Source organism: Paenibacillus rhizoplanae (genome assembly GCF_042684125.1).
Taxonomy (GTDB): Bacteria; Bacillota; Bacilli; order Paenibacillales; family Paenibacillaceae; genus Paenibacillus_AQ; species Paenibacillus_AQ rhizoplanae.
In genome coordinates, this window is record NZ_JBHUKY010000103.1 from 1 (window position 1) to 55,339 (window position 55,339).

Genomic DNA, 55,339 nt, shown 5'->3' on the forward strand with positions numbered 1-55,339 from the left:
CATCAGTTGTTCCGCCAGGAGCATGGCTGAGTAGCTACGTACGGACGGGATAAGCGCTGAAAGCATCTAAGCGTGAAGCCCCCCTCAAGATGAGATTTCCCAACTAGTAAGACCCCTTGAAGACGACGAGGTAGATAGGTTGGAGGTGGAAGTGCAGCAATGCATGGAGCTGACCAATACTAATCGGTCGAGGGCTTATCCAAATTTCTAATACGCAGATTCATTTCGGATTCAGTTTTCAGGAATCAAATTCCTGAAAGATTTTAAGCTGCATGTCCTTTCTGAGGATTGATATTTTGCGGGAGTGATCTCACAGATGTCAACGCAGCGCAAAAATCATGTTTGGTGGCGATAGCGGAGGGGTTCCACACGTACCCATCCCGAACACGACCGTTAAGCCCTCCAGCGCCGATGGTACTTGGACCGAAGGGTCCTGGGAGAGTAGGACGTTGCCAAGCACATGAGCCATTGTCGAGCAATCGACAGTGGTTTTTTTGCGTGCAGACAAGCCTGTGGAAAAGCTGTGGATAGATTTCGGTAAGTGCAGAAAAGTTGCACACATGTGGATACAATTTCAGGAACGAATCTATCCCCGGAAGATGGGGGTATAACGCATAATTCAAGGGATGAGTCAAGAAAAAACATAAGTAATACACCGATTTTGTGGATAAAAAGTGAATAATGTGGATAGATAATTGCTATTCGTGGATAACTCGTTTTTGCCGGAAGAAACTCTTTCCGGTTTTTTATTTTGTTGTACAAAAGCTGTGGATAACTTGTGTGTTAAAGCCGATTCGGGGCGCCTCGTTAGCATCCGGACGATTTGCTTGTTATACTCTCTAATAAGCAATAATTGTCGCGATTTCTATGAAATATTAACGGGGTGAGCAGAATGGAAATTAGGAAATTACGGAACGAAGAATTTGAGGACAGCTTGAGCTTGTCCGAATATGCTTTTCAGTACAAGGTGTCCGGGGAAGACCGGGTACGCGCCAGGGAGAAATTTAAGCCGGACCAGATATGGGGGCTTTTTGAAGGAGATGGAATAGGCGCACAACTGACGCTTCTTCCGCTACAGGCATGTATCCAGGGCAGACCCGTTTCCATGGGGGGAATTGCCGGTGTCGCGACTTGGCCGGAGAACCGCCGGCAGGGGTATGTAGCCCATCTGCTGACCCATGCGCTGAAGACAATGAATGAGAACGGTCAAACGTTGTCCTTTTTGCATCCGTTCCTGATTCCTTTTTACCGTAAATTTGGCTGGGAGATCTACTGTGAATATAAGAAGTATACCATTCCTGTAGGGAAGTTCCCGCAGAAGACGGAGATCCAAGGCACTGTGAAGCGCGGGACACCTGATATTGCAGTATTTCAGCAGTTGTACAATACATTTGCCATGCGGTATAACGGCACGCTCCTGCGCACAGAGCAATGGTGGAAAGAAAGAGTGCTTGATGAGGATACGCACAGAGGTGTGTTTTATTCGGAGCAGGGTGAACCGGAAGGATATGTGCTGTATAAAATAGTGAACCAAGAGCTGATCATTGATGAATTTATCTATGTGAATGAGCTGGCCCGCCAGGGCTTGTGGACCTTTCTTGCCAACCATGACTCCATGCTTACAGCCGCACAGCTGAAGCTGGTGCCTGCTGATGACATACTTCCCTTCCTTCTCCCCGATCCGCGGATTGCGCAGGAGAATTATCCATACTTCATGGCACGTATTGTCAATGCTAAGGCTTTTGTGGAGAATATGACCTTCAATGTGCCGGAGGGTGACCGTGAACGGCTGCTTTATATTGAAGATAAGCATGCTTCCTGGAACAACGGGTTATGGCGGTGGAATGTGTCGGAGCAGGGGGAAGCAACGTTTACCCAGATTCAAGGCGAGCGGTCAGAGGCTGACCTTGAATGCAGTATCGGTACGCTTACTGTGCTGCTGATGGGATATAAACGTCCACATCAGGCAGCCAGGTACGGACAATTATCGGGGACTGCTGAGGCGACAGCTTGGCTTGAAGCGCTGATTCCGCAGGCCGAGACGGCATTATTCGATTTTTTCTGACAGAGAACGGCTCTTCCCCTTCCCTTGGAAGCGGAGGAGCTTTCCTATACATAACGTCTCAATTCAGTGATCTGTAAAGGGAACTGGAATACAATGCCGCCAAAAAGTAAAAAATAAGAGTAACCCCTTGGAATTCAGTGAGAATATGTTATAATATGAAAAAGTCAAAGAAAGTCAAAGTCAACGCGGCCCCGAGCTCATCGTTCTCAGGAATGTAACATTTAGAGAAAAGCGCAGTGCATAGGCGATCACAGCCGATTCTTAATGCATTGCCCGGGTTAAATTCTTAAGAGCATGTCTGGACGGCAGGCGTTGGCGCAGTACAGATTTACCCAATGCTTACACACTGGAGGATGAGTGATGCGTAATATCTCCGATATTATTGAACAATATCTGAAAGGTATTTTGCATGAAAGTCCCGAAGGTACGGTGGAAATTCAGCGCAATGATCTGGCGGACCAGTTCTCCTGTGTCCCGTCTCAGATCAATTACGTCATTAGTACACGGTTCACATTGGAAAAGGGTTATGTCGTGGAGAGCAAACGCGGCGGTGGCGGATATATCCGGATTCAGCGCTATGAGCTGCCTCAGAATGTGGCCTTGTATGCACATCTGAACTCCACAATAGGGAATGATATTGATCAGAATTGTGCCGAAGGGCTGATTTATCAGCTGGAGGAGGCCCGTTTCCTCTCCAAACGTGAAGCGTGTCTGATGCGGTCCGCGGTTTCCCGGGAATGCCTGACGGTTAATCTGCCGTACCGGGATGAGATTCGTGCCAAGCTTATGAAGGCTATGTTAATCTCTTTATTAGGCAAATAATTTGTCAAATGGTAGGAGGGACACCGCTCATGCTATGCCAGGAATGCGGCGTCAAACCGGCTACACTCCACTTCACGAAGATTGTGAACGGAGAGAAGACGGAGTTTCATATCTGCGAAAGCTGTGCGCGGGAGAAGGGTGAACTGATTCCCGGGACTGCGGGAGGCTTCTCTATCCACAGCTTGCTTTCCGGTCTCCTTGATCTGGAAGGCTCGGGCAAGGGCAAAACAGCAGCGCAAAATGTGCAGGGTCTGCAGTGTGAAAACTGCGGCATGACCTATTCACAGTTCAGCAAGCTTGGACGGTTTGGCTGCAGCTCTTGCTATAAGTATTTCGATAGTACGCTCGACCCGCTTTTCAGACGGGTGCATGGCAGTACGGCACATGTCGGCAAGCTTCCCAAGCGTGCAGGTGCACAGATCATGTGCAAACGCCAGATTGATGAGCTGAAGCAGGAATTGCAGCAGAGTATTGTGCAGGAGGAGTTCGAGACCGCAGCTGAGCTGAGGGACAGAATCCGCAAGCTTGAAAAAGAAATGCCACAAGAGTAAAGTCTTTGATATATAGGGGGGATTGGACATGTCAAGTCTCCGGTTTACCGAACAAGCACTTAGTGACTGGATGCGCTGCGGTGGCAGTCATTCTGAGATTGTAATCAGCAGCCGTATGCGAATCGCACGTAATCTGGAGCATCTGCCCTTCCCGCTGCTTGCCTCAAGAGAGCAGTCCGAAGAGGTGCTGGACCTGCTTGCCCCCGTTTTTCAGGGTGAAGCCTCTGCAGATTTCGGCAACTTTGAGCTGCTGAGACTGGATGAGCTGGATGAGCTGGATAAAAAGGTACTGGTCGAGAAGCATCTCATCAGTCCTAATCTGGCGGATGATTCCAAAGGCGGAGCAGTCATTCTTAATGAGGACGAGTCGGTCAGCATTATGATCAATGAGGAGGATCATCTCCGCATTCAGTGTCTGTTCCCCGGATTGCAGGTCAGAGAAGCCTGGGTAAGGGCAACTGCCATCGACGATATTTTTGAGGCTGCTGTGAATTATGCCTTTGATGACCGCAGAGGTTACCTGACCAGTTGTCCCACCAATGTGGGCACAGGGCTGAGAGCTTCGGTTATGGTCCATCTGCCGGCCTTGGTGATGACTCATCAGATTAACCGCATTTTGTCCGCAGTCAATCAGGTGGGGCTTACCGTTAGAGGAATTTATGGTGAAGGCAGCGAAGCAGTAGGGAATATCTTTCAGATCTCGAACCAGATTACGCTGGGACAGACCGAGAATGAGATCATCGAGAATCTTCACAGCGTAGTCACCCAGATTATAGAGCATGAACGGAATGCACGTGAACGCCTGCTGGTCGACTCTGCTCTCCGGATTACGGACCGCATTAAACGTTCCTACGGAATTCTGTCCTATGCGGCAGTGATGGAGCTTAAGGAGTCCGCACAGCGGCTCTCCGATCTGCGGCTTGGTGTGGACCTTGGAATTCTGGAAGGGCCGTCGATTTCAGTGCTCAATGAGTTGAATGTCAAGACCCAGACTGGTTTTCTGCAAAAGCTGTTCGGTGACGAGCTGACTTCCACCGAACGCGATATGTACCGGGCGAAGCTGCTCCGGGAGACATTGGGATCACAACATTAATTATAGATATATATTATCCGTGGAGGTGCAGGAGATATGATGTTTGGAAGATTTACGGAACGCGCACAAAAGGTGCTGGCGCTGGCGCAAGAAGAAGCCGTACGTTTGGGACACAACAACATTGGGACAGAACATATTTTGCTCGGACTGATTCGTGAAGGAGACGGCATTGCCGCTAAGGCACTGATCGGACTGGGTCTAGGTCTGGAGAAGATACAGGATGAAGTGGAAACGCTGATTGGCAGAGGTCAGGAGCAACCGACCAACATCGCTTATACTCCTCGTGCCAAGAAGGTGATTGAGCTGTCCATGGACGAAGCCCGCAAGCTGGGTCATACGTACGTGGGAACAGAGCATATCCTGCTCGGTCTAATCCGTGAAGGAGAGGGTGTAGCAGCTCGTGTGCTGAACAATCTCGGCATTAGCCTGAACAAGGCACGCCAGCAGGTACTGCAGCTTCTGGGCAGCAGTGAAGCCACCTCCAGCCACAGCGGAGCTCCGGCGAACGTTAGCACACCAACACTGGACGGCCTGGCGCGCGATCTGACGGCCTATGCCAAGGATGGTAACCTTGACCCTGTGATCGGCCGCAGCAAGGAAATTGAGCGTGTCATTCAGGTGCTGAGCCGCCGGACCAAGAATAATCCGGTACTGATTGGTGAACCGGGGGTTGGTAAAACAGCGATTGCCGAAGGTCTGGCCCAAAAGATCATCAACAATGAAATTCCGGAGACCCTGCGCGACAAACGCGTAATGACCCTTGATATGGGTTCTGTCGTAGCCGGTACGAAATACCGCGGTGAGTTCGAGGACCGCCTCAAAAAAATCATGGATGAGATTCGCCAAGCGGGCAACATCGTACTGTTCATTGATGAGCTTCATACGTTGATCGGTGCGGGTGGTGCGGAAGGTGCGATTGATGCCTCCAACATCCTGAAGCCTGCTCTAGCCCGTGGTGAGCTGCAATGCATCGGTGCCACTACGCTTGATGAATACCGCAAATATATTGAGAAGGACGCTGCCCTGGAGCGCCGCTTCCAGCCGATCACCGTGGATCAGCCTTCGCCGGAAGAAGCCGTTCAGATCCTGTTCGGTCTCCGCGACCGCTATGAAGCTCATCACCGGGTGAAGATTACGGATGAAGCCATTGTGGAAGCCGTCAAGCTGTCGGACCGCTATATTCCGGACCGGTTCCTGCCGGACAAGGCGATTGACCTGATTGATGAAGCGGGCTCCAAGGTAAGACTGAATTCTTACACCATTCCGCCGAATCTGAAGGAACTCGAAATGCGTCTGGATGATATCCGCAAGGAGAAGGATTCCGCAGTACAAAGCCAGGAATTCGAGAAGGCTGCTGCACTGCGCGATACCGAGCAGAAAATTCGGGAAGAGCTGGATACTACGAAGAACCAGTGGAAAGAAAAGCAGGGCCGCACCGATTCTCAGGTTACGCCTGAGGATATCGCACAGGTTGTTGCCAGCTGGACCGGCATTCCGGTCAGCAAGCTGAAGGAAGAAGAGACGGACCGTCTGCTGAACATGGAGTCCTTGCTTCATGAACGAGTAATTGGACAGGATGAAGCCGTTAAGGCTGTCAGCCGGGCACTCCGCCGGGCACGTGCGGGTCTGAAGGACCCGAAACGTCCGATGGGCTCCTTCATCTTCCTCGGACCCACAGGGGTTGGTAAAACCGAGCTGGCACGGGCACTTGCCGAAGCGATGTTCGGTGACGAGAATGCGGTAATCCGCATCGACATGTCGGAATACATGGAGAAGCACTCCACCTCGCGTCTGGTTGGGGCTCCTCCAGGATATGTAGGATATGAAGAAGGCGGACAGCTTACGGAGAAGGTACGCCGCAAGCCATATTCCGTGGTCCTGCTGGATGAGATTGAGAAGGCTCACCCTGAAGTGTTCAACATTCTGCTGCAGGTGCTGGAAGACGGCCGTCTGACCGATTCCAAAGGCCGCGTGGTCGATTTCCGCAATACACTGATTATCCTGACCTCTAACGTAGGCGCACAAGCGATCCGTAAGAATTCGACTCTAGGCTTCACCGCGGTACAGGATGCCGGTGCCGATTACGGCAATATGAAGGGTAAGGTAATGGAAGAGCTGAAGAAGAGCTTCCGCCCTGAGTTCCTGAACCGGATCGACGAGATCATTGTCTTCCACTCCCTGGATGAGAAGCATATCGCCGAGATCGTTACCCTGATGTCCGAGGAGCTGCGCAAGCGTCTGCGAGAGCACGATGTAGATTTCCTGCTGACGGATGCTGCCAAAGCATTCCTGGCTAAAGAGGGCTACGACCCGGCCTTCGGTGCCCGTCCGCTCCGCCGGGCGATTCAGAAGCATATCGAAGACCGCCTCTCCGAAGAGCTGCTCAAAGGAAACATCAAGAAGGGGGATTCCCTTAACATTGATGAGGTTAACGGCGAACTGGTTGTTACCACCGTTGAAGCACCGGCAGAGGTCTCCCTGGAGAAAACAGTCGAAACTGAATAATTGTTCCGGAAAATGAAACAAAGCTCCCGCTCCTCCGTATAGAGGGGCGGGAGCTTTGTTTGTAACCAGCCCATCAGGCATGACCTAGACATGCCTAAATGAAGACGCAAATGAAAAGTAGATCTTAAGTGTCCTTCCGTTAAGTGTGCAGAAATGGTAAACTTTGAATAAGAGAAAAATATCCGCAATTTTAGCAAGTTCGGACGGTAAGGAGTGCACATGGCTAAACCTAAAACAAAATTTTTCTGTACCGAATGCGGCTACGAATCACCGAAATGGTTCGGTAAGTGCCCGGGCTGCCAGGAATGGAACTCGATGGTAGAGGAAACGGAAAGCGTCGTCAAAACACAAGGCATGAATGCACCTATTTTTCAGAGTAAAGAAAAGGCGCAATCGATCATAAATATAGAAAGTGACAAGGAGCCGCGTATTCTGACGGGCATCGGTGAGCTTAACCGCGTGCTAGGCGGAGGGATCGTACCCGGCTCGCTGGTGCTGGTTGGAGGCGACCCCGGAATCGGGAAATCCACACTGCTGCTTCAGACTTCGCATGCCCTTACCACTCAGGGACTGCGCGTTCTGTACATTTCGGGGGAAGAATCCGTGCGGCAGACTAAGCTGCGGGCCGACCGCCTCGGAGCACTGTCTGCGGAATTGTACGTTCTATGTGAGACGAACATGGAGAGTATCGAGGAAGCGATTGAGCAGATTCAGCCTCAATTTCTGGTTATTGACTCGATCCAGACTGTATTTATGCCGGAGGTAACCAGTGCGCCGGGCAGTGTGGCACAGGTGCGGGAATGTACGACAAGATTCATGCGAATCGCCAAGATCCGGGGAATTGCCACAGTGCTTGTGGGGCATGTAACAAAGGAAGGCGCTATTGCCGGCCCACGTATGCTGGAGCACATGGTGGATTGTGTCCTTTACTTTGAAGGAGAACGCCATCATACGTACCGTCTGCTGCGTGCGGTGAAGAACCGCTTCGGCTCCACCAATGAGATCGGCATTTTTGAAATGGGGGAAATCGGGCTGACCGAGGTGGAGAACCCGTCAGAGCTGTTCTTGTCCGAGCGCCCGCTCGGCGTGGCCGGTTCAGCTGTGGTAGCCAGCATGGAGGGCACAAGACCCGTTCTTGTTGAATTGCAGGCGTTGGTTGCTTCGACACATTTCCCTTCGCCCCGCAGAATGTGCACAGGTATGGATCATCAGAGAATGGCGCTGATCATTGCTGTACTGGAGAAGCGGATGGGCATGTTCCTGCAGAATCAGGACGCTTACCTCAATGTCGCGGGAGGGGTGAAGCTGGATGAGCCGGCGGTGGATTTGGCTGTTGCCGTCAGCATCGCCTCCAGCTTCCGTGATTTTCCGACCAAGCCTTATGATGTGTTTTTCGGGGAGGTAGGGCTTACCGGTGAGGTGAGAGGGGTATCACGCGCTGAGATGCGGGTGAAGGAGGCGGCCAAGCTTGGCTTCCGGCGGGTGATTATGCCCGAGAAGAGTCTGAAGGGCTGGAAGCATCCGCAGGATATCCAGATTATAGGCGTCAGCACAGTAGCACAGGCACTAGCGGTCGCGTTAGATTAGGGGGCACAGGGACATGAAAGAATATAATCCATTAGATAATATGAATGATCTGCTTAGAATGGCCGCACCCGGAACACCCTTCCGGGAGGGGCTGGAGAACGTGCTTCGCGCGAAGACCGGGGCACTGATTGTTGTCGGATATAGTCCGGAAGTCATGGAGGTTGTCGATGGCGGCTTCTCCATTAACTGCGATTTTTCGCCCAATTATTTATACGAGCTGGCCAAAATGGACGGAGCGATTATTCTGAGCGAGGATCTGAAGCGGATTCTGTACGCCAACACACAGCTTATCCCCGATTCTTCCATCTCTTCGATCGAGACAGGAATCCGTCACCGGACGGCTGAACGTGTAGCGAAGCAGACCGGCAAGCTGGTTGTTTCCATTTCCCAGCGCCGTAATATTATTACGCTGTATCAGGGCTCCATCCGTTACGCGCTCAAGGAAATCGGTGCGATTCTGGCCAAAGCCAACCAGGCGATTCAGACCCTGGAGAAGTACAAAGCCGTTCTGACACAAGGGCTGACCAACCTGTCTGCTTCCGAATACGAGGGGATTGTAACGGTGGCGGAGGTCGTCGGTGTGATTCAGCGGGTGGAGATGGTTCTGAGAATCAAAATGGAAATTAAACGTTACATCAACGAGCTTGGCAATGAAGGCCGGCTGATCAGCATGCAGATGGAAGAATTGGTTGGAAATACTGAGGAAGACGCCTGGCTTCTGTACAGAGACTATGCAAGAGTGGAGCAGGAGGACAAGATCCGTGAGATCATTGCCGGGCTGAAGCGCAGCAGTGATGATGAACTGATGGATGACAACCATATTGCCCGCTTGCTGGGCTATTCCTCGACAGCCATTTCCTCCGAAGAAGCTGTGACTCCGCGCGGTTACCGCCTGCTGAACAAGATTCCAAGGCTGCCGAATGTGATCATTCACAATTTGGTGGAACGCTTCGAAATGCTGCCTAACCTGATGAAGGCAAGCATTGCTGAACTTGATGAAGTAGACGGCATCGGTGAGATCCGCGCACGCAATATTCAGGATGGGCTGAAGCGGCTCCAGAAACAAGTTCTTATTGACAGACAAATGTAAATACCATACAATCACGTAATGTCGCAGTCCCATGCAGTACAAGTAGGAAAACTGAGGTGAAGAAATGATACAAAAATCAATTCCAAGTCTTTTTACGATTGGTAATCTGATGCTTGGAATGTTTGGTATCATGATGGCGTTTGACGGTAAGCTGAGCATGGCCGCTATCATGGTGATTATCGCGATGCTGCTCGATGGGCTGGATGGCCGTGTGGCCCGTGCGCTGAAATGTGAGAGTGAATTCGGCAAGGAGCTGGATTCATTATCCGATGTAGTTTCTTTCGGAGTAGCGCCGGCACTGATTATGTATTTGACAAGTCTGCAGGAGTTGAACCCTGCACTGGGGTGGACGATCACAGCGATCTTCCCAGTATTCGGAGCCTTGCGTCTGGCCCGGTTCAATGTCCGCCCGGGGATTCCCGGATATTTCGTAGGATTGCCGATTCCTGCTGCGGGTGGGGTTCTCGCCACGCTTGCACTTTTCCATAAGGATGTATCTGCACCATTCATGATTGTGGCTACATTGCTGCTCTCTTATCTGATGGTCAGCACAGTGAAGTATCCTAACTTCAAGAAGATTGGTTTTCCCAAAAAAGCGGTTGTAGGCGCACCTCTTGTCATAGTGCTAGCTGTAGCCGTTGCTGTTGTCTTCCCCGAGCAGATTGCCAAGCTGATCTTTGGACTGCTTGCGCTGTACGCTTTGTATGGCTTCAGGCAGAGCCTGGGACTGTTTAAGGTCCGCCGGCAACGCCGCCGCAGAAGACGCACGGAGGATAAGGTATATCATTCCAAGAATGGTTAGCCCTTCTTTAGAACTTATCTCATTCATAGACCGTAAGTAAAAAGGCATTGCCTTTCCTGAATATCAGGAGAGTGCAATGCCTTTTTGCTGTCTACAGGAAGGGATGTATAAGTATATGGTTCCCCCCCATACTGGCGGAATGGATGAAGGAGAGCGCGAATGGTCTGCTCAGGACAAGTTGAACAATCCGAGAGTTGCGCATTTCTGCGATTCCTTGGCCACAACCTCGTCCATATTGATTGCAAGCAAATTGCAGAGCGCAGACATGTAGAACAGCTCGCGCCCCAGCTCGGAGCCAATGACCTCGCGGCAGTTCTCGCACAGCTCCCCTGCCAGGTGGGTTCCGGCAAGCTCCTTGGCTTGCTCTAGCCCCAACGTGGGTTCGAAGACCTGCTTGGTGGCATGCAGCTGAATGCAGCCGCATTCGGTAATGGCTTTGACGACGGCTCGATTGACGGAAGCACTGCTCTGTCCGTTCTTGGACATTACATCCAGAAGACTACGGTGACGGAGCAGCAGTTCGGAGACTTGATCCTGGAAGGCCTGTAAACTTGGTGCGCTCATTTTCCATTCACCCCTGGGTTCGTAATTGAGTTCATTATATGTCAGGGCCTCCCTCATTTTCAACCAGAAATAGAGGTTTACGGCAAGAGAGCTGACCGGGAATTTCGGGCTTACAGAAAAAATAACGGCCCTCTGGATTATCGTCCTAAAAATTGGAACATACTGGTGAGGTATAGAGGATTGGTGGATGAATAAAAGGAGGTGCGAGGTTATGTGGAAAAAGATGATTTTGATGCTTGCCGGGTTATGTGGAGCCTGGTCCGGTTATTCGCTATATCACGCGGCAGAAAGAGGCTTCCCGGTTGGGTTTGGGAAACTGGAGGATAGCTTGCCTATGGAAGGAAGCGTTTTGTGTGCGGTGCTGGGTGCCATTATTTTTCTGATTGCGGGGACTTTATGCGCGGAATGGGCAAGTTCAAAACTGCGGGAGGCGGTTGCGTATTGCTCGCGTATCCCGATGAATGAGCTTGCTGCAAGCGCAGCGGGGCTTACGGGAGGTCTGCTGCTGTCTCTGCTGCTGTATCCCGTTATGGCCTGGCTGGGCAAAGCAGGGGAGCTGCTGCAGGTAGCTGCTACGCTTGCCCTGGGTTATATGGGTCTGCGGATCGGACTGGAGAAGAAGGAGGAGCTCGCTTCGCTCTGGAATACCGGACGCTGGGCGCGTTCTGCGGAACCGGAGGAACGCGGAAATCAGGAGCATAAGATCCTCGATACCAGCGTGATTATTGACGGACGGATTGCTGACATCTGCAAAACGGGCTTCATCGAAGGCACCATTGTTATTCCTGAATTCGTACTGGAGGAGCTGCAGCATATTGCGGATTCATCAGATCTGCTGAAGCGTAACCGCGGACGCCGGGGGCTCGATATCCTGAATAAGATTCAGAAAGAGCTGGACGTTAAGGTGCTGATCTATGAAGGGGATTTCGAGGAAATCTCGGAGGTGGACAGCAAGCTGGTTAAGCTGGCGAAAGTGCTGCACGGCAAGGTCGTCACCAACGACTTCAACCTTAACAAGGTGTGTGAGCTGCAGGGAGTGTCAGTACTGAATATTAATGACTTGGCGAATGCAGTGAAGCCGGTGGTTCTGCCAGGCGAAGAGATCATTGTACAGGTGATAAAGGACGGCAAAGAACATGGACAAGGCGTAGCCTATCTGGACGATGGCACGATGATTGTGGTGGAGGGCGGCCGGGATTATATCGGCACTACGATGGAAGTTCTGGTGACGAGCGTACTGCAGACATCGGCAGGACGGATGATTTTTGCCAAACCGAAGCTGCTGGAAAAAGCACAATAAGTTCAGCCAAGGCCTCCGGCAACGCCCTTTCGGGCTTGGAAATGCCAGCCAAACACGTTATGATGGGAGTATACGTGAAAGAAAGACAGGAGCCGAAAGCATGTCAAACAGTGTTGGCGTCGTTATCGTAGCGGCAGGCAGAGGAACCCGGATGGGAACGGCAGAGAGCAAGCAATATTTGCTGCTGCAGGGCAAGCCGATTATCGTGCATACTCTGGAGGTATTCCAGCGGCATAAGCGGATCTCCGAAATTGTGCTTGTCACCGGGGAAGAGGATGTGCATCGCTGTAAGCAATGGGTACAAGCCTACAAGCTGGATAAAGTGGCTGCTGTCATCACCGGGGGAGCGCAGCGCCAGCATTCGGTACGCCGCGGACTGGATGAACTTAATACCCATTGGGTCATGGTTCATGACGGGGTAAGGCCGTTCGTGCAGGACAGCGAGATAGAGGCTTGTTACGAGCGTGCGCAGTCAGCCGGAGCGTCGGTGCTGGCAGTACCGGTTAAGGATACGATCAAGCAGGTCGACAGTGAAGGCAAAGTGCTGTCAACGCCGGATCGGCGAAGTCTGTGGGCGATTCAGACCCCGCAGACTTTTCGTTTGTCCGATCTGCTGTCCGCCTATGAGGAGGCAGAGCGGGACGGTTTTCTTGGTACAGATGATTCCAGTCTGGCGGAACGCAGCGGCATTACCGTGTCAGTTGTAGAAGGCAGCTACAAGAATATTAAGATCACGACGCCGGAGGACCTGGATTTCGCTGAATTCACAGTAAGAAGCAGGGGAGAGGAACACAGATGATTGCTGTAGGACAAGGATTTGACGTACACCAGCTGGTCGAGGGAAGGCCGTGTATTATCGGCGGAGTGACGATTCCTTATGAGAAGGGGCTGCTGGGGCATTCCGATGCGGATGTGCTGCTGCATGCTGTAACCGACGCTATACTGGGAGCACTGGGCCTTGGGGATATCGGCAGACATTTTCCCGATACCGATCCGGCCTTCAAGGATGCAGACAGCCTGAAGCTGCTGGAGCAGGTATGGGCACTTGCGCGTGAGCGCGGATACCGGCTGGGGAATATCGATTCAACTATCATTGCGCAAAAACCGAAGATGGCACCTTATATTCCGCAGATGACGGAGATTATTGCCCGCACGCTGAACGCTGACGTATCGAAGGTGAATGTAAAAGCAACAACGACTGAGCAGCTTGGCTTCGCAGGGCGCGGAGAAGGAATTGCCGCCCAATCTATTGTTTGTCTGCTGCAAGATGTGATATCATCGTGAGATGGCTTTAGCTTAAGGAAATGCCTAATTTTAACCATTATGAAGCGGAGGGAAACCCATGGCGGATCAAGTTCGGGTGCGTTACGCACCGAGCCCTACGGGACATTTACATATCGGAAATGCCAGAACAGCCTTGTTTAACTATCTGTTCGCCCGCAATCTGGGCGGCAAGTTCATTATCCGGATCGAAGATACCGATCTTAAGCGCAACATTGCAGAAGGTGAAGAGAGCCAGCTGAAGTATTTGAAGTGGTTGGGAATCGATTGGGATGAAAGTGTGGATGTAGGCGGGGAATACGGGCCTTACCGCCAGACTGAGCGTTTGGATCTATACCGTGTCTACTGGCAGGATATGCTGGACCGCGGCTTGGCTTACCGCTGCTATTGCACGGCGGAAGAGCTGGAGGCCGAACGTGAAGAGCAGACGGCACGGGGCGAAACCCCGCGTTATTCCGGTAGACACCGTAATTTGACCGAGGAGCAGCGCCTGGCCTTCGAGGCGGAAGGACGCGTGGCCAGCATCCGGTTCCTTGTTCCGGAAGACCGCACTTATACCTTCAATGATATCGTAAAAGGCAGCATTTCGTTCAATACCAAAGAAATGGGCGACTTCGTCATCGTGAAGAAGGACGGTATTCCGACCTATAACTTCGCCGTAGCGGTGGACGACCATCTGATGGCTATCTCCCATGTGCTGCGAGGTGAAGATCATATCTCTAACACCCCGCGTCAGCTCATGATCTATGAGGCACTGGGCTGGGAAGCTCCGCTATTCGGCCATATGACACTGATTGTTGGCGATGACCATAAGAAGCTGAGCAAACGGAATGAATCGATCATTCAGTTTATCGAACAGTACGATCGGCTGGGCTACCTGCCTGAAGCTCTGTTTAACTTTATTACCCTGCTAGGCTGGTCGCCTGAGGGAGAAGAGGAGATCTTCACGAAGGAAGAGCTGGTCTCGATCTTTACGGCGGACCGCCTGTCAAAGAGCCCGGCAGTATTTGATACGAATAAGCTGGCGCATCTGAACAATCACTATATCAAGCATGCCGATCCCAAGCGGATCGCGGCACTTGCCATTCCTCATTTGCAGAAGGCTGGCCGTCTGCCTGAGGTGCTGAGTGAGGAGCAGCAGAGCTGGGCGGAGAGCCTGGTTGCGCTGTACCAGGAGCAAATGACAGCTGCGTCGGATATTATTGGCCTCTCCGAGCTGTTCTTCCGCAGCCATCTGGAGCTGGAGACTGAAGCGGCACAGGTACTTGCCGAAGCCCAGGTTCCTGAAGTGCTGTCCGCATTTCTGGCCAAAGTGGAGGCTGCCGAAGATTTCAGCGCTCCGCATATGGCTGTTCTGATCAAGGAAGTGCAGAAGGAGACCGGACATAAGGGCAAAGCGCTGTTTATGCCGATTCGTGTCGCTCTTACGGGACAGATGCATGGCCGTGATTTGAATGCAACGATTGCATTGCTCGGCCGCAGCCGGGTGATCGAACGCCTGAAATCACAAATCAAAGGCGCTTAGGGCAGGGACATGCAAGGGGAGAAGACCCTTGTCAGTTCTGTGGCTTTTCGCTAAGATAGAAGAATATAAGAATAGCTGGGATCAGGAAAAGTAGGCGTATAAGGGCAATTACCAGAGAGAATAACCGCTTAAGGGCCAATGCCCTAGCAGGCTGGGAGTTATTCATTTGTCTGCCGCTGAAGATGCACCTGTGAGCTGCATGGTTGAACGTCCCTGTGCGGGACTGTAGACTGTGCCGGGCTGTCGCCGTTACAGACGCCAAGAGGAACACCGGATACAGGGGCTGGGAAGTTAGACGGCCCCTAGTGTATACGAATGTTCAAGCAGAGTGGGACCGCGGTTAAACGTCTCTGCAGCTATCATGCTGCAGGGGCGTTTTTTGTTGAAATATAAGAATGTATAGGTTTCACGCTATACATTATCCTTCTATTTCTTGCTGAAACGGTACCGTCCTTTAAAAGGACTGCAAGGCCGTTTCCACTTGAAATATAGCATCTCAAAGAAGAGGGGAACCGCGATGTTTAAGCATATCAAGTCGGACATTCGGGCAGTATTCGACAATGATCCCGCCGCCCGCAGCAGGTTCGAGGTAGTCTTCACCTACGCCGGGCTTCATGCCATCTGGGCACACCGGACGGCCCACTCTTTTTACAAACGCCGCTGGTTTACCTTGGCACGCATCGTCTCTCAGATCAGCAGGTTCATGACCGGAGTGGAGATTCATCCGGGCGCGGTCATCGGCAGCCGGTTGTTTATTGATCACGGAATGGGTATTGTCATTGGTGAAACCTGCGAGATTGGTGATGATGTCATCATTTATCAGGGGGTTACACTTGGGGGAACCGGCAAAGAGAAGGGCAAGCGCCACCCTACCGTCGGCAACAATGTAGTCATCGGCTCTGGTGCCAAAGTACTGGGTTCCTTCAGAATCGGCGATAATTCCAATATCGGCTCCAACGCAGTTGTGCTGCGTGAAGTGCCAAACAACAGTACGGTAGTTGGCAATCCCGGGCGTGTGGTCAAGCGTAACGGAGAACGTGTATCCGACCGGCTGGATCATACCAAGATGCCTGACCCGCTGATCGATTCCCTCAAGTTCCTGCAGAAGGAGATCGAGGAGCTAAGAGAACGGATGGGTACTGAAGATAATCAGAAGCAAGAACAGCGGCGGCTCGAAAGCCAGCAATATATCGGCGATTACGAAATTTAAGGGTACCGGCATTTCAGGAATCCGGGGACAACAGAAAGGGTTGGGACAAGAATGGCTTTGCACATATACAACACAATGACGCGCACGAAGGAAGAATTTGTACCGCAGGAGCCGGATAAGGTGAAAATGTACGTCTGCGGACCCACAGTCTACGGCTATATGCATATCGGGAACGCAAGACCGGTTATTGTTTTTGACATGGTGCGCAACTATCTTGAGACGCTTGGCAATGAGGTCCGCTATCTGACGAACTTCACCGATGTGGATGATAAAATGATCCGCAAGGCGGAAGAACTGAACATCACCGTAGCTGAGGTTGCCGAAATGTTCATTGCCGCCTATCAGGAGGATCTGACCGGACTTGGTGTGAAGCCGGCGACGTTGAATCCGCGTGTTACGGAGAGCATGGACACGATTATCGAGTTCATTAAGGAGCTTGAGGACAAAGGCTACGCATATGAGAACGGTGGAGATGTGTATTACCGTACCGGCAAATTTGCCAATTACGGCAAGCTGTCCCGCCAGAATCTGGAGGAGCTGCGGTTCGGTATCCGTGTCGAGGTGGATTCGCGCAAGGAGAACCAGGAGGATTTCGTACTCTGGAAGGCAGCCAAGCCGGGTGAGGTGCACTGGTCCAGTCCATGGGGAGAGGGCCGTCCCGGCTGGCATATTGAATGCTCGGCGATGGTGCGTGAATATTTGGGTACGACGATCGACATTCACGGCGGCGGAGAGGATTTGAAATTTCCGCATCATGAATGCGAATGTGCCCAGACCGAAGCGCTGACGGGTGAACCGTTGTCGAATTACTGGATGCATAATGCTTTTCTGAATATCGGCGATGAGAAAATGTCGAAATCGCTGGGGAACGGTCTCCTGGTGAAGGATATCCGTGCGCGCTTCAAGCAGGGGGCTATCCGTTACTTCATGCTATCCAGCCATTACCGCAATCCGCTGAACTTCACTGAGGAAGCACTGCTGTCTGCTGAGAAAAGCGTAGAGCGGATCGCTCTGGCCGAAGGTAATGTGAAGCATCGCCTTGAGCTGGCGGCGGAAGGGGCAGAGGGTGAAGCAAGTCCGCAGATTACGGACCGGCTGGCCGCTATTGTGAGCAATTTCCATGTCCGGATGCAGGATGATTTCAATACACCAGACGCCATTACGGCGGTATTTGACTGGGTGAGCCTGGCGAACCTTACGCTTGCTGACCATGAAGCGAATTCGGCTGACTTCGCAGCACTGCTGAAGGCTTTTGCCGAGATGAATGCTGTGCTTCGTCTTACTGTTGAGGCTGAAGAGGAAGTGGCAAGCGAAGAGATTGAACGCCTGATTGCAGAACGTGCAGAAGCGCGCAAGAATAAGAACTGGAGCCGGTCGGATGAAATCCGTGATGAGCTGAATGCACTGGGGATTCTGCTGGAAGACACTCCACAGGGAATGCGGTGGCGGCGCAAATGAACGGGCTGTTTGATCTGAACCGCGCCTGGTTCCCGTATGAACCCTCCAAGCCGGCCCATTTGCTGCCGCCTATTGTTCTTGCGTATGCAGGAGATGCTATCTACGAAGTTGCGGTCCGGCAGTATCTGATCTCGCTGCCTAATCTACGCCCTCAGCATCTGCACCGCTCGGCCACCGGGCTGGTCTCCGCCAGAGCGCAGAGCACCATTCTTGCTTATCTGGACCCGGTGCTCACCGAGGAGGAGAAGGATGTGGTCAGACGGGGGCGCAACGCCAAATCCGGTAGCATTCCCAAAAATGCGGATGTTCTGGAATACCGCCACGCGACCGCTTTTGAATGCATGATCGGCTATTTATATTACACAGGACAGCAGGCGAGAATCCAGGAGCTTGTTCACAGCAGTATCGAATATATGATGCACCGGCCCAAGTGAGTATACAGAACAGGAGATAAAACAATGGAAGAATTGAGAACAGAAGAGGAAATATTGGCAGGCAAGCATTCAGTGCTTGAAGCCCTTAGAGCGGGACGGACACTCAACAAAATATGGATCGCCGAGACCGCGCAAAAACACCTGACCGCACCTATCGTTGCGGAAGCGCGAAAGGCGGGCATTGTCATTCAGCATGTGGACAAGCGCAAGCTGGATCAGCTCGCACCAGGAGTCCAGCATCAGGGAGTGGTTGCGCAAGCAGCGCCTTTTGCCTATACAGAGGTTGCTGATATTCTGGCGATAGCTGAAGCGAAGGGAGAACCGCCGTTCCTGCTCCTGCTGGATGAAATCGAAGATCCGCATAACCTCGGGTCGATCCTACGTACGGCTGACTGCACAGGAGTGCACGGAGTCATTGTGCCGAAGCGCCGCTCCGCGCAGATTACAGCCACAGTATCCAAGACCTCGGCCGGTGCAGTCGAATATGTGCCCGTCGCCCGCGTAACGAATCTTGGACAGACCATTGACCGGCTGAAGGAGCAGGGAGTCTGGGTAGTCGGCACGGATGTGGATACCGATCAGAATCTGTTCGGATCTGATATTTTTACCGGACCGGTGGCGGTGGTGATCGGCAATGAGAATAAAGGGATGGGCCGCCTGATCCGTGAGAAATGCGATGTGTTGCTTAAGCTGCCGATGGCCGGGAAAATCAACTCTCTGAATGCTTCGGTGGCAGCGGGCGTAATCATGTACGAGGTACTCCGCCGCCGCCAAGAACAGGGATAACTATGGCAGACTGGCGCGATATCCTGCTCGTGGACGGATACAACATGATCGGCGGCTGGCCGGAACTTGCGGCATTGTCGCAGACCGGCATGCAGGGGGCACGCGACCGTTTGCTCGATATGCTGGCCGATTATCAGGCGTTCTCCGGGCTGCGCGTCATTGCCGTATTCGATGCCTATCGTGTGCCGGGACTGGGGCGGTCGTTTGAACAAGGGAAGATCCAGGTCTTCTTCACCAAGGAGAAGGAAACGGCGGATGAATGCATCGAACGGCTGGTTGGGGAATTCACGCACCGCCGCAGACAGATTTCGGTAGCCACCAGTGATTTTGTGGAGCAGCATGTCGTTTTTGCCCAGGGCGCACTCCGGATTTCGGCCAGGGAACTGAGGCTTGAGATTGAGGAGAACCAGAAGCAGGTGAAGAAGGTTATCGAACCGGGAGGCGTGAACGGAACGCGTCACTCACTGGAGGACAAGCTGCCTCCGGAGACACGCAAACGGCTGGAGGACTGGCGGAGACAGTAGGGCCGGATCAGCAGTAAGTCCTTACAGGGAAATGACATAATATGTTATTGAAGATTGTTTTTGGACAAATCCGGTTGACGGTGTAAGGTAACATAATATATACTGATCCTATATTTCGAGAAGTAACGATGTGTCTTGCGTTGCAGCCGGGGGGATTCTTGGTGAGTGTCGACCTCAAGGAAATAATGCTGTCCGAGTATGATTTCATAAGTGATGAAGAAATTGTCGAGATCTTCCGTGGTGGCGACAGTGGCGCATTGGAGCATTTAATTAACAAGTACCGTAATTTCGTGCGTGCCAAGGCTCGTTCCTATTTTTTGATCGGGGCAGATCGTGAAGATATTGTGCAGGAAGGCATGATTGGCTTATACAAGGCCATCCGTGACTTCAAGGGTGACAAGCTGTCATCATTCAAGGCGTTTGCCGAGCTGTGCATCACCCGTCAGATTATAACCGCCATTAAGACGGCTACCCGTCAGAAGCATATTCCGCTTAACTCTTATGTCTCGTTAGACAAGCCCATCTATGATGAGGACTCCGACCGGACACTGATGGATGTAATATGCGGAACGCAGGTGCTTGATCCGGAAGAGCTGATTATTAACCAGGAGGAGTTCATCGGACTGGAAGATAAGATGGCCGAGATTCTAAGTGATCTGGAACGCAAGGTTCTGATGCTCTATCTGGACGGACGGTCCTATCAGGAGATTGCCGAAGATTTGAAGCGGCATGTGAAGTCCATTGACAATGCTTTGCAGCGAGTGAAACGTAAATTGGAAAGATATCTGGAAGTGCGTGACAATTAATGATATAATGACTAGGAAGGCTCGGGACTCGAGTCTTTTTTTAGTGTCGCTAGATTTGGGTACGATGAATTTACGATAGGTGAAGCGTTGGATGATGGCAGGTTTATACACAAGCGGATTGCAGCATAATGATATGGAAGACAGCTAGTGGCGAAGGAAGAAGCAAGATCAAAGATGACATTTGGCAGAAGGCTACAGCACCCGGAATTACCCAGTGCGATGGGGGAAACTTTCGTTGACACAGACATTGATATTATGCTAAAGTGTTTTAGGTAGGCCTAAATTCGCGGCTTTTTTTTGAATCAATATCTACGTCTTCTAATTTGATGATTAGAAGTACGTCTTCGGGAGGTGCACATCATGCGGGTAATTATCACTTTGGCTTGTACAAGTTGCAAACAAAGAAACTATGCAACAACCAAAAACAAGCGAAATCACCCCGACCGCTTGGAGATGAAGAAATTTTGCAAGTTCTGTAACGAGCAAACTCCTCATCGCGAAACCAGATAGTCTTTTGGAGGTGTAGTCGGCGTGAAACGTAGTTTCAAGTCTTTGTTTTCCTTTTTCACTGAGAGCTGGAGTGAACTCAAAAAGGTTCGCTGGCCTAGCCGTAAAGAACTGAAAAACTATACATTGATCGTTCTCGGTACAATTGTAGTTATTTCTCTTTACTTCTGGGTTCTGGACATCGGTATTTCCGCTGTGATTGAAGCGATTATTTAGAGAGGTCCCAGGTGGCTTGATATGGAAAAAAGATGGTACGTTGTTCATACCTATTCCGGGTATGAGAATAAGGTCAAGGCCAATTTGGAAAAACGCGTTGAGTCCATGGGCATGGAAGACAAAATATTCCGCGTTCTTGTTCCTATGGAAGAAGAGCTGGTAAACAAGGATGGCAAGAAAAAAACTGTCATGCGCAAAGTTTACCCTGGTTACGTTTTGGTTGAAATGGTTCAGACTGATGATTCATGGTATGTTGTCCGCAATACGCCGGGCGTTACCGGATTTGTCGGTTCAACTGGTTCGGGCTCTAAGCCTACCGCTCTGCTACCCGAAGAGGTTGAACAGATTCTGAAGCATATGGGCATGGTTGAACCTAAAGCGAAGATTGATTTCGAAATTAAGGAATCCGTACGTATTATGGTCGGTCCATTTGCGAATTTTGTGGGCTCTGTGGAAGAAATTTTGGCAGAGAAAAGCAAGATCAAGGTACATGTCAACATGTTTGGACGGGAAACCCCAGTCGAGTTGGATTTCACTCAAGTGGAGAAGATATAACAAGCACAAGGGTTTCTTGTGGGAGAATGCTGCTTAGCATTCGAATACCACTATTTACGCAAGGAGGTGTCACTCATGGCTAAAAAAGTTATTAAAATGGTGAAACTGCAGATTCCTGCAGGGAAAGCGAATCCAGCGCCTCCAGTAGGTCCGGCGTTAGGTCAAGCGGGTGTCAACATCATGGCATTCTGTAAGGAATTCAACGCTCGTACTGCCGACCAGGCTGGCCTGATCATCCCGGTTGAAATTACAGTATTTGAAGACCGTTCGTTTACCTTCATCACCAAAACTCCTCCGGCTGCTGTTCTGCTTCGCATCGCTGCAAAAGTAGAAAAAGGCTCCGGTGAACCAAACAAGAAAAAAGTAGCGAAGCTGGGCCGCGCAGCGGTTCGTGAAATCGCTGAAACAAAAATGCCCGATCTGAACGCTGCATCTATCGAAGCTGCAATGCGTATGGTTGAAGGTACTGCCCGCTCTATGGGAATCACAATCGAAGACTAATATGTATTCGATGAACCGGTCATTCATGACCGTAATATGTGGGAGGAATTTCCGCTAATACCACAAAGGAGGAACATTTCATGGCTAAACATGGTAAGAAGTACCAAGAATCCGCTAAGCTGATCAATAGCGAAGCGACTTACGAGCCTTCAGAAGCTGTAGAGCTTGTGAAAAAGGCGGCAACTGCCAAATTCGACGAAACCGTTGAAGCAGCAGTTCGTCTGGGTGTAGACCCGCGTAAACAAGACCAGGCAGTTCGTGGTGTTGTTGTCCTGCCTCACGGCACAGGCAAAACGCAACGTGTGCTTGTATTTGCAAAAGGTGAAAAAGCGAAGGAAGCGGAAGCTGCTGGCGCTGATTTTGTTGGTGATGCTGATATGATCAACAAGATTCAACAGGGCTGGTTCGAATTCGACGTCTGCGTAGCTACACCTGACATGATGAGTGAAGTCGGTAAACTGGGTCGTCTGCTCGGTGGTAAAGGCCTCATGCCTAACCCTAAAGCAGGTACAGTTACTTTCGACGTTACCAAGGCTGTTCAAGAAATCAAAGCTGGTAAAATCGAATACCGTCTTGACAAAGCGGGCCAAATTCACGCGCCAATCGGCAAAGTGTCTTTCAACGCTGAACAATTGAACGAGAACCTTAAAGCTCTTATGGACGCTCTGAATCGTGCGAAACCGGCTGCTGCCAAAGGTGTATACCTTAAAAACATCGCTATTTCGTCGACAATGGGACCAAGCGCTCGTGTGAACGCGGCTGCTTTCAGATAATTAAAGGTTGACTCTTCGAGTTATCTTTGATAATCTATAACAGTTGTGAACATTAAGGTGATCAATCTTAAATGTGAATATGCTTACCGTAGACAGTAGGTGCCGTAGGGCTTAATTTCCTACCGAGGTGTTGTGATAGAAACAAAAAGTGCCAGGCTCGCCTGATTAACTTTCCGTTTTATCAAGCCTTCGTGAATCTGCGGAGGCTTTTCTAATGCCTGCGTAGGAACGGCGCAGATTCCCCGGAAGAATCGCCGTGACATAAATTTTCAGGAGGTGTATACAATTGGCAAATGCAAAAGTAATCCAAGCTAAACAGGATGCGGTTGATGTTGTTACCGGTAAACTGCAGAACAGTGTCTCCACTGTAGTTGCGGACTACCGCGGATTGAACGTATCGCAAGTAACCGAACTGCGTAAGCAGCTTCGTGAAGCTGGCGTTGAATTTCAAGTCCTGAAGAACACATTGCTTCGCCGTGCAACTGCGGCGGCTGAACTGACTGATCTGGACGCTGTCCTGACTGGTCCTACAGCAATCGCATTCAGCGAGACTGATGCGGTAATAGCAGCCAAGATTCTAAATGACTTCGCTAAGAAGAACGACGCTTTGAAACTGAAAGGCGGCGTTGTAGAAGGTAAAGTTATCGACGCTGACCAACTCAAAGCACTGGCTGAACTTCCATCCCGTGATGGTTTGCTCTCCATGCTGCTTAGCGTGCTTCAAGCTCCAATGCGCAACTTCGCGCTTGCAGTTAAAGCTGTTGCTGAGAAAGAAGAACAAAGCGCGTAAGCCTTTGCTTCTAGCTTCATAATCAATCAATACCACAAACCAATTCAAATATAATGGAGGTTCAATCATGAGCAAAGAAACAATCTTAGAAGAAATTAAAGGCATGAGCGTATTGGAACTGAACGACCTGGTTAAAGCAATCGAAGAAGAATTCGGCGTAACTGCAGCAGCTCCAGTAGCAGCTGGCGGCGCAGTAGCAGCTGTTGAAGAAGAACAATCCGAATTCGACGTGATTTTGACAAGCGCTGGCGCTTCCAAAATCAACGTTATCAAAATCGTTCGCGAAATCACAGGTCTTGGCTTGAAAGAAGCTAAAGAAGTTGTAGACAACGCTCCAAAAGCAATCAAAGAAAAAGTAAGCAAAGAAGAAGCCGAAGCTACCAAAGCAAAATTGGAAGAAGCAGGCGCAGGCGTAGAAGTAAAATAAGTTGATTCAATAGGTACTGCCCCGGTGCAGAAGTCATTCTCTCCGGTTCCTGCAACCCCCTTGAACTTGTTCAAGGGGGTTGCTCTATAAGGAAGCCTTGCAGATATGTATAGTTAGTTCAATGTGAAAGGGAGGATTGTATGTCGCAGCATTATTACTCGCAGCAGCCGGAAGCGCGTCATGACAGACGCAGCATCGATACGGAACTGAGAGGCAAGCGCCTCCGCTTTACAAGCGACGCCGGTGTTTTTTCCAAAGGAGATATTGATCATGGCAGCCGTGTTCTAATTGAGGCGATGGAGATTCAAGCGGATGCGCAGGTGCTGGATGTGGGCTGCGGTTACGGTCCGATAGGGATCAGTGCGGCACATCTCGCTTCCAAGGGGCATGTGACGATGATCGATATTAACAGCCGTGCGGTAGAGCTTGCCCGCGAGAATGCGCAGCATAATGGAATCCGTAATGTTACGGTGATGGAAAGTGATGTGCTCACCGCCGTACAGGGGCAGACATTCGATGTAATTCTTACCAACCCGCCAATTCGTGCCGGTAAGGCCGTGGTGCATGAGATCTTTGAACAGGCATGTGGGCATTTGAATGAGGATGGATGTCTGTGGGTTGTCATTCAGAAGAAGCAGGGTGCACCATCTGCGGTTGCCAAGCTGGAGAGTTTGTTTTCGGTGGTAGAAGAAGTTGGGAAAGACAAGGGCTATCGGATACTAAAAGCGCAGAAATAAATAATAATACTCATTGACATGTGTTGCTCGCAGTGGTATTATTATAAAATGTCAGTATTAAGCTAGGCTCCATGTCTTTAGTTTGCTGAAATGTCAAGTGATATATTGTCGCCCGGTAAGCGCATGCCGCACGGCAGGTTTTTGCGAATTCCGTTCTCTATGTTCCTGTCACGGCGAAGGTCGCCGGGACAATAGATAATAGCGCATGAACTGTAGCTCGGTGACGTATAATACGCACGTTTTGGGCAAATCTACTGGATAAGGAGTATTTTGGCCGTGAATAGTTGTGCTCTTTTTTCGAAAGATTTCGATAAGGGGCTTTTCTGTATTTATGGCTGAATCCTTGTGTTATGGTTCCATTATACGGGTCCAAACAAGGGTTCGCAATCAATTTTTAAGTGAGTAGACATGAGGGGTGAGTAAAGTTGGCAGGACATCTTGTTCAGTATGGTCGACGCACTCGGCGGAGCTATGCGAGAATTAACGAGGTACTCGAGGTCCCGAACCTGATCGAGATCCAACAAAAATCTTATGATTGGTTTTTGGAGGAAGGATTGCGGGAAATGTTCCAGGACATCTCGCCGATCCAGGATTTCACAGGGAATTTGGTGCTAGAGTTCATTGATTACAGCCTGGGTGAACCGAAGTACACGGTTGACGACGCTAAAGAGCGGGACGTAACATATGCAGCTCCTCTGCGTGTGAAGGTGCGTCTCATCAATAAGGAGACCGGTGAGGTTAAAGAGCAGGAAGTGTTCATGGGAGATTTCCCTCTGATGACGGAAACCGGCACTTTTATTATCAATGGTGCAGAACGGGTTATTGTCAGCCAGTTGGTTCGCTCTCCAAGCGTCTATTTCAGCACAAAAGTGGATAAGAATGGCAAAAAAACTTACACCGCCACAGTAATTCCGAATCGCGGAGCCTGGCTGGAACTGGAGACCGACGCTAAGGACATCATGTATGTTCGTATCGACCGGACTCGTAAGATCCCGGTAACAGTACTCTTGCGTGCTTTGGGCTTCGGCAGTGATGCTGAAATTCTGGAACTGCTTGGCAATGATGAATATATTCGCAACACGCTGGATAAAGACAACACGGATTCCACGGAGAAGGCGCTTATTGAAATCTACGAGCGTCTGCGTCCGGGCGAACCACCAACACTTGATAATGCCAAGAGCCTACTCGTTGCACGTTTCTTTGACCCGAAACGTTATGATTTGGCCAATGTAGGTCGTTACAAAATTAACAAAAAGCTGCATATTAAGAATCGTCTGTTCAATCAGCGTCTGGCACAGCCTTTGGTTGATGAGTCTACCGGAGAAATCCTGGCAGAATCCGGTCAAATGGTGGACCGCCGCCTGCTTGATGAGCTGATTCCTTATTTCGAGAAGAATATTGCTGCCAAAAACTACCGTGTAACAGGCGGCGTAATGGACAGTGAAGATATTCCGCTTCAGACGATTGACGTATTCTCGCCAATTGAAGAAGGCCGTATCATCAAACTGATTGCCAATGGTAACATTGATAAATCGGTTAAGCATATTACTCAGGCTGATATTATATCCTCAATCAGCTACTTTATTAATTTGCTGCATGGTATCGGCAATACGGATGATATTGACCACCTGGGTAACCGCCGTCTGCGTTCTGTAGGCGAACTTCTGCAGAATCAGTTCCGTATCGGTCTATCCCGTATGGAACGCGTAGTCCGCGAGAGAATGTCGATTCAGGATGCCAATGCGATCACACCGCAGGCGCTGATCAACATCCGTCCGGTCATCGCGTCCATCAAAGAGTTCTTCGGCAGTTCACAGCTGTCCCAGTTCATGGATCAGACGAACCCGCTTGCCGAGCTTACACACAAGCGCCGTCTGTCTGCACTCGGGCCCGGTGGTCTGACACGTGAACGCGCAGGCTTTGAAGTCCGCGACGTCCATCACAGTCACTATGGCCGTATGTGTCCAATCGAGACTCCGGAAGGTCCGAATATCGGTCTGATCAACTCCTTGTCCACCTTCGCCCGAATTAATGAATACGGCTTTATCGAAGCTCCGTATCGTTGGGTAGATCCGAAGACCGGCAAGGTAACGGAACAAATCGATTATCTGACTGCCGATGAAGAAGATAACTATGTAGTTGCGCAGGCAAATGTACTGATCGATGAGGAAGGCTCCTTCAAGGAAGAACAAGTTATCGTTCGTTACAACAAGGATTCAGACAATATCACTACCATGCCAAGCAACCGTGTAGACTACATGGACGTTTCGCCAAAACAGGTTGTATCCGTCGCAACGGCGCTCATTCCGTTCCTTGAGAACGATGACTCCAACCGCGCACTGATGGGATCGAACATGCAGCGTCAGGCCGTTCCACTTCTTATTCCGAAGGCTCCGCTTGTAGGGACAGGGATGGAACACAAGTCGGCTAAAGACTCCGGCGTATGTATTGTCTCCAAATATGACGGTATTATCGAACGCTCCTCTGCCAATGAAATCTGGCTGCGCCGTGTTGAGGCAGTTGAGGGCAAGGAAGTCAAAGGCGATATCGTTAAATATAAATTACACAAATTCATGCGTTCGAACCAGGGTACCTGTATTAATCAGCGTCCACTGGCCAAACGTGGGGATATCGTCAAAAAAGGTGACATCCTGGCAGACGGACCTTCCACAGAAATGGGCGAACTTGCGCTTGGCCGTAACGTAGTCGTTGCGTTCATGACTTGGGAAGGCTACAACTATGAGGATGCGATCCTGCTGAGTGAGAAGCTGGTTAAGGAAGATGTATACACTTCGATTCATATCGAGGAATACGAATCCGAAGCCCGTGATACGAAGCTCGGACCTGAAGAGATCACGCGTGATATTCCTAACGTCGGTGAAGAGGCGCTCCGCAATCTGGATGAGCGCGGAATTATCCGTATCGGTGCGGAAATCAATGCCGGCGATATTTTGGTAGGTAAGGTTACTCCGAAGGGTGTAACTGAGCTGACTGCTGAAGAGCGCCTGCTGCATGCGATCTTCGGTGAGAAAGCCCGTGAAGTTCGTGATACCTCCCTGCGCGTTCCGCATGGTAGTGATGGTATTGTCGTTGACGTAAAAGTATTCACCCGCGAGAACGGCGATGAGCTGCCTCCTGGCGTGAATCAACTGGTTCGTGTCTACATTGCCCAGAAGCGTAAGATTTCTGAAGGTGATAAGATGGCCGGACGTCACGGTAACAAGGGTGTCGTTGCTCGTATTCTGCCAGAAGAAGACATGCCGTTCCTTCCAGATGGCACGCCGGTACAGGTTGTCCTGAACCCGCTGGGCGTTCCTTCACGTATGAACATCGGACAGGTGCTGGAAGTCCATATCGGTATGGCTGCACTGCGTCTGGGTATTCACGTGGCTACTCCGGTATTCGACGGAGCCCGTGAGTATGACGTATTTGATGCGATGGAAGAAGCCGGTATGCAGCGTAATGGTAAGACCATATTGTATGACGGACGTACAGGTGAACGCTTCGAACGTGAGGTTACAGTCGGTGTCATGCATATGATCAAGCTGGCGCACATGGTTGATGATAAGATCCATGCCCGTTCTACAGGTCCTTACTCTCTCGTTACACAACAGCCACTGGGCGGTAAAGCTCAGTTCGGCGGACAGCGTTTCGGGGAAATGGAAGTATGGGCGCTTGAAGCTTACGGTGCGGCTTATACACTGCAAGAGATTTTGACTGTGAAGTCCGATGATGTAGTCGGTCGTGTGAAAACGTACGAATCCATTGTCAAAGGCGAAAACGTTCCAGAACCGGGTGTTCCGGAGTCATTCAAGGTATTGATCAAGGAACTGCAGTCGCTCGGTATGGATGTCAAAATCCTTAGCGGTGACGAGCAGGAGATTGAGATGAGAGAACTGGATGATGAGGACGAGACGTCAGGCGACAAGCTGAGCCTCAATTTGGAAGGCACAGAAGTCGGCATAGAGTAGTTCACCAGCAAGCCACTAATTTCATTACACAAAGGACCATGCCCTCTGTTGACTTAAGCGTCAAGAGAGGGCTGTGGTACTAAATCAGGATATAGGTTAAGGAGGGTTGCTCCTTGTTGGACGTTAACAATTTTGAATTTATGAAAATCGGGCTCGCTTCCCCGGAAAAAATTCGTTCTTGGTCCCGCGGAGAAGTAAAGAAACCGGAGACCATTAACTATCGTACTTTGAAACCGGAAAAAGAGGGTCTCTTTTGCGAACGTATTTTTGGACCGCAAAAGGACTGGGAATGTCATTGTGGTAAATACAAACGCGTCCGTTATAAAGGCGTTGTGTGCGACCGCTGCGGCGTGGAAGTTACCCGTGCTAAAGTTCGTCGTGAACGTATGGGCCACATCGAATTGGCAGCTCCGGTATCTCATATCTGGTATTTCAAAGGTATTCCAAGCCGTATGGGTCTGGCACTGGATATGTCTCCTAGATCGCTCGAAGAGATTATCTACTTTGCATCTTATGTTGTAACCGATCCGGGGGAAACTCCGCTGGAGAAGAAACAACTGCTGTCCGAGAAAGAATACCGTAGCTACCGTGAGAAATACGGCTACGGATTCCAGGCCGGTATGGGTGCGGAAGCCGTCAAAAAGCTGCTTCAGGATATCGATATCGATAAAGAGCTGGAATTCCTCAAAGAAGAGCTGCGTACCGCTCAAGGCCAGCGCCGTAACCGGGCGATCAAACGTCTGGAAGTCATTGAGGCCTTCCGCAACTCCGGCAACAAGCCTGACTGGATGATCATGGATGTACTCCCGGTTATACCGCCGGAGCTTCGTCCAATGGTTCAGCTCGATGGCGGCCGGTTTGCTACGTCTGACCTTAATGACCTGTACCGCCGTGTAATTAACCGGAACAACCGTCTGAAAAGACTGCTGGATCTCGGCGCTCCTGACATTATCGTTCAGAATGAGAAACGGATGCTTCAGGAAGCTGTAGATGCACTGATTGACAACGGCCGTCGCGGCCGTCCTGTAACGGGACCTGGTAACCGTCCGCTCAAATCGCTCAGCCATATGCTGAAAGGTAAACAGGGACGTTTCCGCCAGAACTTGCTCGGTAAGCGTGTCGACTACTCCGGTCGTTCGGTTATCGTCGTAGGACCTTACCTGAAGATGTACCAATGCGGTCTTCCGAAGAAGATGGCACTGGAGCTTTTCAAACCGTTTGTAATGAAAGAACTGGTTAACAAAGGGCTTGCCCACAACATAAAGAGCGCGAAGCGTAAGGTTGAGCGCGTAAGTCCAGAAGTCTGGGATGTGCTTGAAGAAGTAATCAGAGAGCATCCGGTTCTGCTGAACCGTGCCCCTACGCTGCACAGATTGGGTATCCAGGCATTTGAACCGATTCTGGTAGAAGGCCACGCGATCCGTCTTCACCCGCTTGTATGTACGGCTTACAATGCCGACTTTGACGGTGACCAGATGGCGGTACACGTTCCTCTGTCCGCTGAAGCTCAAGCTGAAGCCCGTATCCTCATGCTGGCGTCCGGTAACATCTTGAACCCTAAGGATGGCAAGCCGGTTGTTACTCCTTCTCAGGATATGGTCCTTGGTACGTTCTATCTGACCATGGATAACAATGAAGAAAAAGGAACAGGCATGATTCTGCGTACTGTGAATGAAGCGGTCTCCGCTTATCAGCGTGGAACTGCCGGTCTGCATGCGCGTGTTGCTATTCCTGTTAAGGCTCTGGGTAAAACCTGCTTTACAGAAGCACAGCAAAATGCATTGCTGATCACTACGGTGGGTAAGATTATCTTCAATGAAATCTATCCTAGCAGCTTCCCGTATATCAACGAAGCGACCAAAACCAACCTGCTGCAGGGAACACCTGAGAAGTACTTCATCTATGAAAAGGGTGCGGATATCCGCGAACTGATCATGGCTGCTCCGGAAGCCAGCGCTGTAGGTAAAGAATATCTGGGCCTCATTATCGCCCGCTGCTTTGAGACGTATCACACTACCAAGACTTCAATAATTCTGGATAAAATTAAGCAACTCGGCTTTACGTACTCTACACGTTCCGGTGTTACGGTTGCCGTATCGGATGTTATCGTGCCTGAGGAGAAGGTCACCATTCTTAAAGAATCCGAAGCTAAGGTTGATGTAGTGGCGAACCAATACCGCCGCGGTCTGATCACCAATGATGAGCGGTATGACCGCGTTATCGAAATTTGGTCGAAGACTAAGGATGAGCTTACTAACGTGCTGCTCAAATCGATGGATCGTTTCAACTCTATCATGCTTATGGTGGATTCCAAGGCGCGTGGTAACAAATCGCAGATCACTCAGCTCGGTGGTATGCGTGGTCTGATGGCAACACCTTCGGGCCGAATCTTTGAATTGCCAATCAAAGCAAACTTCCGTGAAGGCCTAACCGTACTCGAGTACTTTATCTCCACTCACGGAGCGCGTAAAGGTCTGGCCGATACAGCGCTGCGTACAGCGGATTCCGGGTATTTGACACGCCGCCTGGTTGATGTGGCGCAGGATGTTATTGTCCGCGAAGAAGATTGTGGTACCGATAAAGGCTTCACTGTCAGCCGGATTCAAGATGGTAAGGAAGTTATCGAGGATCTGTACGACCGTATTGAAGGCCGTTACTCCTTTGAGACTATTCGTCATCCGGAAACGAAGGAAATCATCGTTCACCGTAACGATCTGATTGACTCGGATAAGGCTGAGGAAATTGTGAACGCCGGCATTACCAAGCTGCAGATCCGCTCTGTACTGAGCTGCCGTGCCCGTCACGGGGTCTGCAAGAAGTGCTACGGACGTAACCTGGCAACAGGTAAGTTCGTGGAAATCGGGGAAGCTGTCGGTATTATCGCGGCACAATCCATCGGTGAACCAGGAACACAGCTTACCATGCGTACGTTCCATACCGGCGGTGTTGCCGGAGACGATATCACGCAAGGTTTGCCGCGTATCCAGGAGCTGTTTGAAGCCCGTAACCCTAAAGGTCAGGCAACAATCAGTGAGATTGACGGGGTAGTTAAGGAAATCCGTGAAACCAAGGACCGCCGTGAAATTGAAGTCCAGGGTGAAGCAGAGTCCAAGACGTATTCCATCACTTACGGCTCCCGTCTGCGTGTCAGCGAAGGCCAGGAGATTGAGGCCGGCGATGAATTGACAGACGGTTCCATTGACCCTAAAGAAATGCTGCGTATCAAAGGGATTCGCGGGGTACAGAACTACATTCTGCAAGAAGTACAGCGTGTATACCGTAACCAGGGCGTTGAAATTAATGATAAGCACATTGAAGTTATGATTAAGCAGATGCTGCGCAAAATCCGCATTATCGATGCCGGAGATACCAGTCTCCTGCCGGGTGCATTTGCTGATATTCATGAATATGAAGCAGCCAACAAGGAAGCCATTCTTGCCGGTAATGAACCTGCAGTCGCCAAGCCGGTACTGCTCGGGATTACCAAGGCTTCCCTGGAAACGGACTCCTTCCTGTCTGCGGCTTCCTTCCAGGAAACTACCCGCGTCTTAACGGATGCAGCTATTAAGGGTAAAGTGGATAAGCTCCTGGGTCTGAAAGAGAATGTTATCATCGGTAAGCTGATTCCTGCAGGTACTGGCATGAATCGTTATCGCAATGTGAAGCTCAGTGACCCAAATGCAAAAAGCAGTGAAGAAGCTTTAGAGCCGGTTCCGGCTGAATAATTAAATACTCATGGCAGGCGGTATCCGCGTCACGCAGAATTTTGCGTGATGCGGTGTCTGCTGTGATTATTAATAAATTTATTGTCGTTATTCTTGACATCATGTACTGTGGATGCTAAAATGTCTAAGGTGCGTGAGTAGTCTTGTCATTCTTATTCAGTGGAGGTAATGGTTTTCATGACTGATGATAGAGGGTTACAGGATGCTCAGGTCAAGATCGGTTCCAAGCAAACCGTCAAGGCGGTGGAGTTGGGCCAAGCCGCAGAAGTCTATGTGGCAGAGGACGGAGATCAACGGCTTACTTCCAGAATTGTAATGCTTTGCAACAAACAAGGTGTGAAGGTCACGTATGTGGACACGATGCTGAATTTGGGCAAGGCCTGCGGTATAGAAGTTGGTGCTGCGATGGCAGCCGTCTTAAAACAATAGCAGCAAGAGAACGTTTTTGTACCGGGGTACACTTCGGCAGCAAGGACTTTTCATTTGTCTTTTTATGAACCACCTGGGTCTGTGGACTTAGTGTTTGTAAATTGACTATCATTTCAGGAAGGGGGTGGCACAACATGCCAACTATTAATCAACTGGTTCGTAAAGGCCGTCAAGCCAAAATCGAAAAATCCAAATCTCCCGCTCTTCAAAAAGGGTACAACGCCCTCAAGCGTGAGGCTACAAATTTGAGCGCTCCGCAGAAACGCGGTGTGTGCACTCGTGTAGGCACAATGACTCCACGTAAACCAAACTCAGCACTTCGTAAGTATGCCCGTGTTCGTCTGACGAACCGTCTTGAGGTGACTGCTTACATTCCGGGTATCGGACACAACCTTCAAGAGCACAGTGTAGTATTGCTGCGCGGAGGTAAAGTTAAGGACCTTGCAGGAGTTCGTTATCACATCGTTCGTGGTGCACTGGATACTGCAGGTGTTGCTAACCGGATGCAGGCTCGCTCCAAGTATGGTGCGAAACGTCCTAAAGCAAAGAAATAAGATGAACATATTTGAATAATAACCATTTAAGAAAGGGGGATATCCATGCCACGCAAAGGTCCAGTTACTAAGAGAGATGTATTGCCAGATCCATTGTATAATAGCAAGTTGGTTACTCGTTTGATCAACCGTATTATGCTGGGTGGTAAAAGAGGTGTCGCTCAAAGCATTTTGTACAATTCGTTCAAGTTGATTCAGGAACGTACAGGTAAAGAGCCGATGGAAGTTTTTGAAGCAGCCATCAAGAATATCATGCCTGTACTGGAAGTTAAAGCTCGTCGTGTCGGCGGTGCTAACTACCAGGTACCTATCGAGGTTAAACCTGAAAGACGTACTGCTTTGGGATTACGTTGGCTTGTAAACTACTCACGCAACCGCGGTGAGAAGACTATGGAAGAGCGTTTGGCGGCAGAGATTATTGATGCTTCCAACAACACAGGCGCTTCTGTTAAGAAACGTGAAGATACACACAAAATGGCTGAAGCGAACAAAGCGTTTGCTCACTACCGTTGGTAGGATTGCAGTCGTTAAAATAACTTCTATTTTGAAAGGAGATCCATTTCATGGCAAGAGAGTTCTCCTTAAAAAATACACGTAATATCGGGATCATGGCACATATTGATGCTGGTAAGACTACTACCACAGAGCGGATTCTTTTCTATTCAGGCCGTACGCACAAAATCGGTGAAGTTCACGAGGGTGCTGCTACAATGGACTGGATGGAGCAAGAACAGGAGCGCGGAATTACTATTACTTCCGCTGCTACCACCGCTGCTTGGAAGGGTAACCGCGTTAATATCATTGATACCCCAGGACACGTTGACTTCACCGTTGAAGTTGAACGTTCCTTGCGTGTATTGGATGGAGCAGTAGGCGTATTTAGCGCCAAAGAGGGCGTTGAACCTCAGTCCGAGACTGTTTGGAGACAAGCTGACCGTTATAGTGTTCCGCGGATCGCCTATGTCAACAAAATGGATATTATCGGTGCTGATTTCCTTAATGTAATTGATTCTATGCGTGATCGTTTGATGGCGAATGCAGTTGCTATTCAATTGCCGATCGGCGCAGAAAATGACTTCATTGGTATTATTGACCTGATCGAGCAAAAAGCTCATATGTTCAAGGACGATATGGGTCAAAACATTGAAGTTACAGATATTCCTGCAGAATATCTTCCAAAGGTTGAGGAGCTTCGTCTTGAGTTAGTCGAGAAAGTTGCTGAACTTGACGAAGAGCTTACTATGAAGTACCTTGAAGGCGAAGAAATTACAGTTGCAGAAATCAAAGCTGCATTGCGCAAAGGCGTATGTGAAGTTAAGATTTTCCCTGTAATTGTCGGGTCCTCTTACCGTAACAAAGGGGTTCAACTTATGTTGGACGCTGTTGTTGATTACTTGCCATCCCCTCTTGATGTTCCAGCTATTATTGGTCATCATGATGATGGAACTGAAGGGGTTCGCCATTCTTCGGATGAAGAGCCATTCTCAGCTTTGGCATTTAAAATCATGACAGACCCTTATGTGGGCAAGCTTACGTTCTTCCGTGTTTACTCCGGTGTTCTGGAGTCCGGATCATACGTAGTCAATGCTACTAAGAACAAACGTGAGCGTATCGGCCGTATTCTACAAATGCATGCGAACAGCCGCCAAGAGATTTCCATCGTGTACTCTGGTGACATCGCTGCTGCAGTAGGATTGAAAGATACAAGCACGGGCGATACTCTGTGTGATGAGAAGAATCCAATTATCTTGGAATCCATGAACTTCCCTGATCCGGTTATCGAAATCGCTGTTGAACCAAAAACCAAAGCCGACCAAGATAAATTGGGCGTTGCTCTCGGTAAGCTGACCGAAGAAGATCCAACTCTTCGTGCTCATACTGATGAAGAAACTGGCCAAACTATCCTGGCAGGTATGGGCGAACTTCACTTGGATATCATCATTGATCGTATGCGCCGTGAATTCCACGTTGAAACTAACGTTGGTAAACCACAGGTTGCTTATCGTGAAACATTCAATGCACCTGCTCGCGTCGAAGGTAAATTCGTTCGTCAATCCGGCGGACGCGGTCAATATGGTCACGTATGGGTTGAATTCGAACCTCTCGAGGCTGGTACTGGCAACCAATTCGAAAGTAAAGTAGTCGGCGGTTCTGTACCTAGAGAATATGTCGCTCCTGCACTTGCAGGTATTGAAGAAGCTATGAAAAATGGTGTTATCGCAGGCTTCCCGCTTGTTGATGTTAAAGCCACTATCGTAGATGGTTCTTATCATGATGTTGACTCCAATGAAATGGCATTTAAAGTTGCCGGATCATTGGCGCTTAAGGCTGCAAAAGACAAGTGTAAACCTGTCCTGCTTGAGCCAATCATGAAAGTTGAAGTAACTGTTCCTGAGGAGTATATGGGCGATGTTATGGGGATGCTTAGTTCCCGTCGCGGTAAGATCGAAGGTATGGACTCCCGTGGTGGAGCTCAGATTATCCGGTCTAAGGTGCCTCTCTCCGAAATGTTCGGTTACTCTACGACACTTCGTTCCGGTACTCAAGGACGCGGCGTATTCTCGATGGAGCTTTCTCACTATGAAGAAGTTCCAAGAAGTATTGCAGAAGAAATCGCAGCCAAGAACAAAGGCGGAGAATAATTTAGAGTTTTTAACTTGCCGTCCGGGTATATCTCATAAGTCATCTTAGAATTGCATGTAGACGGACGGCTCAACTATATGGACCCCACAATAAGGAGGAACTGTTCAAAATGGCAAAGGCAAAGTTTGAACGTAACAAACCACACGTTAACATTGGTACTATTGGTCACGTCGATCATGGTAAAACAACTCTGACTGCTGCAATCACTACTGTATTGTCCAAAAAATACGGTGGCGCTGCTGTAGCATTCGACCAAATCGATAAGGCTCCTGAAGAACGCGAACGTGGTATCACTATCTCCACTGCTCACGTTGAATATGAAACTCCTAACCGTCACTACGCTCACGTAGACTGCCCTGGACACGCCGACTATGTTAAAAACATGATCACTGGCGCAGCGCAAATGGACGGAGCTATCCTGGTTGTATCCGCAGCTGACGGCCCTATGCCACAGACTCGTGAACACATCCTGCTGTCCCGTCAAGTAGGCGTTCCTTACATCGTTGTATTCCTGAACAAATGCGACATGGTTGAGGACGAAGAGTTGCTTGAATTGGTTGAAATGGAAGTTCGCGATCTGCTTAGCGAATACGACTTCCCAGGCGATGATACTCCAATCATCCGTGGATCTGCTCGTGAAGCTCTTCAGAACCCTGATGGCGAATATGCACAGAAGATCGTTGAAATGTTCGAAACGATCGACACATATATCCCACTTCCAGAACGTCAGACTGACAAGCCTTTCTTGATGCCTGTCGAAGATGTATTCTCCATCACTGGCCGCGGTACTGTGGCAACTGGTCGCGTAGAACGCGGAACAGTTAAAGTCGGAGAAGAAATCGAAATCGTTGGTATTCACGAAGAAACTAAGAAGTCTGTAGTTACTGGCGTGGAAATGTTCCGTAAATTGCTTGATTCCGCTCAAGCTGGCGACAACATCGGCGCATTGCTGCGTGGTGTTGACCGTAACATGATCGAGCGTGGCCAAGTATTGGCTAAGCCGAACTCCGTTAAGCCACACACTGAGTTCACTGCTCAGATCTACGTTCTGACTAAAGAAGAAGGCGGACGTCACAAACCATTCTTCACTGGTTACCGTCCACAGTTCTACTTCCGTACAACTGACGTAACTGGCATCATCAACCTGCCAGAAGGTACTGAAATGGTTATGCCTGGTGACAACATCACTGTAACTGTTTCCCTGATCTCCCCAATCGCTATTGAAGAAGGTACTAAATTCTCCATTCGCGAAGGCGGACGTACAGTTGGTGCCGGTTCCGTAGCTTCTATCCAGAAATAATTCGGGCTCTATCCGTTAGGATAGGCCAGGATATAAGTCAGGCCCCCTTCATTGAAGGGGGCCTGTTTTGTTTTTAAACCATGGTCGAGGAATTAGATTTCCTTCGCGTATTCCGGGCTTGGCAGCTTGGATAGAACAACATGAAGGCTGGACGGGGATGAACTAGTATTCGTATAAGCGAATGACTCGTCACCGGCGATGTAGATGGTCTCCCCTTGGACAAAGGAGAACTCTTCCTCATTAACATGAATGGCACCGTCACCATGTAAGGCGAGGATGTAGACATCTGCTCCGGGGTGCTTGTGGACGGGCAGCTTCTGCCCAGGCATGAAATTAAGCACGAACACAACGCTATCCCCTTTTTGAAAAATGATCTTTTTGGTAAAGCGCTCCTCTTGATACTGTACTGCCTCAGATATATTTTTCTTTTCCATTATAAATCCCTGCTTTCATTAAATTAGTATTGTTTAAAGCTTAACTTCATACTCGCAATGCTCATGACCGGTGACATTACATTTGATCTCTTTCACGGAAACCTTGCGGCCGAGAATTCGGCACAGCGCACCTTCAATGATAGCTCCCTCTAAATCACAGACCATTCTTTCATCCTCAAGGGAAGGTAATCCTTTACAGAAGCAATCGTCAACAGCAATATTAATCCTGCGCTCATCGGAATGAACAATTCGGGGAATCCCGATTTTGAGCTCCTCAAAGATCTGCAGTAGCTCTTCAACGGAATGGACAGGCAAGCTCTCGCCGATCTTTCTGCCAATGGTAACAGTAGTTCCCTTTCCGCCTAACGGTAATCCCTGATTCATTCCAATTAGACGAATGGTCCGAAATAATTCAAGGGGTACCATATTACCCAGAGTTGTTCTATTCATCTGGCGCATATCCTCAAAAGTGTATTGCTGCAAGCACATCAACTCCTTTTCTCTCTATAAACCTATTGTATAGACAGCCTGCACGTTAATCCTTGATATAGATCAAGTTTCATGAAAATCTGTGCGTTCGGTCACCTGGGAGTGCTTCAATCATTGATATGTTGGAATAAGCGACAGTAAAGGAGGAAGGCTGATGGAATGTAATACGTGCAGCTCTCATGCTTGTGTGCGTCAGGTTCCGGTATTCAGGGGCTTGTCTGATGAGGAACTGGTTATCATAGAATCAATTACAGAATCACACTCCTATAAAAAGGGTAGCCAGGTCTGTAGAGAGGGGGAGCCGTCCGAAGCCTTGTTTGTGGTGAATAGCGGTCTTATCAAATTGACGAAGAACAGCAAAGAAGGCAAGCAGCATATTGTCCGCTTTCTTTTTCCAGGGGATTACTTCGGACAGTTTGCCCTGCTGCATAATAAAAATAATGATGTAACGGCGGAGATTATTGAGAGTGGAGTGGTCTGTCGGATGCACCGTAAGGATTTCATTCCTCTACTGGAGCAGAATGCGGGCCTGGCGTTCAGCTTTCTGATGTCTGTTAGTGAGCAGCTGCATCTGGCTGAAGAAACTGCAGGTGCACTGCATATGTTAGAGGTGGAAAAACGGTTAGCCCGACTTCTGGTCTACCTGTACACGCGGAATCTACCGGAACCGGTTGTGCTTAAGCAGGCTTTGATACATTCCGTAGATTTGCCATCGGCTCAAAAAGAGGTGGCCGCGATGATTGGTACAACCGCTGAGACCCTAAGCCGTAAGCTGAACAAGCTCGAAGCGCTGAAGATCATCGCTATGCATAAAAGAACAGTGAATATTCTGGAGATGGAGGCACTAATTCAGCTCGCAGAAATCAACAATTAACAATTTGAAGAGAGAATTAAGAGTTTTTTGAATTTTTTTTCTAGAAAAAGTGATTTGTTATGCAAAGGCTCTTGCAATATAGCCGCCTATTAGATATAATAATAAATGTTGTTCTGAGACGTTGCGATGATGTGAGAGGTTACTGACACACCCGGCCCCTTTGCCATGGAGTCGACGTCGGAAAATTTTCACGGAGTATGTCCGATAATAAATTGGGCGATAGAAGGAGGGACTAAAATGGCAAAGCAAAAAATTCGTATTCGCTTGAAAGCATACGACCACAGAATTCTTGATCAATCCGCAGAGAAAATCGTTGAAACAGCAAAACGTTCGGGTGCTAGCGTATCCGGGCCGATTCCGCTGCCAACTGAGAAGCAAATCATTACCATTCTCCGTGCGGTACACAAGTACAAGGATTCCCGTGAACAGTTTGAGCAACGGACTCACAAACGTTTGATCGATATTGTGAACCCAACACCACAAACTGTGGATGCCTTGATGCGCTTGGATCTACCGTCCGGTGTAGATATCGAAATCAAATTGTAATTCAATTCATTAAGTAACCAGGAAAAGAAAAGAGGTGTCAACATTGAAAGGTATCTTAGGAAAAAAACTCGGTATGACTCAAGTGTTTACTCCAGAAGGTAACGTAATCGCGGTTTCTGTTATCGAAGCTGGTCCTTGTGTGGTACTGCAAAAGAAAGACCTGAATATCGACGGATATGAAGCAGTGCAGTTGGGTTTTTCCGATAAAAAGGAAAGTCGCTCCAACAAGCCTGAACAGGGTCACGCCAAAAAGGCAAATGCAACACCTAAGCGCTACGTTCGCGAAATTCGCGGTGTTGACCTCGGGTCACTCGAGGTTGGACAAGAGCTTAAGGCTGACATTTTCGCTGAAGGCGAGTTTGTTGACGTAACAGGTACTTCGAAGGGTAAAGGCTTCCAGGGTAACATCAAACGCTGGGGACAAAGCCGCGGACCAATGGCACACGGATCGCGTTACCACAGAAGACCGGGCTCGATGGGTTCCATTCAGGCTAACCGTGTTCCTAAGGGCAAACGCCTGCCAGGACATATGGGTCACACGACCATAACGGTTCAAAAGCTTGAAATTATCCGAGTTGACGTAGAACGTAATGTACTGCTGGTTAAAGGCGCTATTCCGGGCCCGAAAAACAGCTTCGTGAAAGTTAAACAAACCGTTAAGAAATAATTACTGAAGAAAGGAGGAACATGAAATGCCAAAAGTAACACTTTTCAATACTAGTGGTAACGAAGTTGGCGAAGTTGAACTGAGTGATTCAGTTTTCGGTATCGAACCGAATGTACATGTGCTGCATGAAGCTGCACTTATGCAAAGAGCTTCCCTTCGTCGCGGTACACACAAAGTAAAAGGACGCTCTGAAGTGCGTGGCGGCGGACGTAAGCCTTGGAAGCAAAAAGGTACAGGTCGTGCTCGTCAAGGCTCCATTCGTTCTCCACAATGGAAAGGCGGCGGCGTAGTCTTCGGACCCACACCACGCAGCTATTCCTGGAAATTGCCTAAGAAGGTTCGCCGGTTGGCCATCAAATCCGCGTTGTCCTCAAAAGTACTTGAGAATGACATCATCGTATTGGATAGCCTGACTTTGAATGCTCCGAAGACGAAAGAATTCGCAGCTATTCTGAACAACCTTAAAGTGGGCGGTAAAGCCCTGATCGTAGCTCCTAGCTATGATGACAATGTAGCACTTTCCGCACGTAACATCCCTGGGGTGAAATTCGTAGCGGCTGACGGCATCAATGTTCTTGACGTACTGACGTACGACAAACTGATTATCACTAAAGAAGCAGTTCTGAAGGTAGAGGAGGTGTTCGCGTAATGAAAGATCCTCGTGATATAATTAAGCGTCCAGTGATTACGGAACGCACATCCGAATACATGAGCGAACTGAAGTACGCTTTTGAAGTGGATATCCGTGCTAACAAGACCGAAATCAAAAAAGCTGTCGAGGCTATTTTTAAAGTTAAAGTCGTTAGTGTGAATACAATGCGCGTGCCTGGTAAACTGAAGCGTTATGGCAAATATTCCGGTTATACTCCGGAGTGGAAAAAAGCCATCGTTAGACTTACCCCGGACAGCAAGCCGCTTGAATTCTTTGAAGCGGTAGAATAATACTCTTAAAGTAAGGAGGAAACTATAGTGCCAATCAAAAAGTACAAACCGACCTCTCCGGCAAGACGCAACATGTCTGTGTCTACGTTTGAAGAAATTACAACAAACCAGCCAGAGAAATCGTTGCTGTCCCCGCTGTTCAAACATGCAGGACGCAACAACCAAGGTAAAATTACGGTTCGTCACCATGGCGGCGGACACAAGCGTAAATACCGTATCATTGACTTTAAGCGGACTAAAGACGGCATACCAGGTAGCGTTGCTACAATCGAGTATGACCCGAACCGTACTTCCAATATTGCTTTGATCCACTATGCTGATGGAGAGAAACGTTATATCATCGCTCCTAAAGGCCTTAAGGTTGGGGATAAAGTTGAGTCTGGCCCTGCTGCAGACATCAAAATTGGTAACAGCCTTCCGCTGATCAACATCCCGGTAGGTACAGTTATCCACAACATCGAGCTGAAACCTGGCAAAGGCGGACAATTGGTTCGTGCTGCTGGTACTGAAGCCCAGTTGCTTGGTAAAGAAGATAAATACGTATCTGTTCGTTTGAACTCGGGTGAGGTTCGCAGAATCCTCAGCGTTTGCCGTGCGACTATCGGAGCCGTAGGTAACGGAGATCACGAACTGATCAAGATTGGTAAAGCCGGACGCAGCCGCTGGCTCGGACGTCGTCCTGAAGTACGCGGTGTTGTCATGAACCCTAACGATCACCCACACGGTGGTGGTGAAGGCCGCGCTCCAATCGGACGGAAATCGCCAATGTCACCTTGGGGCAAACCAACCCTTGGCTACAAAACGCGTAAGAAAAACAAAGCATCTGATAAATATATCGTTCGTCGCCGCACAAAATAAGACGCTTCAGGCAAGTTAGTTAAGCGCGAAGCGTCGATTCGCGGTTTTGAAGAACCAGATGAAGGGAGGATTCACACATGGGTCGCAGTTTAAAGAAGGGGCCGTTCATCGATGGCTACCTGCTGAAAAAAGTTGAGGTTTTGAACGAGACAGACAAGAAGGTTGTAGTAAAAACCTGGTCCCGTCGCTCAACCATTTTCCCTCAGTTTATCGGACATACGTTTGGTGTATATGACGGCCGCAAACACGTGCCTGTATACGTAACAGAAGATATGGTAGGTCACAAGTTGGGCGAGTTCGCGCCAACACGTACTTACAAAGGCCACGCGGGTGACGATAAGAAAACAAGAAGATAATTAACGTCTTCGTTTGAGAGGAGGGAAAACAATGGAAGCAAAAGCACATGCAAGATCGGTGCGGATTTCCGCTCGTAAAGCGAAACTGGTTATTGACTTGATTCGCGGCAAGCAAGTGGGGGAAGCAATTGCAATTCTTCGCCACACTCCGAAGTCCGCTTCTCCGGTTGTTGAGAAGCTACTGAACTCGGCGATAGCGAATGCTGAGCATAACTACTCTATGGACGTTAACAGCTTATTCGTAAGCGAGGTTTTCGTTAACCAGGGTCCTACAATGAAACGTTTCCGTCCGCGCGCCATGGGCCGCGCAAGCCGGATCAATAAACGTACCAGCCACATTACTTTGGTGGTATCTGAGAAATAAGGAGGGATAACACGTGGGTCAAAAGGTAAATCCAGTAGGACTCCGAGTCGGTATTATTCGCGATTGGGAATCAAAATGGTATGCAGGCAAAGATTTCGGTACTCTTTTAATGGAAGACGTTAGAATCCGGGAATACCTTAAAGGCAAGCTGAAAGATTCCTCTGTTTCCCGCATCGAGATTGAAAGAGCGGCAAACCGAGTGAACGTTACAATTCACACTGCCAAGCCTGGTATGGTAATTGGTAAAGGCGGAGCAGAAGTAGAAGTACTTCGCAGCGCAGTTACAACTATCGCCGGCGGTAAAAAAGTACACATCAACATCAATGAAATTAAACACCCTGAACTGGATGCTATTCTTGTTGCTGAAAGCATTGCACAACAGCTGGAACGTCGCGTATCGTTCCGTCGTGCTCTGAAACAAGCCATTCAAAGAACTATGCGTTCCGGCGCAAAGGGAATTAAAACTCAGGTTGGCGGACGTCTTGGCGGCGCTGAGATTGCCCGTTCAGAAGGCTATAGCGAAGGAACAGTTCCACTTCATACGCTTCGTGCTGATATCGATTACGGAACAGCTGAAGCACATACAACTTACGGCCTTATCGGCGTAAAAGTATGGATCTACCGTGGAGAAGTTCTTCCCCCAGCTAAGAAACATGCTGCTCAGGAAGGAGGCAACTAATTATGTTGGTACCAAAGCGCGTTAAACACCGCAAGCAACAACGCGGTCACATGAGAGGTATGGCAAAAGGCGGAACCGAGCTCAACTTCGGCGAATATGGTCTGCAGGCTATGGAGCCATCTTGGATCACTAACCGTCAGATCGAGGCTGCACGTATCGCGATGACACGTTACATCAAACGTGGCGGTCAGGTTTGGATCAAGATTTTCCCGGATAAGCCAATTACTCAGAAGCCTCTCGAGGTTCGTATGGGTAGTGGTAAAGGTAACGTTGAGAAGTGGGTAGCAGTAGTTAAACCGGGTAAGATTATGTTCGAACTCGGAGGCGTGTCGGAAGAAATCGCTCGTGAAGCGATGCGTCTTGCCGCTCACAAGCTGCCTGTAAAGACTAAGTTTGTGAAACGTGAAGAATTGGGTGGTGAAGCAAATGAAAGCTAATGAACTTCGCAACTTAACCACTGCTGAGATTGAACAGAAAATCGCCGGATTCAAGGAAGAACTTTTCAATCTCCGTTTTCAATTGGCAACAGGCCAACTGGATAACCCGACTCGGATTCGTGATGTGCGTAAGGAAATAGCTCGTGCTAAAACCGTTATCCATCAAAGAGTACTTGGGATTAGTTAAGTGACGGCGGATGCTTAATCCGTAATCAGGAAGGAGGCTAACTATGAGCGAAGAGCGTAATGCACGTAAAGTGTTGACCGGTAAAGTAGTCAGCGACAAAATGGATAAAACCATCGTAATTGCTGTTGAAACCTATAAAAAGCACAATCTGTATCACAAACGCATCAAGTCCACGAAGAAATTCAAGGCACATGATGAAGAGAATGTTGCTAAAATTGGTGATGTCGTGAAAGTCATGGAAACTCGTCCATTGTCGAAGGACAAACGGTGGAGACTGGTTGAAGTGATAGAAAAAGCGGTTATCATCTAAGATATAAAGCAGATCCCTTTCCGGAAGGAGGAAAAAATAATGATTCAACCATTTACACGTTTGCATGTGGCTGACAACTCTGGTGCGAAGGAACTGATGTGTATCCGCGTACTGGGTGGTACTGGACGTCGTACAGCGGCAATCGGCGATTTGATCGTTTGTTCCGTTAAACAAGCAACACCAGGCGGCGTTGTCAAAAAGGGTGATGTTGTTAGAGCGGTAGTTGTTCGTACAAAACGTTCGGTACGCCGTAAAGACGGATCTTACATCGCATTCGATGAGAATGCAGCTGTTGTTGTTAAAGACGACAGAAGCCCACGCGGAACACGTATCTTCGGACCAGTTGCCCGCGAACTTCGCGACAAGGACTACATGAAGATCGTTTCCTTGGCACCGGAAGTAATCTAAAAATTCGAGTGATGCTCGGGTGTACTTGAAAAGGTCAGTTATAGGAGGTGTAATGAATGCCTAGAGTTAAAAAAGTTCTGGAATCCCATAACAATAAACTGCACGTGAAAAAAGATGATGTGGTACTTGTGATCAGCGGGAAAGACAAAGGTAAAAAAGGCCGTGTCATCGCTGCTTATCCTCGTCAAAACCGCGTCCTGGTAGAAGGCGTGAACATGGTGAAGAAACACCAGAAGCCTAACCAGTTGAATCCGCAAGGCGGAATCATCGAGCAGGAAGCTACGATCCATGTGTCCAACGTAATGCACATTGATCCGAAGAGCGGGAAAGTTACGCGTATCGGCTATAAAGTACTAGATAACGGTAAGAAGGTTCGGGTAGCAAAAAGATCCGGAGAGATTATCGACTAATACAGTCCTAATGAAAGGAGGTAAATCTTCATGGCAGCAAGAATGAAAGAACGTTTTCTGAATGAAATCACACCATCTTTGATGCAGAAGTTTAACTACACAACAGTTATGCAAGTGCCTAAGATCGAGAAGATCGTCATCAACATGGGTGTGGGTGACGCTGTTCAAAACTCCAAAGTACTTGACGCTGCAGTTAACGACATGCAGTTGATCACTGGTCAAAAGCCAATCATCACCAAAGCAAAGAAATCCATCGCCGGTTTTAAACTGCGCGAAAATATGCCGATCGGGGTTAAAGTAACACTGCGCGGCGAGCGTATGTATTACTTCCTGGATAAATTGATCAACGTAACGCTTCCACGCGTTCGTGACTTCCGTGGTATTTCCAGCAAAGCCTTTGATGGCCGCGGTAACTACACACTGGGTCTTAAAGAACAATTGATCTTCCCGGAAATCGAATATGACAAAGTGGATAAGGTCCGCGGTATGGACATCGTTATTGTAACAACTGCAAAGACGGACGAGGAATCCCGTGAGCTGCTGAATCAGCTGGGAATGCCTTTCATAAAATAAGAATCATCCTTTTCTCCGAAAATGTTTAGGAGGTGTCAGTCTAAGTGGCAAAGACTTCAATGAAAGTTAAACAACAACGCGAGCCTAAGTTCAAAGTACGTGCATATACACGTTGCGAGCGTTGCGGTCGTCCACATTCGGTACTGCAAAAGTTCAAAATTTGCAGAATTTGTTTCCGTGAATTAGCTTATAAAGGCCAGATTCCTGGCGTGAAAAAAGCAAGTTGGTAAGAAGTTTATAAACGGGAAGGAGGTTTACACACATGACTATGTCTGATCCTATTGCAGATATGCTTACTCGTATTCGTAACGCCAACACTGTGCGTCACGAGACAGTAGAAATGCCTGCTTCTACTATGAAAAAACAAATCGCGGACATCTTGAAGCGTGAGGGCTTCATTCGTGATGCTGAATTCGTTGAAGATAGCAAACAAGGGATTATCCGTATTTTCCTGAAATACGGCCCAAGCCAGGAACGCGTTATCACTGGTCTGAAAAGAATCAGTAAACCAGGTCTTCGCGTATACACGAAGAGCAATGAAGTGCCTCGTGTACTCGGTGGCCTTGGAATCGCGATTATCTCCACATCTAAGGGAGTTATGACCGACAAAGAAGCTCGTCAATCTAAATCCGGCGGAGAAGTTGTCTGCTACATTTGGTAATAAACGTCACAAGATAAGGAGGTGCAACACATGTCTCGTATTGGTCGCAAACCAATCGCAGTACCTAGCGGTGTAGATGTCACTTTGGACAACACCGTTATTACAGTAAAAGGTCCTAAAGGCACTTTGACTCGTGAGCTTCATAAAGACATGAAGATTACAGTTGAAAATAACGAAATCACTGTTGTTCGCCCGTCGGACAACAAAATGCATCGTTCACTTCACGGCACAACCCGCTCCGTTGTCAACAACATGGTGAGTGGTGTGACTGAAGGTTTCTCGAAATCTCTGGAACTGGTTGGGGTCGGATATCGTGCAAGCAAATCCGGAGATAAAATCGTACTGAACGTTGGTTATTCCCACCCGGTTGAAATTACACCGGAAGCGGGTATCGAGTTCGATGTTCCTGCGAACACGAAGATCATCGTTAGAGGGATTGATAAAGAACGCGTTGGCGCTTATGCTGCCAAAATTCGTTCCGTACGTGAACCTGAACCATACAAAGGTAAAGGTATCAAATATGAAGGCGAGCGTATCATCCGCAAGGAAGGTAAAGCTGGTAAGAAGAAATAACCAGCTCTACCTTAATTGTAAGATACCCCGCGCATCTTAAAGTGAAGCTGTTTACGGCAAACTGAAGGGAGTGAAAGGGAAGACATGATTACAAAAGAGGATAAAAACAAGGCTCGTCTCAAAAGACACCTGCGTGTTCGTAAGAAGATCCAGGGTACTACTGAGCGTCCACGTTTGAATGTGTTCCGTTCTTCGAAACACATCTATGCTCAACTTATCGATGATGTGACAGGCGTAACTATCGTAGCTGCCTCCACGCTGGATAAGGAATTGAGTGCTACAATCGGAAATGGCGGCAGCGTTGAAGCTGCAAGCAAAGTGGGTCAATTGATCGCTGAGCGTGCCAAAGAAAAGGGTTATGCAGTGGTTGTATTTGACCGCGGTGGATACTTGTACCATGGACGGATTCAGGCTCTGGCTAGCGCAGCTCGCGAAGCTGGTCTTGAATTCTAGAATATTTCTAAAAGGAGGTTAACGACTTGCGTGTAGATCCGAACAGTTTAGAACTGACAGAAAGAGTTGTACACATCAACCGTGTTGCAAAAGTTGTAAAAGGCGGACGCCGTTTCAGCTTTAGTGCACTTGTTGTTGTGGGCGACGGCAACGGCTACGTTGGTGCTGGTATCGGTAAAGCCGGCGAAGTTCCGGATGCCATCCGTAAAGGCATTGAAGACGCCAAGAAAAACCTGATCCACATTCCAATCGTAGGAACTTCGATTCCTCACCTGGTTACTGGACATTTCGGCGCAGGACGCGTTCTGCTGAAACCAGCATCTGAAGGTACCGGCGTTATCGCTGGTGGACCGGTTCGTGCGGTGCTTGAATTGGCAGGCGTTGGCGACATCTTGACAAAATCTTTGGGTTCTTCGAATTCCATGAATATGGTCAATGCAACTTTAGAGGGTCTTTCCCGTCTGAAGCGCATTGAAGAGGTCGCGAAGCTTCGCGGCAAATCTGTCGAAGAATTACGCGGTTAAGGAGGGGAAAGTCAATGGCAAAATTGCAAATTACCCTCGTACGCAGTGTAATTGGACGTCCAGAAACACAACGTGTTACTGTTAAGACGCTCGGCCTGCGCAAAACCAACTCGTCCGTGGTTCACAACGACACTCCTGCAATTCGCGGGATGATCAACAAAGTGGGCCACTTACTGTCCGTTACTGAAATTGAAGGCTAAAAAGCCTCACATAAATTAACAAACATAAGGAGGTGCAAACGATGAAGTTACATGAACTTGCTCCAGCTCCTGGATCACGTAAAGAACGCAACCGCGTTGGTCGTGGACCAAGTAGCGGTAACGGTAAAACTTCGGGCCGTGGCCACAAAGGTCAAAACTCCCGTTCCGGCGGTGGTGTACGTCCAGGCTTCGAGGGTGGACAAAACCCACTCTATCGTCGTCTGCCTAAACGTGGTTTCGTCAATCCTACCCGTAAAGAGTATGCGATTGTGAACCTGGAAGATCTGAATAGCTTTGCAGAAGGAACAGAAGTAACTCCTGAGCTTTTGCTTGAAACTGGTGTTGTCAGCAACACTAAGAGCGGCATCAAGATTCTCGGCAACGGTGAACTGGCTGTTAAATTGACTGTCAAAGCAAATAAGTTCTCTCAATCTGCGGTAGAGAAAATCGAAGCTGCCGGCGGTAAAACCGAGGTGATCTAATGTTCAAGACGTTTAAGAATATATGGCATGTTGAAGATTTGCGCAAAAAGATCCTGTTTACCCTGTTCGTTCTGATCATTTACCGCATCGGTTCGTTTGTACCGGTTCCCGGTGTGAACAAAGAAGTACTGCAAACAGCAAATCAGGGCGGAGACGCTTTGATGGGTCTTTTGAACACCTTCTCGGGCGGAGCGCTTAAAAACTTTTCGATTTTTGCGATCAGCATTTACCCGTATATTACAGCATCCATCATAGTTCAATTGCTTTCGATGGATGTTATTCCTAAGTTTGCCGAATGGGCTAAGCAAGGGGAACACGGGAAAAAGCAGCTGGCGCAAATTACGCGTTACGGCACAGTAGTGCTGGGTTTGATTCAAGCGTTTGCCACATCTATCGGGTTTAACCGTATTTATGGCACTGAGATGATTCCAAATGCAACCTTTGCGGATTACCTGCTTATTGCGATCATATTAACGGCGGGTACATCGTTCTTGATGTGGTTAGGTGAGCAGATCACTGAAAAGGGTATAGGAAACGGGATTTCGATCCTGATTTTTGCGGGAATCGTCGCCGCCTTTCCGGGATATATCACAACTACGGCTCAATCAAGTTTCATTCAGCCGGATCAGATGTTCCTGAATATTCTTAAAGTCGTTATTGTACTGATCGTGGTTGTAGCGATTATTGTCGGGGTTATCTTTGTTCAACAAGGTATCCGTAAGATTCCTGTACAATATGCCAAACGCGTAGTCGGTAACAAAATGTACGGTGGACAGAATACGCACATTCCGCTTAAAATTAATGCGGCTGGTGTAATTCCTGTTATCTTCGCCGTTTCGCTGCTTCAATTCCCAATCGTTTTATCGAGCTTCTGGTCCACCCACACTTGGGCTAAATGGGTCTCAGCTAATCTGGATCATACCAAGCCGCTCGGCATGCTGCTTTATGTAGTCATGATCATCGGATTTACGTTCTTCTATACGTTTGTCCAGATGAACCCGCAGCAAATGGCCGATAATATGAAAAAGAATGGCGGATACATTCCAGGTATACGTCCAGGTAAGGCTACAGAGAAATACCTGACTAGAGTAATGTCGCGTCTGACGATGTCCGGTGCGCTGTTCCTATCACTAATCTCTGTACTGCCAGTATTATTTGGATCGTTGTCCGGGTTGCCGAAGCAAGTACAGATTGGTGGTACTGCACTCCTGATCGTTATTGGTGTTGCACTGGATACCATGAAGCAGATCGAGAGCCAATTGATCAAACGCCATTACAAAGGCTTCATCAATAAATAGGCGATAGGTTCCGGAGAAGTACCTAAGGTTTTAAACTTCCCGGTACCTATTGTGCTGTTTCTTGCTTGGTGGCGAACTTTTGGGGGGAGAAGAGAATCGTGAACATTTTATTCATGGGCCCTCCTGGGGCAGGCAAGGGAACACAAGCGGCTGTTGTTGTTAAAGAACTTGGTATTCCGCATATTTCGACCGGTGATGCTTTTCGCTTGGCAATCAAGCAGGGAACACCGATCGGGCTGAAGGCTAAATCTTACATCGATGAAGGTTTGCTTGTACCTGATGATGTGACTATTGGAATCGTTGAAGAACGGCTGCAGCAGTCCGATTGCGAAAAAGGTTTTTTATTGGATGGCTTTCCAAGAACCCTTTCGCAAGCGGAAGCGCTGGGAGAAATCCTCAGCCGGCTTGGGAGTTCACTGGATCACGTTGTTAACTTGAATGTGGACCGCGGACTGCTGATGGCGCGTCTTACCGGACGCCGGATCTGCTCAGTATGCGGAACATCCTACCATTTAATTTTCAACCCGCCGAAGCAAGAGGGCATCTGTGACATTGATGGCGGTGAATTGTATCAGCGTCCGGATGACAACGAAGAGAGTGTAGGCAAGCGTCTGGATGAGTATGATAACAAAACGGCGCCGCTGCTTGCATTTTATGACGATAAAGGTCTTGTGCGTCAGGTAAACGGAGAAAACGAAATCAATGTCGTTTCTTCTGAAATCGTATCTATGCTGCGGGGTTAATGTAATGATCATTTGCAAATCCGAACAGGAACTTGTCTTTATGAGGGAAGCTGGTCGAATTGTTGCCGAGAGTCACCGTCTTATTGCTGAGGCCATCCAGCCAGGCATTACCACTGGTGAGCTCGACAGAATCGCCGATGTGTACATTCGCAGTCAGGGTGCTGTGCCGTCTTTCAAAGGCTACAACGGTTTTCCTGCCAGCATTTGCGCTTCAGTCAACGAACAATTGGTGCATGGATTTCCTGGGAAACGCAAACTGGTAGAAGGCGACATCGTTACGCTGGACATCGGTGCTGAGTACCGCGGTTATCACGGTGATTCCGCCTGGACATACGGGGTGGGCAGCATTTCCGAAGAGGCTCAGCGTCTGCTGGATGTCACGGAAGGCTCCCTGTACGCTGGACTGGCGTTAGTCAAACCGGATGTGCGCTTGTTTACAATCTCCCATGCAATCCAAGCATACATTGAAGACGCCGGGTTCTCCGTTGTCCGCGAGTATGTTGGCCATGGCATTGGGGCAGAACTGCATGAAGAACCGCAAATTCCGAACTATGGCATAACGGACCGCGGACCACGTCTGAAGCCGGGTATGGTACTCGCCATTGAGCCGATGGTTAACGCAGGAGACCGATATGTCAGAACGCTGGAAGATAACTGGACAGTCGTTACGGTAGACGGCTCACTATGTGCTCACTTCGAGCATACAGTAGCAGTTACACCGGACGGCATGGAGATTTTCACAAAACTGAATGCGTAGGTGATCTTCACGTGAATACTGGGAGCAGCCCGCAGGTTGGTCAAATCGTGAGAATTCTCAAAGGCAAGGATGCCGGAGAGGCTGCCGTTGTTATCGCAGTTGTGGATAGCAGATTTGTATATATTGCTGACGGGGACAAACGTAAGTTTGACAGTCCAAAGAAGAAGAATATTCAGCACTTGGAGCTCATACCCTTCATCAGCAGTGAGATTGTAGACAGTTTGGAAGAAACCGGCCGGGTCACCAACGGAAAGCTGCGGTTTGCAGTGATGAAGTATGGAGTGCCCGCTGGAAAAAGTGCTAATGAGAAAGGAGACTAACTGTGGCTAAGGAAGACGTCATTGAGGTAGAAGGAACGGTTATTGAGCCGTTGCCTAACGCAACGTTTAAGGTTGAGCTTGAGAACGGTCATCAAATACTTGCCCATGTGTCCGGGAAATTGCGGATGCACTTTATCCGTATCCTAACCGGAGACAAAGTGGTCGTGCAGTTATCGCCTTATGATTTATCAAAAGGCCGTATAACTTACCGTAAATAGATGGGAACTACAACAAAAGTTTTGCTTCGCGAAACTTTGAGGAGGTAATTAACATGAAGGTAAGACCTTCTGTAAAGCCCATGTGCGAAAAATGCAAAGTCATCCGCCGCAAAGGGACTGTTATGGTAATTTGCGAAAATCCGAAACACAAACAAAAACAAGGTTAAGAAGGGGGTGTAGCGTAAAATGGCTCGTATAGCTGGAGTGGATTTGCCACGTGATAAGCGCGTTGAGATCGCCTTGACTTATATTTTCGGAATCGGTAAAACGACTTCCCAGAAAATTCTTAATGAAACAGGCATTGACGTTAACACACGTGTCCGTGATTTGACGGAAGATGAAGTCAGCAAACTGCGTGAAACGATCGACAAAGAGGTTAAGGTTGAAGGTGACCTTCGTCGTGAAATTTCCTTGAATATTAAGCGTCTTACTGAGATCGGCTGTTACCGCGGTGTTCGTCACCGTCGTGGATTGCCTGTTCGCGGTCAACGTACCAAAACCAATGCTCGTACTCGTAAAGGCCCGCGTCGTACTGTAGCAAACAAAAAGAAATAAGAAGAGGTGATAAGAGACAATGGCTAAACCGAAAAAAGTCGTACGTACGAAACGTCGCGACCGGAAAAATATCGAGTCTGGCGTGGCACATATCCGTTCCACGTTCAATAACACTATCGTTACGATCACGGACCCTCACGGGAATGCAATTTCCTGGGCAAGCTCCGGCGGTCAAGGATTCAAAGGTTCCCGTAAATCGACTCCATTTGCAGCGCAAATGGCAGCCGAATCAGCTGCTAAGGCAGCTATGGAACACGGCATGAAGTCCGTTGAAGTTATGGTTAAAGGACCGGGCGCGGGCCGCGAAGCAGCCATCCGTTCCCTTCAGGCCGCTGGTCTTGAAGTAAACCTCATTAAAGACGTTACTCCGGTTCCTCACAATGGATGCCGTCCGCCGAAGCGTCGCCGCGTTTAGTACAATCAGAATTGTGATTGTGGTATAATTCTGACGCATCTGCTAATAATAGGTGTTTAGGCATACTACATGATACACCTGATGGGGTGACTGTTTCATATAGGAGCGACGTTTGAAGGAGGGGTACACTCGTGATAGAAATCGAAAAGCCGAAGATTGAGACCGTAGAAGCCAATGATGATGGAACCTATGGGAAATTCGTAGTTGAACCGCTGGAACGTGGATATGGCACGACTCTGGGGAACTCGCTTCGCCGGATCTTGCTTTCCTCCCTTCCGGGAGCCGCAGTGACTTCGGTCCAAATTGACGGCGTTCTGCATGAGTTCTCGACCGTTCCCGGCGTAATGGAAGATGTGACGGAAATCATCCTGAACCTTAAAGCTCTTTCTCTGAAGATTCATTCGGACGAAGAGAAAGTGTTCGAGATTGATGCTGAAGGAGAAGGCATCGTTACCGCAGGTGATATCCGTGCGGACAGCGATGTTGAGATCCTGAACCCGGATCTTCATATTGCAACGCTGGGACCTGGTGCGAGACTGCACATGCGCATTTTTGCAGGCCGTGGTCGCGGCTACGTCCAAGCGGACCGGAACAAACGCGACGATCAGCCAATTGGTGTAATTCCAGTTGACTCTATCTACACTCCTATTTCACGTGTGAATTACGGTATTGATAATACCCGTGTTGGTCAAGTGACTAACTACGACAAGTTGACGCTGGAGATTTGGACAGATGGCAGTATCCGACCGGAAGAAGCCGTTAGCCTTGGAGCCAAAATTTTGAACGAGCACCTCGTTCTATTCGTAGGTCTTACGGATGAAGCGAAAGACGCCGAAATTATGGTTGAAAAAGAAGAAGACAAAAAAGAAAAAGTACTTGAGATGACTATCGAGGAGCTTGATCTTTCTGTCCGTTCCTACAACTGCCTCAAACGTGCCGGTATTAATACCGTGCAAGAGCTGACTACGAAAACTGAAGAAGATATGATGAAGGTTCGTAACTTGGGCCGCAAATCTTTGGAAGAGGTTCAAGAGAAGCTTGAGGAACTTGGTTTGGGACTTCGAACAGAAGAATAGTACCCGGAGTTCTTGAGACTTGAGTGAAGGAGGGAAAACAAAATGGCATACCAAAAATTGGGCCGTGATTCCAGCGCGCGTAAAGCATTGTTCCGCGATATGGTAACGGATCTGTTCCTATACGAACGTATTCAGACAACAGAAGCCAAAGCGAAGGAAGTTCGTTCCATCGCTGAGAAACTGATCACTAAAGCGAAAAAGGGCGATCTTCATGCTCGCCGTCAAGTAGCTGCATTTGTTCGTCGTGAGACTGTAGATGGTGAACAAGATGCAATCCAAAAATTGTTCTCTGACATTGCTCCACGTTACACAGAGCGTCCAGGCGGATACACTCGTATCCTGAAGCTGGGACCTCGCCGTGGCGATGCTGCGCCTATGGTTTATCTTGAACTGGTAGACCGCGCGTAGTTTCACAAGCCATGATTTCCGGATGTACGCTTTACGTATTTAACGTTATTGTACTGCAGGGCATATTACCCTGCCGTGCAAATAACCGCGGGAATCACCTTGTATAGAGTAGAAGGAGCTCCCGCCGGGGCTCTTTTTTTTGAGAACAATTCAAGTATATGGACCAACAGGAGAATGAAATGCGCAATCTATTGATGAAAGTCAATTATGACGGTACCCATTATGATGGCTTTCAGACCCAGCCTCAGGGCAATACGATTCAGGACAAGCTGGAGCATGCTATTCTCCATCTGACCGGTGAGAGGCTCAAAATCACGGGCTCAGGACGGACTGATGCGGGGGTGCACGCTTATGGCCAACCTTTTAACTTCATAACCTCCTCCCAGATTCCGCTGGAGCGCTGGTGTCTGGCTCTGAATGCCAGGCTGCCGCAGGACATCGTGGTTACAGAGGCCGCTGAGGTTCCGCTCTCGTTCCACTCCCGTAGAGGGGCGAAGCGCAAAACCTACCGGTACACGATTAACGGTAACCGGTTCCCGGACCCGTTCCAGCGGCGCTGGCAGCATCATCATCCGATGAAGCTGAACGTTC

At 49.0% G+C, this 55,339-nt stretch carries 69 protein-coding genes, 2 rRNA genes and 1 other annotated feature (1 of these 72 cut by a window edge); of the genes, 68 read left to right on the forward strand and 3 right to left on the reverse strand.

Annotated elements, in window-relative coordinates; translation table 11 throughout:
- The 10 genes from ACFSX3_RS31535 to pssA all read left to right on the forward strand — a co-directional run.
- Positions 1-203 (forward strand): 23S ribosomal RNA (locus ACFSX3_RS31535); the annotation flags it as partial.
- Positions 204-341: 138 nt separating this feature from the next.
- Positions 342-458, forward strand: a 5S ribosomal RNA gene (rrf, locus tag ACFSX3_RS31540).
- A gap of 434 nt (positions 459-892) precedes the next feature.
- The gene (locus tag ACFSX3_RS31545; RefSeq protein WP_209994298.1) at positions 893-2,065 is read left to right on the forward strand and encodes a GNAT family N-acetyltransferase; all 1,173 of its coding nucleotides are present in this window, start codon (positions 893-895) and stop codon (positions 2,063-2,065) included.
- 360 nt (positions 2,066-2,425) lie between these two features.
- On the forward strand, positions 2,426-2,887 hold the full coding sequence (locus tag ACFSX3_RS31550; RefSeq protein ID WP_209994299.1) for a CtsR family transcriptional regulator: 462 nt from the start codon (positions 2,426-2,428) through the stop codon (positions 2,885-2,887).
- A gap of 29 nt (positions 2,888-2,916) precedes the next feature.
- Entirely contained in the window at positions 2,917-3,438 is a 522-nt protein-coding gene (locus ACFSX3_RS31555) for a UvrB/UvrC motif-containing protein (RefSeq protein WP_209994300.1), read from the forward strand.
- A 28-nt stretch (positions 3,439-3,466) separates the two neighbouring features.
- Positions 3,467-4,531 (forward strand): protein arginine kinase, encoded by a 1,065-nt coding sequence (locus ACFSX3_RS31560; RefSeq protein ID WP_209994301.1) that lies wholly within the window; start codon positions 3,467-3,469, stop codon positions 4,529-4,531.
- A gap of 36 nt (positions 4,532-4,567) precedes the next feature.
- Positions 4,568-7,036 (forward strand): ATP-dependent protease ATP-binding subunit ClpC, encoded by a 2,469-nt coding sequence (clpC, locus tag ACFSX3_RS31565; protein WP_209994302.1) that lies wholly within the window; start codon positions 4,568-4,570, stop codon positions 7,034-7,036.
- Between the two features lie 219 nt (positions 7,037-7,255).
- A complete protein-coding gene (gene radA / locus ACFSX3_RS31570; protein ID WP_209994303.1) occupies positions 7,256-8,623 on the forward strand; it encodes a DNA repair protein RadA in 1,368 nt (455 codons plus the stop codon).
- A gap of 13 nt (positions 8,624-8,636) precedes the next feature.
- On the forward strand, positions 8,637-9,713 hold the full coding sequence (gene disA, locus ACFSX3_RS31575) for a DNA integrity scanning diadenylate cyclase DisA (RefSeq protein ID WP_209994304.1): 1,077 nt from the start codon (positions 8,637-8,639) through the stop codon (positions 9,711-9,713).
- Positions 9,714-9,777: 64 nt separating this feature from the next.
- The gene (pssA, locus tag ACFSX3_RS31580) at positions 9,778-10,515 is read left to right on the forward strand and encodes a CDP-diacylglycerol--serine O-phosphatidyltransferase (RefSeq protein ID WP_209994305.1); all 738 of its coding nucleotides are present in this window, start codon (positions 9,778-9,780) and stop codon (positions 10,513-10,515) included.
- A 168-nt stretch (positions 10,516-10,683) separates the two neighbouring features.
- Here the strand turns inward: pssA and ACFSX3_RS31585 are convergent, their stop codons facing one another.
- Positions 10,684-11,079, reverse strand: a complete 396-nt coding sequence (locus ACFSX3_RS31585) for a nucleoside triphosphate pyrophosphohydrolase family protein (protein ID WP_036692322.1) — start codon at positions 11,077-11,079, stop codon at positions 10,684-10,686.
- A 211-nt stretch (positions 11,080-11,290) separates the two neighbouring features.
- Here ACFSX3_RS31585 and ACFSX3_RS31590 point away from each other — a divergent pair, with 211 nt between their 5' ends.
- The 25 genes from ACFSX3_RS31590 to tuf all read left to right on the forward strand — a co-directional run bounded on the left by ACFSX3_RS31590 (position 11,291) and on the right by tuf (position 37,531).
- Positions 11,291-12,379, forward strand: a complete 1,089-nt coding sequence (locus ACFSX3_RS31590; protein WP_209994306.1) for a PIN/TRAM domain-containing protein — start codon at positions 11,291-11,293, stop codon at positions 12,377-12,379.
- Positions 12,380-12,479: 100 nt separating this feature from the next.
- Positions 12,480-13,178, forward strand: coding sequence for a 2-C-methyl-D-erythritol 4-phosphate cytidylyltransferase (gene ispD / locus ACFSX3_RS31595; RefSeq protein WP_209994307.1), 699 nt, complete (start codon positions 12,480-12,482; stop codon positions 13,176-13,178).
- Entirely contained in the window at positions 13,175-13,663 is a 489-nt protein-coding gene (gene ispF, locus ACFSX3_RS31600; RefSeq protein WP_209994308.1) for a 2-C-methyl-D-erythritol 2,4-cyclodiphosphate synthase, read from the forward strand. The genes ispD and ispF overlap by 4 nt, the downstream gene beginning before the upstream one ends.
- A gap of 58 nt (positions 13,664-13,721) precedes the next feature.
- Complete coding sequence (gene gltX, locus ACFSX3_RS31605) at positions 13,722-15,185, forward strand: glutamate--tRNA ligase (RefSeq protein WP_209994309.1); 1,464 nt, start codon at positions 13,722-13,724, stop codon at positions 15,183-15,185.
- A 517-nt stretch (positions 15,186-15,702) separates the two neighbouring features.
- Positions 15,703-16,395: a serine O-acetyltransferase gene (gene cysE, locus ACFSX3_RS31610; protein ID WP_209994310.1), complete on the forward strand. Its 693-nt coding sequence runs from the start codon at positions 15,703-15,705 to the stop codon at positions 16,393-16,395.
- Positions 16,396-16,446: 51 nt separating this feature from the next.
- Entirely contained in the window at positions 16,447-17,853 is a 1,407-nt protein-coding gene (gene cysS, locus ACFSX3_RS31615) for a cysteine--tRNA ligase (protein ID WP_209994311.1), read from the forward strand.
- Positions 17,850-18,287: a Mini-ribonuclease 3 gene (locus tag ACFSX3_RS31620; RefSeq protein WP_036692340.1), complete on the forward strand. Its 438-nt coding sequence runs from the start codon at positions 17,850-17,852 to the stop codon at positions 18,285-18,287. Before cysS ends, ACFSX3_RS31620 begins: the two co-directional genes overlap by 4 nt.
- 24 nt (positions 18,288-18,311) lie before the next feature.
- Entirely contained in the window at positions 18,312-19,073 is a 762-nt protein-coding gene (gene rlmB, locus ACFSX3_RS31625; RefSeq protein ID WP_209994312.1) for a 23S rRNA (guanosine(2251)-2'-O)-methyltransferase RlmB, read from the forward strand.
- Positions 19,074-19,075: 2 nt separating this feature from the next.
- The gene (locus tag ACFSX3_RS31630; protein WP_209994313.1) at positions 19,076-19,597 is read left to right on the forward strand and encodes an NYN domain-containing protein; all 522 of its coding nucleotides are present in this window, start codon (positions 19,076-19,078) and stop codon (positions 19,595-19,597) included.
- A gap of 161 nt (positions 19,598-19,758) precedes the next feature.
- On the forward strand, positions 19,759-20,403 hold the full coding sequence (sigH, locus tag ACFSX3_RS31635) for an RNA polymerase sporulation sigma factor SigH (RefSeq protein WP_019908203.1): 645 nt from the start codon (positions 19,759-19,761) through the stop codon (positions 20,401-20,403).
- A 360-nt stretch (positions 20,404-20,763) separates the two neighbouring features.
- Positions 20,764-20,913: a 50S ribosomal protein L33 gene (gene rpmG, locus ACFSX3_RS31640; protein ID WP_074086515.1), complete on the forward strand. Its 150-nt coding sequence runs from the start codon at positions 20,764-20,766 to the stop codon at positions 20,911-20,913.
- A gap of 21 nt (positions 20,914-20,934) precedes the next feature.
- Positions 20,935-21,126, forward strand: a complete 192-nt coding sequence (gene secE / locus ACFSX3_RS31645; RefSeq protein ID WP_036692354.1) for a preprotein translocase subunit SecE — start codon at positions 20,935-20,937, stop codon at positions 21,124-21,126.
- A gap of 21 nt (positions 21,127-21,147) precedes the next feature.
- Positions 21,148-21,681: a transcription termination/antitermination protein NusG gene (nusG, locus tag ACFSX3_RS31650; RefSeq protein ID WP_209994314.1), complete on the forward strand. Its 534-nt coding sequence runs from the start codon at positions 21,148-21,150 to the stop codon at positions 21,679-21,681.
- 75 nt (positions 21,682-21,756) lie between these two features.
- Positions 21,757-22,182, forward strand: a complete 426-nt coding sequence (gene rplK, locus ACFSX3_RS31655) for a 50S ribosomal protein L11 (RefSeq protein WP_020427083.1) — start codon at positions 21,757-21,759, stop codon at positions 22,180-22,182.
- Positions 22,183-22,262: 80 nt separating this feature from the next.
- Positions 22,263-22,955 (forward strand): 50S ribosomal protein L1, encoded by a 693-nt coding sequence (gene rplA, locus ACFSX3_RS31660; RefSeq protein ID WP_209994315.1) that lies wholly within the window; start codon positions 22,263-22,265, stop codon positions 22,953-22,955.
- 68 nt (positions 22,956-23,023) lie between these two features.
- Positions 23,024-23,177, forward strand: a sequence feature (ribosomal protein L10 leader region).
- A gap of 64 nt (positions 23,178-23,241) precedes the next feature.
- A complete protein-coding gene (gene rplJ / locus ACFSX3_RS31665) occupies positions 23,242-23,745 on the forward strand; it encodes a 50S ribosomal protein L10 (protein ID WP_209994316.1) in 504 nt (167 codons plus the stop codon).
- Between the two features lie 67 nt (positions 23,746-23,812).
- Entirely contained in the window at positions 23,813-24,172 is a 360-nt protein-coding gene (rplL, locus tag ACFSX3_RS31670; protein WP_209994317.1) for a 50S ribosomal protein L7/L12, read from the forward strand.
- A gap of 140 nt (positions 24,173-24,312) precedes the next feature.
- A complete protein-coding gene (locus ACFSX3_RS31675) occupies positions 24,313-24,909 on the forward strand; it encodes a class I SAM-dependent methyltransferase (protein ID WP_209994318.1) in 597 nt (198 codons plus the stop codon).
- A 425-nt stretch (positions 24,910-25,334) separates the two neighbouring features.
- Positions 25,335-28,880 carry a DNA-directed RNA polymerase subunit beta gene (rpoB, locus tag ACFSX3_RS31680; RefSeq protein ID WP_209994319.1) on the forward strand — a complete coding sequence of 1,182 codons (3,546 nt, stop codon included), beginning with the start codon at positions 25,335-25,337 and terminating at the stop codon, positions 28,878-28,880.
- A gap of 113 nt (positions 28,881-28,993) precedes the next feature.
- On the forward strand, positions 28,994-32,605 hold the full coding sequence (gene rpoC, locus ACFSX3_RS31685; RefSeq protein ID WP_209994320.1) for a DNA-directed RNA polymerase subunit beta': 3,612 nt from the start codon (positions 28,994-28,996) through the stop codon (positions 32,603-32,605).
- 177 nt (positions 32,606-32,782) lie between these two features.
- On the forward strand, positions 32,783-33,034 hold the full coding sequence (locus tag ACFSX3_RS31690) for a ribosomal L7Ae/L30e/S12e/Gadd45 family protein (RefSeq protein ID WP_036692367.1): 252 nt from the start codon (positions 32,783-32,785) through the stop codon (positions 33,032-33,034).
- 134 nt (positions 33,035-33,168) lie between these two features.
- A complete protein-coding gene (rpsL, locus tag ACFSX3_RS31695; protein ID WP_036680518.1) occupies positions 33,169-33,588 on the forward strand; it encodes a 30S ribosomal protein S12 in 420 nt (139 codons plus the stop codon).
- A gap of 45 nt (positions 33,589-33,633) precedes the next feature.
- The gene (gene rpsG, locus ACFSX3_RS31700; RefSeq protein WP_020427074.1) at positions 33,634-34,104 is read left to right on the forward strand and encodes a 30S ribosomal protein S7; all 471 of its coding nucleotides are present in this window, start codon (positions 33,634-33,636) and stop codon (positions 34,102-34,104) included.
- A 47-nt stretch (positions 34,105-34,151) separates the two neighbouring features.
- Positions 34,152-36,230 (forward strand): elongation factor G, encoded by a 2,079-nt coding sequence (fusA, locus tag ACFSX3_RS31705; protein ID WP_209994321.1) that lies wholly within the window; start codon positions 34,152-34,154, stop codon positions 36,228-36,230.
- Positions 36,231-36,340: 110 nt separating this feature from the next.
- Complete coding sequence (gene tuf, locus ACFSX3_RS31710) at positions 36,341-37,531, forward strand: elongation factor Tu (protein WP_209994322.1); 1,191 nt, start codon at positions 36,341-36,343, stop codon at positions 37,529-37,531.
- Between the two features lie 92 nt (positions 37,532-37,623).
- Here tuf and ACFSX3_RS31715 read toward each other — a convergent pair whose 3' ends face one another.
- Both ACFSX3_RS31715 and ACFSX3_RS31720 read right to left on the reverse strand, forming a co-directional pair.
- Positions 37,624-37,965: a cupin domain-containing protein gene (locus ACFSX3_RS31715; protein ID WP_209994323.1), complete on the reverse strand. Its 342-nt coding sequence runs from the start codon at positions 37,963-37,965 to the stop codon at positions 37,624-37,626.
- A 33-nt stretch (positions 37,966-37,998) separates the two neighbouring features.
- Positions 37,999-38,454, reverse strand: a complete 456-nt coding sequence (locus ACFSX3_RS31720) for a V4R domain-containing protein (RefSeq protein WP_209994348.1) — start codon at positions 38,452-38,454, stop codon at positions 37,999-38,001.
- Between the two features lie 154 nt (positions 38,455-38,608).
- Here ACFSX3_RS31720 and ACFSX3_RS31725 point away from each other — a divergent pair, with 154 nt between their 5' ends.
- From ACFSX3_RS31725 to truA, 33 genes are all read left to right on the forward strand, one after another.
- The gene (locus ACFSX3_RS31725) at positions 38,609-39,328 is read left to right on the forward strand and encodes a Crp/Fnr family transcriptional regulator (RefSeq protein WP_209994324.1); all 720 of its coding nucleotides are present in this window, start codon (positions 38,609-38,611) and stop codon (positions 39,326-39,328) included.
- A gap of 237 nt (positions 39,329-39,565) precedes the next feature.
- Complete coding sequence (gene rpsJ, locus ACFSX3_RS31730) at positions 39,566-39,874, forward strand: 30S ribosomal protein S10 (RefSeq protein WP_036652923.1); 309 nt, start codon at positions 39,566-39,568, stop codon at positions 39,872-39,874.
- A 43-nt stretch (positions 39,875-39,917) separates the two neighbouring features.
- Positions 39,918-40,541 carry a 50S ribosomal protein L3 gene (rplC, locus tag ACFSX3_RS31735; protein ID WP_036692386.1) on the forward strand — a complete coding sequence of 208 codons (624 nt, stop codon included), beginning with the start codon at positions 39,918-39,920 and terminating at the stop codon, positions 40,539-40,541.
- Positions 40,542-40,566: 25 nt separating this feature from the next.
- A complete protein-coding gene (rplD, locus tag ACFSX3_RS31740; RefSeq protein WP_209994325.1) occupies positions 40,567-41,190 on the forward strand; it encodes a 50S ribosomal protein L4 in 624 nt (207 codons plus the stop codon).
- The gene (gene rplW, locus ACFSX3_RS31745) at positions 41,190-41,483 is read left to right on the forward strand and encodes a 50S ribosomal protein L23 (RefSeq protein WP_209994326.1); all 294 of its coding nucleotides are present in this window, start codon (positions 41,190-41,192) and stop codon (positions 41,481-41,483) included. The genes rplD and rplW overlap by 1 nt, the downstream gene beginning before the upstream one ends.
- Before the next feature lie 27 nt (positions 41,484-41,510).
- A complete protein-coding gene (gene rplB, locus ACFSX3_RS31750) occupies positions 41,511-42,341 on the forward strand; it encodes a 50S ribosomal protein L2 (RefSeq protein WP_036692392.1) in 831 nt (276 codons plus the stop codon).
- A 77-nt stretch (positions 42,342-42,418) separates the two neighbouring features.
- Positions 42,419-42,697, forward strand: coding sequence for a 30S ribosomal protein S19 (gene rpsS, locus ACFSX3_RS31755; protein WP_209994327.1), 279 nt, complete (start codon positions 42,419-42,421; stop codon positions 42,695-42,697).
- Positions 42,698-42,728: 31 nt separating this feature from the next.
- Positions 42,729-43,061, forward strand: coding sequence for a 50S ribosomal protein L22 (rplV, locus tag ACFSX3_RS31760; protein WP_154970576.1), 333 nt, complete (start codon positions 42,729-42,731; stop codon positions 43,059-43,061).
- 13 nt (positions 43,062-43,074) lie between these two features.
- Complete coding sequence (rpsC, locus tag ACFSX3_RS31765; protein ID WP_209994328.1) at positions 43,075-43,740, forward strand: 30S ribosomal protein S3; 666 nt, start codon at positions 43,075-43,077, stop codon at positions 43,738-43,740.
- 2 nt (positions 43,741-43,742) lie between these two features.
- On the forward strand, positions 43,743-44,177 hold the full coding sequence (rplP, locus tag ACFSX3_RS31770; protein WP_209994329.1) for a 50S ribosomal protein L16: 435 nt from the start codon (positions 43,743-43,745) through the stop codon (positions 44,175-44,177).
- Positions 44,167-44,364 (forward strand): 50S ribosomal protein L29, encoded by a 198-nt coding sequence (gene rpmC, locus ACFSX3_RS31775; RefSeq protein ID WP_019908232.1) that lies wholly within the window; start codon positions 44,167-44,169, stop codon positions 44,362-44,364. Before rplP ends, rpmC begins: the two co-directional genes overlap by 11 nt.
- 43 nt (positions 44,365-44,407) lie before the next feature.
- Positions 44,408-44,674, forward strand: coding sequence for a 30S ribosomal protein S17 (gene rpsQ, locus ACFSX3_RS31780; protein ID WP_209994330.1), 267 nt, complete (start codon positions 44,408-44,410; stop codon positions 44,672-44,674).
- 39 nt (positions 44,675-44,713) lie between these two features.
- Positions 44,714-45,082, forward strand: coding sequence for a 50S ribosomal protein L14 (gene rplN / locus ACFSX3_RS31785; RefSeq protein ID WP_036680556.1), 369 nt, complete (start codon positions 44,714-44,716; stop codon positions 45,080-45,082).
- A gap of 56 nt (positions 45,083-45,138) precedes the next feature.
- Positions 45,139-45,492 carry a 50S ribosomal protein L24 gene (gene rplX / locus ACFSX3_RS31790; RefSeq protein ID WP_209994331.1) on the forward strand — a complete coding sequence of 118 codons (354 nt, stop codon included), beginning with the start codon at positions 45,139-45,141 and terminating at the stop codon, positions 45,490-45,492.
- 30 nt (positions 45,493-45,522) lie between these two features.
- The gene (gene rplE, locus ACFSX3_RS31795; RefSeq protein ID WP_209994332.1) at positions 45,523-46,065 is read left to right on the forward strand and encodes a 50S ribosomal protein L5; all 543 of its coding nucleotides are present in this window, start codon (positions 45,523-45,525) and stop codon (positions 46,063-46,065) included.
- A 44-nt stretch (positions 46,066-46,109) separates the two neighbouring features.
- Positions 46,110-46,295 (forward strand): type Z 30S ribosomal protein S14, encoded by a 186-nt coding sequence (locus tag ACFSX3_RS31800; RefSeq protein ID WP_036589425.1) that lies wholly within the window; start codon positions 46,110-46,112, stop codon positions 46,293-46,295.
- 32 nt (positions 46,296-46,327) lie between these two features.
- On the forward strand, positions 46,328-46,726 hold the full coding sequence (gene rpsH, locus ACFSX3_RS31805) for a 30S ribosomal protein S8 (RefSeq protein ID WP_036692403.1): 399 nt from the start codon (positions 46,328-46,330) through the stop codon (positions 46,724-46,726).
- 30 nt (positions 46,727-46,756) lie between these two features.
- A complete protein-coding gene (gene rplF, locus ACFSX3_RS31810; protein ID WP_209994333.1) occupies positions 46,757-47,299 on the forward strand; it encodes a 50S ribosomal protein L6 in 543 nt (180 codons plus the stop codon).
- An 84-nt stretch (positions 47,300-47,383) separates the two neighbouring features.
- Positions 47,384-47,752 carry a 50S ribosomal protein L18 gene (gene rplR, locus ACFSX3_RS31815; protein ID WP_173140480.1) on the forward strand — a complete coding sequence of 123 codons (369 nt, stop codon included), beginning with the start codon at positions 47,384-47,386 and terminating at the stop codon, positions 47,750-47,752.
- Positions 47,753-47,778: 26 nt separating this feature from the next.
- Positions 47,779-48,276 carry a 30S ribosomal protein S5 gene (rpsE, locus tag ACFSX3_RS31820; protein WP_036652980.1) on the forward strand — a complete coding sequence of 166 codons (498 nt, stop codon included), beginning with the start codon at positions 47,779-47,781 and terminating at the stop codon, positions 48,274-48,276.
- Between the two features lie 14 nt (positions 48,277-48,290).
- Positions 48,291-48,476, forward strand: a complete 186-nt coding sequence (gene rpmD, locus ACFSX3_RS31825; protein WP_209994334.1) for a 50S ribosomal protein L30 — start codon at positions 48,291-48,293, stop codon at positions 48,474-48,476.
- 41 nt (positions 48,477-48,517) lie between these two features.
- Entirely contained in the window at positions 48,518-48,958 is a 441-nt protein-coding gene (gene rplO / locus ACFSX3_RS31830) for a 50S ribosomal protein L15 (RefSeq protein WP_036692409.1), read from the forward strand.
- Positions 48,958-50,256: a preprotein translocase subunit SecY gene (gene secY, locus ACFSX3_RS31835; protein WP_209994335.1), complete on the forward strand. Its 1,299-nt coding sequence runs from the start codon at positions 48,958-48,960 to the stop codon at positions 50,254-50,256. The genes rplO and secY overlap by 1 nt, the downstream gene beginning before the upstream one ends.
- A gap of 98 nt (positions 50,257-50,354) precedes the next feature.
- Positions 50,355-50,999 (forward strand): adenylate kinase, encoded by a 645-nt coding sequence (locus ACFSX3_RS31840; RefSeq protein WP_209994336.1) that lies wholly within the window; start codon positions 50,355-50,357, stop codon positions 50,997-50,999.
- Between the two features lie 4 nt (positions 51,000-51,003).
- On the forward strand, positions 51,004-51,756 hold the full coding sequence (gene map / locus ACFSX3_RS31845) for a type I methionyl aminopeptidase (RefSeq protein WP_209994337.1): 753 nt from the start codon (positions 51,004-51,006) through the stop codon (positions 51,754-51,756).
- 11 nt (positions 51,757-51,767) lie between these two features.
- Positions 51,768-52,076, forward strand: coding sequence for a KOW domain-containing RNA-binding protein (locus ACFSX3_RS31850; protein WP_209994338.1), 309 nt, complete (start codon positions 51,768-51,770; stop codon positions 52,074-52,076).
- A 2-nt stretch (positions 52,077-52,078) separates the two neighbouring features.
- The gene (gene infA / locus ACFSX3_RS31855; protein ID WP_018753971.1) at positions 52,079-52,294 is read left to right on the forward strand and encodes a translation initiation factor IF-1; all 216 of its coding nucleotides are present in this window, start codon (positions 52,079-52,081) and stop codon (positions 52,292-52,294) included.
- A 53-nt stretch (positions 52,295-52,347) separates the two neighbouring features.
- Entirely contained in the window at positions 52,348-52,461 is a 114-nt protein-coding gene (rpmJ, locus tag ACFSX3_RS31860; protein ID WP_026688601.1) for a 50S ribosomal protein L36, read from the forward strand.
- A gap of 19 nt (positions 52,462-52,480) precedes the next feature.
- A complete protein-coding gene (gene rpsM / locus ACFSX3_RS31865; protein ID WP_036721817.1) occupies positions 52,481-52,849 on the forward strand; it encodes a 30S ribosomal protein S13 in 369 nt (122 codons plus the stop codon).
- 19 nt (positions 52,850-52,868) lie between these two features.
- Positions 52,869-53,264: a 30S ribosomal protein S11 gene (gene rpsK, locus ACFSX3_RS31870; protein ID WP_019908251.1), complete on the forward strand. Its 396-nt coding sequence runs from the start codon at positions 52,869-52,871 to the stop codon at positions 53,262-53,264.
- 131 nt (positions 53,265-53,395) lie between these two features.
- The gene (locus ACFSX3_RS31875) at positions 53,396-54,340 is read left to right on the forward strand and encodes a DNA-directed RNA polymerase subunit alpha (RefSeq protein ID WP_036692422.1); all 945 of its coding nucleotides are present in this window, start codon (positions 53,396-53,398) and stop codon (positions 54,338-54,340) included.
- A 42-nt stretch (positions 54,341-54,382) separates the two neighbouring features.
- A complete protein-coding gene (gene rplQ, locus ACFSX3_RS31880; protein WP_019908254.1) occupies positions 54,383-54,748 on the forward strand; it encodes a 50S ribosomal protein L17 in 366 nt (121 codons plus the stop codon).
- 179 nt (positions 54,749-54,927) lie between these two features.
- On the forward strand, positions 54,928-55,339 hold the 5' portion of the coding sequence (gene truA / locus ACFSX3_RS31885) for a tRNA pseudouridine(38-40) synthase TruA (protein WP_209994339.1). It continues 368 nt past the right edge of the window; the window shows 412 of its 780 coding nt (coding positions 1-412); the start codon lies at positions 54,928-54,930; its stop codon lies beyond the right edge, outside the window.

Coding starts and splice junctions, on each gene's coding strand:
- rplK (WP_020427083.1), top strand. CDS start 21,757: ATGGCTAAAAAAGTTATTAAAATGGTGAAACTGCAGATTCCTGCAGGG.
- ACFSX3_RS31620 (WP_036692340.1), top strand. CDS start 17,850: ATGAACGGGCTGTTTGATCTGAACCGCGCCTGGTTCCCGTATGAACCC.
- rpsG (WP_020427074.1), top strand. CDS start 33,634: ATGCCACGCAAAGGTCCAGTTACTAAGAGAGATGTATTGCCAGATCCA.
- rlmB (WP_209994312.1), top strand. CDS start 18,312: ATGGAAGAATTGAGAACAGAAGAGGAAATATTGGCAGGCAAGCATTCA.
- map (WP_209994337.1), top strand. CDS start 51,004: ATGATCATTTGCAAATCCGAACAGGAACTTGTCTTTATGAGGGAAGCT.
- rplV (WP_154970576.1), top strand. CDS start 42,729: ATGGAAGCAAAAGCACATGCAAGATCGGTGCGGATTTCCGCTCGTAAA.
- rplE (WP_209994332.1), top strand. CDS start 45,523: ATGGCAGCAAGAATGAAAGAACGTTTTCTGAATGAAATCACACCATCT.
- rplR (WP_173140480.1), top strand. CDS start 47,384: ATGATTACAAAAGAGGATAAAAACAAGGCTCGTCTCAAAAGACACCTG.
- ACFSX3_RS31675 (WP_209994318.1), top strand. CDS start 24,313: ATGTCGCAGCATTATTACTCGCAGCAGCCGGAAGCGCGTCATGACAGA.
- ACFSX3_RS31555 (WP_209994300.1), top strand. CDS start 2,917: ATGCTATGCCAGGAATGCGGCGTCAAACCGGCTACACTCCACTTCACG.
- rpsS (WP_209994327.1), top strand. CDS start 42,419: ATGGGTCGCAGTTTAAAGAAGGGGCCGTTCATCGATGGCTACCTGCTG.
- cysE (WP_209994310.1), top strand. CDS start 15,703: ATGTTTAAGCATATCAAGTCGGACATTCGGGCAGTATTCGACAATGAT.
- rpmC (WP_019908232.1), top strand. CDS start 44,167: ATGAAAGCTAATGAACTTCGCAACTTAACCACTGCTGAGATTGAACAG.
- rpmJ (WP_026688601.1), top strand. CDS start 52,348: ATGAAGGTAAGACCTTCTGTAAAGCCCATGTGCGAAAAATGCAAAGTC.
- ACFSX3_RS31560 (WP_209994301.1), top strand. CDS start 3,467: ATGTCAAGTCTCCGGTTTACCGAACAAGCACTTAGTGACTGGATGCGC.
- gltX (WP_209994309.1), top strand. CDS start 13,722: ATGGCGGATCAAGTTCGGGTGCGTTACGCACCGAGCCCTACGGGACAT.
- ACFSX3_RS31585 (WP_036692322.1), bottom strand. CDS start 11,079: ATGAGCGCACCAAGTTTACAGGCCTTCCAGGATCAAGTCTCCGAACTG.
- rpsH (WP_036692403.1), top strand. CDS start 46,328: ATGACTATGTCTGATCCTATTGCAGATATGCTTACTCGTATTCGTAAC.
- rplQ (WP_019908254.1), top strand. CDS start 54,383: ATGGCATACCAAAAATTGGGCCGTGATTCCAGCGCGCGTAAAGCATTG.
- cysS (WP_209994311.1), top strand. CDS start 16,447: ATGGCTTTGCACATATACAACACAATGACGCGCACGAAGGAAGAATTT.
- rpsM (WP_036721817.1), top strand. CDS start 52,481: ATGGCTCGTATAGCTGGAGTGGATTTGCCACGTGATAAGCGCGTTGAG.
- ACFSX3_RS31725 (WP_209994324.1), top strand. CDS start 38,609: ATGGAATGTAATACGTGCAGCTCTCATGCTTGTGTGCGTCAGGTTCCG.
- ACFSX3_RS31720 (WP_209994348.1), bottom strand. CDS start 38,454: ATGTGCTTGCAGCAATACACTTTTGAGGATATGCGCCAGATGAATAGA.
- rpsK (WP_019908251.1), top strand. CDS start 52,869: ATGGCTAAACCGAAAAAAGTCGTACGTACGAAACGTCGCGACCGGAAA.
- ACFSX3_RS31630 (WP_209994313.1), top strand. CDS start 19,076: ATGGCAGACTGGCGCGATATCCTGCTCGTGGACGGATACAACATGATC.
- disA (WP_209994304.1), top strand. CDS start 8,637: ATGAAAGAATATAATCCATTAGATAATATGAATGATCTGCTTAGAATG.
- rplO (WP_036692409.1), top strand. CDS start 48,518: ATGAAGTTACATGAACTTGCTCCAGCTCCTGGATCACGTAAAGAACGC.
- rpmG (WP_074086515.1), top strand. CDS start 20,764: ATGCGGGTAATTATCACTTTGGCTTGTACAAGTTGCAAACAAAGAAAC.
- secY (WP_209994335.1), top strand. CDS start 48,958: ATGTTCAAGACGTTTAAGAATATATGGCATGTTGAAGATTTGCGCAAA.
- rplA (WP_209994315.1), top strand. CDS start 22,263: ATGGCTAAACATGGTAAGAAGTACCAAGAATCCGCTAAGCTGATCAAT.
- rplN (WP_036680556.1), top strand. CDS start 44,714: ATGATTCAACCATTTACACGTTTGCATGTGGCTGACAACTCTGGTGCG.
- rplF (WP_209994333.1), top strand. CDS start 46,757: ATGTCTCGTATTGGTCGCAAACCAATCGCAGTACCTAGCGGTGTAGAT.
- rpsL (WP_036680518.1), top strand. CDS start 33,169: ATGCCAACTATTAATCAACTGGTTCGTAAAGGCCGTCAAGCCAAAATC.
- ACFSX3_RS31550 (WP_209994299.1), top strand. CDS start 2,426: ATGCGTAATATCTCCGATATTATTGAACAATATCTGAAAGGTATTTTG.
- radA (WP_209994303.1), top strand. CDS start 7,256: ATGGCTAAACCTAAAACAAAATTTTTCTGTACCGAATGCGGCTACGAA.
- rplX (WP_209994331.1), top strand. CDS start 45,139: ATGCCTAGAGTTAAAAAAGTTCTGGAATCCCATAACAATAAACTGCAC.
- ispD (WP_209994307.1), top strand. CDS start 12,480: ATGTCAAACAGTGTTGGCGTCGTTATCGTAGCGGCAGGCAGAGGAACC.
- ACFSX3_RS31545 (WP_209994298.1), top strand. CDS start 893: ATGGAAATTAGGAAATTACGGAACGAAGAATTTGAGGACAGCTTGAGC.
- rplL (WP_209994317.1), top strand. CDS start 23,813: ATGAGCAAAGAAACAATCTTAGAAGAAATTAAAGGCATGAGCGTATTG.
- tuf (WP_209994322.1), top strand. CDS start 36,341: ATGGCAAAGGCAAAGTTTGAACGTAACAAACCACACGTTAACATTGGT.
- rplP (WP_209994329.1), top strand. CDS start 43,743: ATGTTGGTACCAAAGCGCGTTAAACACCGCAAGCAACAACGCGGTCAC.
- ACFSX3_RS31690 (WP_036692367.1), top strand. CDS start 32,783: ATGACTGATGATAGAGGGTTACAGGATGCTCAGGTCAAGATCGGTTCC.
- clpC (WP_209994302.1), top strand. CDS start 4,568: ATGATGTTTGGAAGATTTACGGAACGCGCACAAAAGGTGCTGGCGCTG.
- pssA (WP_209994305.1), top strand. CDS start 9,778: ATGATACAAAAATCAATTCCAAGTCTTTTTACGATTGGTAATCTGATG.
- rpsJ (WP_036652923.1), top strand. CDS start 39,566: ATGGCAAAGCAAAAAATTCGTATTCGCTTGAAAGCATACGACCACAGA.
- rpsQ (WP_209994330.1), top strand. CDS start 44,408: ATGAGCGAAGAGCGTAATGCACGTAAAGTGTTGACCGGTAAAGTAGTC.
- ACFSX3_RS31715 (WP_209994323.1), bottom strand. CDS start 37,965: ATGGAAAAGAAAAATATATCTGAGGCAGTACAGTATCAAGAGGAGCGC.
- nusG (WP_209994314.1), top strand. CDS start 21,148: ATGGAAAAAAGATGGTACGTTGTTCATACCTATTCCGGGTATGAGAAT.
- rpmD (WP_209994334.1), top strand. CDS start 48,291: ATGGCAAAATTGCAAATTACCCTCGTACGCAGTGTAATTGGACGTCCA.
- ACFSX3_RS31590 (WP_209994306.1), top strand. CDS start 11,291: ATGTGGAAAAAGATGATTTTGATGCTTGCCGGGTTATGTGGAGCCTGG.
- rplD (WP_209994325.1), top strand. CDS start 40,567: ATGCCAAAAGTAACACTTTTCAATACTAGTGGTAACGAAGTTGGCGAA.
- ispF (WP_209994308.1), top strand. CDS start 13,175: ATGATTGCTGTAGGACAAGGATTTGACGTACACCAGCTGGTCGAGGGA.
- fusA (WP_209994321.1), top strand. CDS start 34,152: ATGGCAAGAGAGTTCTCCTTAAAAAATACACGTAATATCGGGATCATG.
- rplW (WP_209994326.1), top strand. CDS start 41,190: ATGAAAGATCCTCGTGATATAATTAAGCGTCCAGTGATTACGGAACGC.